Genomic DNA, 57,671 nt, shown 5'->3' on the forward strand with positions numbered 1-57,671 from the left:
GAAAACGCGGTTTTCCATGTTAAATCCTTCTCAAGCGTATGGAACCGATTTCCGATTGCCCCCGTATCGAAGCCTCCGTGTCCCGGATCAATCACGATCGTCTTTCCATGAAGGGCGTCCCGGTCGATGACTTCCTCTGGGGTATCGGCTTGCGTCACGATCCATCCGGCAACGTAAGCGTGGCTGCCGTCTTTTAAGCGGATTTCATACCATCCCCGTTTTTCATCAAGAACTTCGTACGTTTCGCCGCGTGAACCGACAGCCAAAATGGTTTGATGCAAACCGGGTCCCGCTCTTAAATGCGTTCCGTCATACAAGAGTTCAATCGCATTCGGTTTATTTTCAGAACGATCGCGCCTCGAACGGGTGATTGTTGTCGTTTTCACGGTATATTGTCCGGCAATCCAGCCTTCGCGGCCGTCAGCCAGTGTGATTTTCAACCAGCCGTAACGCTCGTCATGAACATGAAACACGTGACCGTTCGTCACTTTTGCGAGGATCGGTGAGTGAATGTCGGGGGCTTTTCTGACGTTCAATACTTGTACCGCAACTGTCGCTTTTCGGACGGTATCCGCATTTGCGGTCCATCCGTCGGCGGCAAGGACCGCGTAGAAACATAGAACGGCCAACGGCGTCAGCAGGATGTGTTTTCGTTTCATATTCCGCCTCCTTTTTCTGCTTGTTTTCTCTAAATTCTCACTCAAACGGAAAATTCCTGCGTGACTTTTGATTCATCTGTTCGACGTGTTCGTCAATTTCTTGACAAACGGCTTATGCGTCAGTAATATATAAGACAATCATTTATTGTTGAACCGAGGACGGAGACGAGTACCAGACCCCACGCTGCCAGAGAGAAAGTGCCGACGGCTGCAAGCACTTTTCGGCGATGATCTGCGAATGACACTCCCGAGGTTTCTCTCCGAACGATACAACTCAGTAGGAGAAGGACGTGCGGCAAGCGTTAATTGCTTCAAGAGGGAGCCGGCAGGCTCCAATCAGGGTGGTACCACGGGCAACAACTCTCGTCCCTTACGGGGCGGGAGTTTTTTATTTTTACATACGGAGGTCGAAGACAGTGAAAGTGAACATTCCGAGAGGGACTTACGACGTTATACCCGGCAACGTGGAGAAATGGCAGTACATGGAGGAGAAGGCGCATGACTTGGCGCGCCGCTACCATTACGAAGAAATCCGCACGCCGATGTTTGAGCATACGGAATTGTTTCAGCGAGGCGTAGGCGAGTCGACTGATATCGTGCAAAAAGAAATGTATACGTTCAAAGACCGCTCGGACCGCAGCTTGACGTTGCGTCCAGAAGGGACGGCTTCCGTCGTGCGGGCGTTCATCGAAAACAAACTTTACGGAGAACCGCAGCAACCGGTGAAATTGTATTACCTTGGGCCGATGTTTCGCTATGAACGGCCGCAAAAAGGAAGAATGCGACAATTTTCGCAATTTGGCATTGAAGCTTTCGGGAGTGTCGACCCGGCGCTCGATGCGGAAGTCATCGCAATGGCAGACAGCTATTGCAAAGAACTTGGGCTGAAAGAAGTGAAGCCGGTGATCAACAGCCTCGGCGATATGGAAAGTAGAGAGGCGCACCGGACAGCATTGGTAGAGCACTTTCAAGCTCGGATTCATGAGTTTTGCTCGGATTGTCAGCGCCGCCTGAACCAAAATCCGCTTCGCATTCTTGATTGCAAGGTAGACAGCGGGCATGAACTCATGAAAAGCGCTCCGTCGATTCTCGAGTATTTAAATGAAGAATCTCGAGCCTTTTTCGAGCAAGTCAAGCAGCATTTAGATGGGATGGACATCGACTATGTGATCGACCGAAACCTCGTTCGCGGGCTTGATTATTACAATCATACAGCGTTCGAGATGATCAGTTTTTCCGAGAAGCTTGGCGCCATCAAGGCGGTCGGCGGCGGCGGCCGATACAACGGTCTCGTCGAAGAAGTCGGCGGTCCGGAAACGCCGGGGATCGGGTTCGGGCTCGGATTGGACCGATTGCTTTTAGCGATGGACGCAGAAGGTCAAGCGTTGCCGGTCGATAAATCGATTGACTGTTATTTTGTGGCGATCGGAGAAAAAGCGAGTGAACACATTCCTGCGTTGTTGTACCGCCTTCGGCAAGCCGGACTTTCGGCCGATAAAGATTACATGGACAAAAAAGTGAAGGCGCAGTTTAAAAACGCCGATCGGTTGAATGCCAAATTTGTTGCCGTGCTAGGTGAAGATGAGCTCGCGAAAGGCGAAATCAATATAAAAAATTTAGCCACGGGCGATCAGGAAACAACTTCGCTTGATACGCTTGTTTCTTATTTAAAGGAAAAATTGTAACGATTGATCTATAAAATTGGAGGGATTCCATTGGCAGAGAGAACGCATGGATGCGGAACTTTGAGAAGCGAGCATCGCGGAAAACAAGTTACGTTAAAAGGATGGGTGCAAAGAAGACGCGACCTTGGCGGATTGATTTTCATCGATTTGCGCGACCGATCGGGGATCGTTCAAGTCGTATTCAATCCGGAAGGATCCGAAGAAGCGTTGAAAGTGGCAGAAACCGTACGCAGTGAATTCGTGGTTGAAGTCGACGGGAAAGTTGTTGCCCGTGAAGCGAATGCGGTCAATGCCAAGTTGGCGACCGGCGAAATTGAAGTGAAAGCGGATCGTATTGAAATCATCAACGCGTCGAAAACACCGCCGTTTCCGATCAGCGACGATACGGAAGCAGCAGAAGAAGTTCGCTTGAAATACCGTTATCTCGATTTGCGTCGGCCGGTCATGCAAAAGACGTTGAAAATGCGTCATCAAATCACGAAAATCATTCGCGAGTTCTTGGATGACGAAGATTTTATCGAAATCGAAACGCCGATGATGACGAAAAGCACGCCGGAAGGCGCGCGGGATTATTTAATTCCGAGCCGTGTTCATGCCGGCGAATTTTACGCATTGCCGCAATCACCGCAAATCTTTAAGCAACTGCTTATGGTTTCTGGGATCGAAAAGTATTACCAAATCGTCCGCTGTTTCCGGGACGAGGATTTGCGCGCCGACCGACAGCCGGAGTTTACGCAAGTCGATATCGAAACGTCGTTCATGGAGCGCAGCCAGTTTCTCAAAATCATCGAGCGCATGATGAAGCGCATCGTTGCTGAAATCAAAGGGATCGAGATGACGGAAGCGTTTCCGAAAATGACGTATGAAGAGGCGATGAGCCGGTACGGTTCCGACAAGCCGGACACGCGGTTCGGCATGGAGCTCGTAGACTTGTCGGAAACAGTGGAGAACAGCGGTTTCAAAGTGTTCAGCGGAGCCGTTGAAAACGGGGGACAAGTGAAGGCGATTAACGTCAAAGGTGCGGCGGAAGATTATTCACGGAAAGACATCGATCAGCTGGCCGAATATGCCGGCCGTTATGGAGCGAAAGGGCTGGCGTGGTTGAAAGCGGAAGCCGGCGGCGTGAAAGGGCCGATCGCAAAGTTTTTTGAAGAACAAGAAGTGCAAGCAATGATGAAACAGCTCGATGCGGAACCGGGAGATTTGCTGTTGTTCGTCGCCGACAAACGGAAAGTCGTCGCCGAAAGTCTCGGCGCGCTCCGGTTGAAGCTTGGCAAGGAACGCGGACTGATCGATGAATCGAAACTAAACTTTCTTTGGGTGACCGAGTTTCCGCTGTTTGAATACGACGAGGATCAAAACCGATACGTGGCCCAGCATCATCCGTTTACGATGCCAATCGAAGAAGATGTGCCGCTTCTTGAAGATGATCCGTCGAAAGTGCGGGCACAGGCGGACGACCTCGTGTTGAACGGTCTCGAATTGAGCAGCGGGTCACAAAGGATTCATCAAAGGGACGTCCAAGAAAAAATGTTTCAGGCGCTCGGCTTTAGCAAAGAAGAAGCGCAGAAGCGGTTCGGCTTCTTGCTCGATGCTTTCGAATACGGCGTTCCGCCGCACGGCGGGATCGCGCTTGGGTTTGACCGTCTCGTGTTGATTCTTGCGGGGCAAAAAACGTTGCGTGACGTGGTTGCGTTTCCGAAGACGGCAAACGCCAGCGACTTGATGGTGGATGCACCGTCGGAAGTGAGTGAAGAACAGTTGGAAGAGCTTCATTTACGGGTGAATCTTGATGAATCTTAACGAATGCTGCCGGTTTTTCGACGACCGGCAGGTCTTTCGAACCATTTTGTAAGCGCTTTAAGGTGCCGCTTGAAATCGCAGGATTGCTATGCTAAAATTCAATTACAAGTTAAGAGTCCTGAAGTGTTCGTTCGCTACCGAACGTTTTTACCGAACATTGAAAGTAAGGGAGCTCGGATCGGTTTTCATCCGGAGTGCATGCCTCTAGAATGTGGACGCACAAAAGATGAAACAGGGCACCCACCTGCCGGGAGCGGGTTAAAAACTAAGGCAAAAACGGCACAGTTGGGACTCTTACCGGAATAAAAACGCTGAAGGCATTTGCCTTCAGCGTTTTTATTTGGCCACTCTTTCCAAATTGCCGTTCTTGTCCATTTTAAAAGCAGGTTTGCTCTCGTCATCGCCGAAAACGACCATTTTGCGGGCGCGGTCCATGATTTGGATCAAAGATTGGTAATCTTCTTTCACCGTTTCATATTCTCGCTTCGTTTTCGCCAGTTGCTTTTTCAAATCTTCGTTTTCGCGGACGAGCTGGTCTTTTTCCCTTTCCAATCGTTGTTTCGTAGTTGCCATCGTGTGTGAATGGGTTTGCTCCTCATTCAATTGAGTCAAATAAGCGATAACGTCGTTCAAGGTAAGCGATTCGGCATCTGCGGTGTCTGCTGCCGCGGGCTCGGGTTTCGCTCGCCCGGGTGTTTCTGCTCGTTTTTCCACTCGCGGGGACGACTTTTTCCTCGAAAGCATCCTTTTTCTTTCTTTTCGTTGTTTCTTTGCGATTTCCATGGCTTGTTTATATTGATCGCGAACGATCGCGTTCCATCGAAATCCGCAGGCAGCGGAAGTCCGGTTCAACTTGTCGCCGACTTCTTCGAAAGCTTGCAATTGCGTGCTGCCTTCGCGCACATGCCGCAGCACCGTGTCGGCGAGCAACAGGTCGTCTTCTTTCGACCAGGCGTCTTGTCTCACTTTTGCCATCATGATCTCTCCTTAACTATGAATTTACAAGTTAGCTATTTGAATCATTACCATAAACAAGCTCGTTTATACGTAGACACCGTTCGATTCTTTTTTAAAAAAAAGAATCACAAATGCTATAAAACGCGGGTCGATTCTGTCGAGCGCTACCCGTGAGAGGTTCATTTTCTCAAAAAAAGCAAAAAACGAGAGGTTTAGTTCCTCTCGTTTTGCATGCGCTCAAGAAAGTAGTCGAGCCGTTTACCGACGGTTTTCTCATAACCGATGGCCGTTGGTTTATAAAATTGCTTCCCTTGCAAGCTGTCAGGCAAATATTGTTGCGGGACAAAGCCGTTTTCATAATCATGCGGATATTTGTAGCCTTTTCCGTGTCCGAGTTGATCCGCGCCTTTGTAATGCGCGTCGCGCAAATGGACGGGGACTTGACCGCTTTTTTCATTTTTGACCGTGTTGAGCGCTTGATCGATTCCCTTAATGACGGCATTAGATTTCGGTGCGGTCGCGATGTATAAAGCAGCTTCGGCTAGCGGGATGCGCGCTTCAGGAAACCCGATGAAATCGACCGCATAGGCAGCGGCTTGGGCAACGAGCAATGCATTCGGGTCGGCAAGTCCGACATCCTCTGCCGCGTGCACATAAATTCGTCTGGCAATAAACCGCGGGTCCTCGCCGGCATAAATCATTTTGGCCAGCCAATACAATGTTGCGTCCGGGTCGGAACCGCGCATGCTTTTTATAAAAGCCGAAATCGTGTCGTAATGGTTGTCGCCTTTTTTATCATATTGCAAGACCCGCTGCTGGATCGATTCTTCGGCGACTTCGAGCGTAATTCGGATCACATCGTCCTCATTCGGTTTTGTCGTTAATACGGCCAGCTCTAAAGCATTCAATGCCGTGCGTGCATCACCGTCCGCTACATCAACAAGATGCTGCAACGCATCCTCGTCAAATGCAATTTTTAAGTGACCGAATCCGCGGTCTTCATCGTCAATCGCTTGCAACAAAATGTTCCGCACGTGCTCATTCGATAGATGCTCAAATCGAAACAACCGCGATCGGCTCAACAATGCCGGGTTAATCTCAAACATTGGACTTTCCGTCGTCGCACCGATTAAAATGATCGTACCATCTTCTACGAAGGGCAGCAGCGCATCTTGTTGTCCTTTGTTGAACCGATGAATTTCATCGATGAACAGCACCGTTTTCTGCTCGTACATGTTTAAGCGGTCGCGCGCTTCTTTCGTGATGGTTCGGATATCCGAAACGCCGGAAGTGACGGCATTCAATTGTTGAAAATGCGCGGAAGTCGTATTCGCAATAATCTGCGCCAGCGTCGTTTTACCGGTGCCGGGCGGACCGTAAAAGATCATCGCTGAAAGCTGGTCAGCTTCGATGGAACGTCTTAACAGACGCCCTTTTCCGACAATATGATCTTGTCCTGTAAATTCATCAATCGTTCTCGGACGCATCCGGCTTGCGAGTGGTCCTTTTTCTTCTCTCGCTTGATCGAACAACTCCATCCATAATCGTTCCTTTCCGAAGCGCTTAAATGAAATCTCGTTGATTTGAAGGTACTACACCTGCCGTGTTTCGGGCAAGCAATCGGTTATGATATAATGACAACGGAAAAAGGGGCGGATTGTACGGACAGGGGGATATTGCATTGAAGATTTCGACGAAAGGCCGCTATGGACTGACAATTATGATGGAACTCGCGAGTCGTTACGGGGACGGGCCAACGTCCTTGAAAAGCATCGCGAAAGAACACGGGTTATCGGAACATTATTTGGAACAACTGATCGCACCATTGCGGAATGCAGGGTACGTGAAAAGCGTTCGAGGCGCATACGGCGGCTATATTTTGAACAAAGATGCGAAGCAAATTACCGCCGGCGACATAATTCGCGTGCTTGAAGGTCCGATCACGCTTGTAGAGGTAATGGATGACGAGGAGCCTGCGAAAAGAGATCTTTGGATACGCATTCGTGATGCGGTAAAGAATGTTCTAGACGGCACGACATTGCAAGATCTCGTCGATTACGAAGATGAGGGCGATCAGGCGCCTTACATGTTTTACATTTGATTTACGGCGATAAGAACACCGTCGGGCGCTGTCTCCAGGTCGTTTTTATCGGCTTGTGCCGTTAAGACAACGGGAAACAGAGAGCATGTCCTGTGCGTTGATGAGGAAGGAGAATGACGATGGACGTCATCTATGTCGATCATGCGGCGACAACGCCGACCCATCCGGAAATCGTCCAAGCGATGCTTCCGTATTTCAGTGAACATTACGGCAATCCTTCGAGCATCCATGCGTTCGGTCGAAAAACGCGAGCGGTGCTTGACGATGCGCGGCAAACGGCAGCGGACAGCATCGGGGCAAACCGTGAAGAGATCGTATTCACGAGCGGCGGCACGGAGGCTGATAATCTCGCGATTATCGGCGCCGTATTTGCGAACGGCGAACCGGGAGGCCACGTGATCACTTCTGCAGTGGAACATCATGCAGTCCTTCATACGTGCCAATATCTCGAATCTATCGGCATCGATGTTACGTATTTGCCTGTAGATGCGAGTGGACGTATTGATCTAGACGAATTAACAAACGCCTTGCGTGAAGATACGGTTTTCGTTTCGATCATGTACGGAAACAATGAAGTTGGGACGTTGCAGCCGATAGCTGAAATCGGAGCAATCCTTCGCGATAAAAATATCGTGTTTCACACAGACGCTGTACAAGCTTTCGGACTTGTGCCGATGAACGTTCATGCGCTCGGCGTCGATTTGTTGTCCGTTTCCGGTCACAAAATTAACGGGCCGAAAGGGACCGGGTTTTTGTTTGTGAGAAACGGAGTGCAAATCGCATCGCGCCTGCACGGTGGTGAACAAGAGCGGAAGCGGCGCGCCGGAACGGAAAATGTCGCCGGCATTGCCGGTTTCGCAAAAGCGATTGAACTTGCGCAAGCGTCGATGGAAAAACGCCGGGAACAATATGAACGGTATCGATCGAAGATGCTCGCCGTTTTTGCCGAGGAAAAAGTTGTTCATGAAGTGAATGGCAGCGAGCCGCATCATTTGCCGCACATTTTGAATGTATATTTCCCCGATGTGAGCGCGGAAGCGATGCTCGTCAACCTCGATTTGGCGGGTATTGCCGCCTCCAGCGGGTCAGCTTGCACAGCGGGTTCATTTGAACCGTCGCATGTCTTGTCGGCCATGTACGATGATGAAGAAAGAAGCAAATGCTCGATCCGTTTCAGTTTCGGATATGGGAATACGATCGAAACGATCGAACAGGCGGCACGGGAAGCGGCGAACATTGCGAAGCGACTAAGGAGGTGACCGCGCATGGGTAAAGCGAAACGTGTGGTTGTCGGCATGTCAGGCGGCGTCGATTCATCGGCGGCAGCGCTCTTATTGAAACGACAAGGCTATGAAGTCATCGGCCTTTTCATGAAAAACTGGGACGATACGGATGAAAACGGTGTTTGTACAGCGACTGAAGATTACGAAGACGTCATTCGGGTCGCCAATCAAATCGGCATTCCGTATTACGCGGTCAATTTCGAAAAAGAATATTGGGACAAAGTGTTTACGTATTTTCTCGATGAATATAAAGCCGGCCGAACGCCGAATCCAGACGTCATGTGCAACAAAGAAATTAAATTTAAAGCGTTTCTCGAACATGCCATGTCTCTCGGCGCGGACTATGTCGCCACCGGCCATTATGCCCGGATCGTTTATCGCGATGGCCATTATCGGATGTTGCGCGGCGTTGATGATAACAAAGATCAAACCTATTTCCTCAATCAATTGAGCGAACAGCAGTTGTCGAAAACGTTGTTTCCGCTCGGAGAGTGGGAAAAGCCGAAAGTGCGGGAAATGGCCCGTGAAGCCGGTCTTGCGACCGCCGAAAAAAAGGACAGTACAGGCATTTGTTTCATCGGAGAACGGGATTTCAAAAGCTTCCTGAGCCAATATTTGCCTGCTCAACCCGGTGAAATTCAAACGTTCGACGGTGAAGTAAAAGGACGTCATGAAGGGTTGATGTATTATACGATCGGCCAGCGGCAAGGACTTGGCATCGGCGGGCCGGGAGGGCCGTGGTTCGTAGCCGGAAAGAATTTGCGAGAAAATGTACTTTATGTCGTCGACGGATTCCATCATCCGAAGTTATATTCGGAAGCGTTAGTTGCCCAAGACGTCAACTGGATTCACGACGGATCATTAAAAGAACCGTTCCGCTGCACGGCGAAATTTCGCTATCGGCAAAAAGACAGCGGCGTGACGGTCGCTCCGAATGAAGACGGAACGGTGACGGTTACGTTTGACCGTCCGCAGCGAGCGGTCACTCCAGGACAATCTGTCGTGTTTTACGACGGAGAAGAGTGCCTCGGCGGCGGAACGATCGATGCGATCATGAAAAATGCAAAAAGGTTATCTTACGTATAAGGCAAAGGTTTTAATTCAGCCACAGGCAAGGGGCGTTTTCATTGACGGATCATAATCGGCAAGGAATCAAACATATGGAAGAAGGCGAATTCGAAAAAGCGGCAGCGAGTTTCAATGACGCGATCGAAGCGAATCCACAGGATCCGGTTGCGTTCGCGAATTTCGGAAATTTGTTGACGGCGGTCAATCAGCCTGAAAAAGCGGTTGCTTTTTTCGAAAAAGCGATCGGTCTTGACGATTCGGCGGCAGCGGCTCATTATGGGGCGGGCAACGCCTATTACAACATGAACCAATACGGCGAAGCGGAAAAAATGTACCGCCAGGCGCTGAAGCATGGGCTCGTTCAGGGCGACGTCCATTACATGCTCGGCATGTCATTGATTCAACAAGACCGGTTGAAAGAGGCGGAACCGCACTTTCGCGATGCGGTTGAATTGAATGAAAACGATGTCGAAGCCCGATTCCAGCTCGGGCTCACGCTGGCGAAACGAGAAAAAATCGATGAAGCCGGCGAGCAGTTCGAGCGGGTGATCGAACAAGATCCGGCGCATGCCGATGCTTGGTTTAATTTAGGCGTTGTGCACGCCTATCGGCAGGCACCGGAAAAAGCGCTCGATTGCTTCAACGAAGCGTTGGAACAGCAGCCGGATCATCTGCTTGCGGCGAATGGAAAAAAGAACATGGAGACGATTTTGTCTGACGGGGAATGAAGAGAGTGATGGACAAACAAGCAAGCCTGCCTTTGTTCGGTGAAGGACATAGCTATGTTAAAGGCGTGCCGTACCGCATCTTTTTTCATAACAGCGACAATTATTATACGGTCGTTCGTATTCGCGTGCAGGAGACGAACGAGACGTACAAAGAGAGCGAGATGACGGTGACCGGTTATTTTCCGCAGCTGCATATGGAGGAGACGTATGTTTTTTTCGGCAAGTTGCAGGAACATCCGCGATACGGACCTCAGTATGCCGCCGATCAGTGGCGAAAAGACTTGCCGCATACGGAACAAGGCATCATTCAGTATTTGTCGGGCGATTTGTTCCACGGCATCGGCAAAAAAACGGCGGCTGCGATTGTCGACGCCTTAGGCGAAAAAGCGATTACGAAAATTTTAGAAGATCCCGGTGTGCTTCAAGAAATTCCGAAGCTCTCGAGTGAGAAAGCGGAGCTCCTGTATGAGACGCTTATGGATCATCAAGGGTTGGAGCAAATCATGATTGGGCTTTCGGAATACGGATTCGGACCGCAATTGTCGATGAAAATCTATCAAGCTTATGAGCATGAAACGCTTGAAATTTTGCGCTCGAATCCGTATAAGCTCGTCGAAGACATCGAAGGCATCGGCTTCAAAAGGGCGGACGAACTCGGGCGTTCCCTTGGGATATCCGGTGAACACCCGGACCGACTTCGCGCTGCTTGTTTGTTTGTGTTAAACGAAAAAGCTCATAATGAAGGTCATGTTTACGTTCCAGAGGATTCGTTGGTTGCCGAAATCGTTCGCTTGTTGACGGTTCCGGATGAGCCGATCGAAAAGACAAGCATTGCAAAGACTGTTGCGGAAATGGACGAGGAAGGAAAACTCGTCCTTGAAGAAGAACGTGTTTATGTTCCGTCACTTTATTTTGCGGAAAAAGGAATTATTACGCAGACAAAACGAATCTTGCAACAGCCGGAGTTCGATCCGGGGTTTTCAGAAGCTGAGTTTCTCAGCGGGCTGGGTGAGCTCGAAGAGAGGCTTGGCATCCAGTATGCCGACTCACAAAAGGAAGCAATTCAACAAGCATTGTCGTCTCCGTTTTTGTTGTTGACCGGCGGACCGGGGACAGGAAAAACGACCGTCATTCAAGGGATCGTGGAACTGTACGGGGAACTTCACGGCCTGTCGCTTGATCCATCCGATTATAAAGCCGACGATCCATTTCCGATCCTTCTCGTCGCACCAACTGGACGTGCAGCGAAACGCATGAAAGAAGCGACAGGCTTGCCGGCGGTGACGATCCACCGTTTGCTCGGTTGGAAAGGCGGCCAGCTCGGTTTTGAGCATGACGAAGAACATCCGGTCGAAGGGAAGCTGATCATCGTCGACGAATTTTCGATGGTCGACGAATGGTTAGCGAATCAATTGTTCAAATCGTTGCCTGAATCGATTCAAGTCGTGATTGTCGGGGACGAGGATCAGCTGCCGTCCGTCGGTCCGGGCCAAGTGCTGAAAGATTTTCTAGCTGCAGAAGTCATTCCGACCGTCCGTCTTACGGACATTTACCGTCAGGAAGAAAATTCGTCCATCGTACGATTTGCTCATGACATGAAGAGGGGAAAGTTGTCTGAGGATTTCAGGGAGGATAAGAAAGATCGACGGTTTTTCGATTGCCGGCAAGACCAAGTAACGGAAGTTGTCAAGCGAGTTTGTGAAAGTGCGCGGCAAAAAGGGTACAGTGCCGCCGATATTCAAGTGTTGGCACCGATATATCGGGGCAGTGCCGGGGTTGAACGGTTGAATGCGGAATTGCAGCAACTGTTCAATCCGAAATCGGATGAAAAAAGGGAACTTCGCTTCGGCGATCAAAGATTCCGGAGCGGCGACAAAGTGCTGCAACTCGTCAACAACCCTGAGCAACATGTATTTAACGGCGATATCGGACAAGTGACGGCGATTATTTATGCGAAAGAAAGCGACGATGAACAAGACCGAATGGTCGTTTCTTTTGAAGGAAACGAAGTTACGTACAACAAGAATGACTTGAACCAGGTGACTCTCGCTTATTGTTGTTCGATCCATAAATCGCAAGGAAGTGAATTTCCAATCGTCGTACTCCCGGTTGTTCGCGGGTACTGGCGGATGTTAAAACGCAATTTGATCTATACGGCAGTTACGCGAAGCAAAGAGTTTTTGATTTTGTGCGGGGAAGAAGAAGCCCTCCGAAAAGCGATCGGCCGAGACCGCGAAGATGAGAGGCATTCGATGCTTCGGCAAAAATTACGCGAACAATTAGCCGCGGACGTTTACGATTGATTGAAAGTGTCCATCCTATCAAATACAAAATTGACGAATGAAAGGATGGACCGACATGTTGAGATGTCCAAATTGCCAGAGCAAAGACCTAGGTGTTCTTGCAACGGATCAATATTATTGTTGGCACTGTTTTATTGAACTGACGGTGAAAGGCGATAAATTGCAGCTTCATCAAGTGGAAGAAGACGGAACATTGACGTCGCTCGACGACTTGTTTGGAGAAGAGGAAGTACGCATTCATTGAAACGGCTCACACGTTGTGGGCTGTTTTTTTACATAGTTTTCTTAATGGCAGGCACAATAAACATGGAATCTATGCACGGGGGGTGTCGGCATTGAAAAACAGAGGAACGGGCATCGAGTGGTTAATTCGGCTTTCCGTCGTCGTTCTCGTCTTCTTATGCTGTTACATCTTCATTAAGTTGGCGCCCCTTTGGAAGCCGTTGCTTGACATGTTATGGACGGTGCTGACTCCGTTCGCGATTGCCGCTTTCGTAACATATTTGCTTTTGCCGATCGTCAACAGGCTCAACGCCAACAACGTTCCGAGACCGCTTGCGATCTTGCTCATCTACGTCGGGTTTTTCGGCGCGCTCGGCTATGGACTCGTCAAAGGCGTTCCATACGTCATCGACCAACTTTACGCATTCGGCCGTCAGATCCCGCAATATGAGAGCATGTACCGGCAGTTGATCAACGAATTTTATCATCAAACCTCGGATTTCCCGGAAACCGTGCATGATCATTTTCGCGGCATGCTGCAGGCTGCGGAAGACTACGTCAAACGCGTCATCCAACGAATCATCGGTATTTTGAAACGACTCGCGCAGTCGATTTTCACAATTCTCGCCGTCCCCGTGCTTGTGTTTTATTTTTTGAACGATTATCCAGGCATGAAAAAGCTGCTCGTTTCCGTCGTTCCTTCCCGTTATCACCGGCGCGGGAAACGTTTAGCACACGATCTTGACGAATCGCTTGGCGGCTACATTCGCGGCCAGCTTTTCGTTTGCGCCGTTCTCGCCGGCATCGCCGCCGGTGCCTTATGGCTCATCGGTATTCCTTATGCCGTCCTCCTTGGCGTTCTTATTGGCATTACCGACATCATCCCGTATTTCGGCCCGATTCTCGGCGCGATTCCAACGCTTCTCGTCGCTGCCACAATCTCTTGGAAAATGGTATTGTTCACAGCCGGCCTTATTCTCGTTTTACATGTCGTCGAAGGCAGCCTGCTTTCTCCGTTCATCGTCGGGAAAAGCTTGCATTTGCATCCGGCTGTCATCTTGTTTGCCCTCTTTCTCGGGGGCGAAATCGGCGGGTTGCTCGGCATGTTGTTGGCCGTGCCGTTGTTTGCGGTATTGCGTGTCGTATGGGTCCATTATCAACGCGGGGAGTTGTCCGCATCCGTTGACAAGTGACATCATATTGCTTATAATGATCGACAGAATCCATCTTCGCAAATCGATGACAGACCGAAAGTACGTTGCACCGCATCCGCCAGAGAGGGGATTCCTTGGCTGGAAGAAGCCCCGGATGACGACGACGGAAACGCCAGTCTGGAGAGCGGGTTAATCCCCGACGGAGCGGCCGTTAACCGCCGAAAGCCGACAGACGATCTTGTCTGTAATCAGGGTGGTACCGCGTGAATAATCTCGTCCCTTTTCGAAGGGGCGTTTTTTTTATTTGAGCATGCAAACAAGAGGAGGCACGAAGATGAAACAACTGACATCGGCGCAAGTGCGTCAAAGGTTTCTCGATTTTTTTAAGGAAAAAGGACATCGTGTGGAGCCGAGTGCTTCGCTTGTTCCTGTCAATGACCCGTCGTTGCTGTGGATCAACAGCGGCGTCGCAACGCTGAAAAAGTATTTCGACGGCCGGGAGGTCCCGGCAAATCCCCGCATCGTGAACGCACAAAAGGCGATTCGGACGAATGATATTGAAAATGTCGGCAAGACGGCGCGCCACCATACGTTCTTCGAAATGCTCGGGAACTTTTCGATCGGCGATTATTTTAAGAAAGAAGCAATTGAGTGGGCATGGGAGTTCTTAACCGACGAAAAATGGATCGGGTTTGATCCGGCACTGTTGTCTGTTACTGTACACGTCGATGATGACGAAGCGTTTAACCTTTGGCACGAAAACGTCGGCCTTCCGAAGGAACGGATCATTAAGCTCGACGAGGAAAACTTCTGGGACATCGGGGAAGGACCGTGCGGTCCGAACTCGGAAATCTTTTACGACCGCGGTCCGGCGTACGGGGACGATCCGAACGATCCTGAACTTTATCCGGGCGGGGAAAACGAACGGTACTTGGAAGTTTGGAACCTCGTGTTTTCTCAATACAATCATAACCAAGACGGGAGCTATACGCCGCTTCCGAAGAAAAATATTGATACCGGCATGGGGCTTGAGCGCATGGTTTCGGTCATTCAAGAAGGGCGCACGAATTTCGACACGGATTTGTTTTTGCCGATCATTCGCAAAACCGAAAAGCTGTCTGGCGTCCGGTACGGAGAAACTCAAGAAATGGATACCGCTTTTAAAGTGATTGCGGACCATATCCGAACGGTGGCATTTGCCATTTCCGACGGTGCGCTTCCTTCGAATGAAGGAAGAGGTTACGTGTTGCGCAGGCTGCTGAGGCGCGCGGTCCGTTTCGGCAAGACGCTTGGTCTTGACCGCCCGTTCATGCATGAATTGGTTTCCACGGTCGCCGAAATTATGGTCGACTTTTATCCGGAAGTGAAAGAAAAGGCTTCCTACATTGCAAAAGTGATCGAGAAGGAAGAGGAGCGTTTCCACGCGACGATTAACGAAGGCTTGTCGATATTGAAAGACATGATCGAGCGGCATCGTGCGGAAGGCAGCAACCGTTTGTCGGGACAAGAAGCTTTCAAGCTGTACGACACTTACGGATTCCCGTTTGAGCTGACGGAGGAATATGCGGGAGACGAAGGTGTTCAGGTTGACCGTGAAGGGTTTGATGCCGAGCTGGAAGCGCAGCGGCAGCGGGCGCGTTCGGCGCGTGACGTCGGCGAATCGATGCAAGTGCAAGGCGGCGTGCTTGCCGATGTTCATGTGAAAAGCGAATTTGTCGGTTACGACCAGTTGGAAACCGATGCGACGGTGACGGTCATTGTGCGAAACGGTGAGCGGGTCGAAGCGGCCGAGGAAGGTTCAGAAGTGCAGCTGATGCTGGATCGGACGCCGTTTTATGCGGAGAGCGGCGGTGAAGTGGCCGATCAAGGAACGATAGCGGGAGACGATGTGCTGTTGACGGTGCAAGACGTGCAAAAAGCGCCGAACGGTCAGCACTTGCACCGCGTGAAAGTTTCGAAAGGCGTGTTACGCGAGGGCACGTTGGTGAAGGCTTCAGTCAACAAGCGCGAGCGGGCGGCGATAACGAAAAATCATACGGCTACCCACTTGCTGCATCAAGCGTTGAAAGATGTGATTGGTTCTGAAGCGAATCAGGCGGGTTCGCTTGTCGCCCCGGACCGTCTCCGTTTCGACTTCTCCCATTACCGCCAAGTGAGCGAGGAGGAGCTCGATCAAATTGAGGCCGTCGTCAATGAAAAAATATGGGACCGTTTGCCCGTGGATACGATGCAGAAGCCGCTCGAAGAAGCGAAAGCGATGGGTGCCATGGCGTTGTTCGGGGAAAAATACGGGGATGTCGTAAGGATTGTCAAAGCCGGCGATTACAGCATTGAGCTATGCGGGGGATGTCACGTTCGCAACACGGCGGATATCGGATTGTTCAAGATTACGATGGAAACCGGGATCGGAGCCGGGACGAGAAGAATCGAGGCGGTGACAGGAAAAGCCGCGTATGACTACATGAATGAGCGAAACCAGATGTTGCGCGAATCCGCCCGTCTGTTGCGCACATCGGCGGCGAAAGTCCCGGAGAGAATCGAAGCGTTGCGCGAGCAGATTCGTGATCTTGAAAGAGAGAACGAGTCGTTGGCGGCAAAACTCGGCCACCTGGAGGCGACGAAGTTTGCAGCAGACGCAAAAGAAATTGACGGGATACGTGTGATCGCCAAGAAAGTGGATGTCGCCGATATGAATCAGATGCGGACGATGGTCGACGAGTTGAAATCGAATATCGGTTCAGGTATCGTTGTGCTTGGAGCCGTGAACGGCGGGAAAGTCAATTTGACGGCTGGCGTCACGAAGGATTTGACCGAAAAAGGATACCATGCAGGCAAGTTGATCAAGGAAACGGCGAGCCGTTGCGGCGGCGGCGGAGGCGGACGTCCGGATATGGCGCAAGCGGGCGGCAAAGATCCGAGTAAATTGGATGAAGCGTTGCGTTCCGTCTATGATTGGGTGAAATCCGTTTCCTAACAAGGCCGTTTCGTGTAAAATCGGATAAAAGGCCATATCTTGCGGATAATAGGGGTTGAGCAAAAATGGATAAAACGATGAAATTTAATTTTCATGAAGGTTCGGATGACAACAGTGCAAACAAAGTTTTGTTGTCGGTTTACGAGGCGCTTGAGGAAAAAGGCTACAACCCGATCAACCAAATCGTCGGTTATTTGCTGTCCGGAGATCCCGCCTACATTCCGCGTCACAAGGACGCGAGAACATTGATCCGGAAACTGGAACGGGACGAGCTCATTGAAGAACTCGTTCAATCGTATTTGTCGCTGCATAGAGAAGAGCGCGAATGAGAATCATTGGTTTGGACGTAGGAACGAAAACGATCGGCGTGGCTGTCAGCGATGAGATGGGCTGGACGGCGCAAGGCTTGGATACGATTCGCCGAAATCCGTATGACGAAACATCGGGATTTGACCGCTTGCAAGCCTTCATCGAACAATACGAGCCGGAGGCGATCGTTGTCGGCCTTCCGAAAAACATGGACGGGTCGATCGGGCCGAGAGGCGAAGCCTGCAAGACTTTTGCCGGACATGTCGAGGAGCGTTTCGGCCTTCCGGTTCATCTTTGGGATGAACGGATGACGACGATGGCGGCGGAAAAAGTATTGATCGATGCGGATTTGAGCAGAAAAAAACGGAAAAAGGTCGTTGACAAGATGGCAGCTGCCTTGATCTTGCAAGGTTATTTGGATCGGAGGTGATGGCGATCGTGCCGGAACAGGAAAAGGATCGGTTTGTAATTGAACATGAGGGAGAAGAGCATCTTTTTGAAGAATTGTTTCATTTTACGGTCGAAACAACGGGAATATCTTACATGGTTCTCGTGCCGGTAGAAGGCGGAACAAAGGACGATGAGGACGAGGAAGTGGAAGTATTCGCTTTTCGCTATGAAGAAGGCGAAGATGAAGGACGCGACATTTCTTTTTATCCCATTGAGAGCGATGAAGAATGGGACATCGTTGAGGAAATGTTGAACACTTTTTCCGAAGAAAACGGATAGAACGACCGAGGGAGCCTGGACGAAGGGCTCTTTTCTTTTGGATGTTGGACTCGCCGTTCCAGAGACGCAAAGTTTGTCGGCCGGTCAGTTTTCTTTGTCGGAATGTAGTAGTATAATGGATAAGATGAATGGAATGGTTGAACTAGAAAGAATCGATTGTGATCGACGAGGAAAGAGGGGTTTTCATCTTGCCAGAGGGGAATATCGAAGGAGCTTCTTATACCATTGAACAACGCGCGAAGGAAAATCGACTTGTGAGAAAAATTGTTTTCATCGTCACGGTCGTCATTGCCGTACTTCTGCTGGCAGCAGCTGGAGGCGGTTATTATTACGTCCACAATGCACTGCAGCCGGTCCAACCGGGCAGCGATGAGCAAGTGGAAGTCGGGATCGATTACGGTTCCTCGGTGGAAGACATTGCGCGAACGTTGGAGAAAGAAGGAGTCATCAACAGCGCTCTCGTGTTTCGTTATTACGTGAAATATAAGAATGAAAGCGGTTTTCAGGCAGGTACGTATCAACTCTCGCCGTCAATGACGATTGATGAGATCATTGACCAGCTTAAGGAAGGCAAAATTAAAAAAGCAGTCGCTTTCAAAATGACCATCCCCGAAGGATTGTGGATGGAACAAGTTGCCGAAATCGTGGCGAAAAAAACAAACATCAGCAAAAAACAGTTTTTAAACAAAATGAAAGACCGTACGTATATTAAGGAAACGTACATGAAAGACTATCCTTTCTTGAAAGACGTCATTTTAAAGAAAGGTATCCATTATCCGCTGGAAGGGTACTTGTTCCCGGCGACTTATTCGTTTACAGAAGATGAACCGACAATGGAGACGATCATCGACAAGATGCTCGATAAAACCTCTCAAGTGTTGCAGGAATTCGACGGACAAATCGCGAAAAGTAAGATGAGTGTGCATCAAGTTTTGACCCTGGCATCGATTATTGAGGAAGAAGCGCCGAAAAAGGAGACGCGCGGCAAAGTATCGAGCGTTTTCCACAACCGGTTGAAAAAAGATATGCCGCTGCAAAGCAATCCGACGGTCGATTATGCGGTGCATGAACATCGCGTGCAAATTTCGGAGAAAGAGTTGAAAGTCGATTCACCTTACAACACATACAAATACAAGGGATTGCCAATCGGGCCGATTTGCAACCCGAGCAAAAGCTCAATCGCGGCCGCGGTGAATCCTGAAAATACGGATTACCTGTATTTTTATGCCCGTCCGAACGGAGACATCGTGTTTGCGAAAACGTATGAGAAATTTTTGCAGGCGAAACACAAATACGAAAAAGAATGGGAAGAATATTTGCAAAAACAGGAGAAAAAACAATAATCGATTTTCCGATATCGACATACAATCATACACAACAACGATTGGGAGATGCGGAACTGGTGCACATTTGTTACAATGGCCCGAAGGGCTCGGATTTTATCGTTAAGGAGTGAAAACATTGGTTGAAGTAAAGAAGCATTATATGACGGTGGAAGGTAAGAAGAAACTCGAAGAAGAGCTGCAAATGTTAAAGACCGTAAAGAGAAAAGAGGTCGTCGAGCGAATTAAGACGGCGCGTAGTTTCGGGGATCTTTCGGAGAACTCCGAGTACGACGCAGCGAAAGATGAACAGGCCTTCGTCGAATCGCGGATCGCGCAGCTTGAAGAAATGCTGCGCCATTCGGAAATCATAGAGGAGAATGACGCGGCGCCGAATGTCGTGTCGATTGGAAAAGTCGTTAAATTTCAAGAATTGCCGGACGGCGAACAAGAGCAGTATCAGATCGTCGGCAGCGCGGAATCCGATCCTTTCGAAGGGAAAATATCGAATGATTCGCCGATCGCGAAAAGCTTGTTGGGACACAGCGTCGGTGACGAAGTCATCGTTCCCACTCCGGGCGGCGACATGAGCGTGAAGATCATCGAAGTTCATTAAAGTGTAGGATTTCAGGTTTTCCGAATCGGGAAACCTGATTTTTTTTGCCGAAAAAGGGACTAAAGTAGAGCCGCACCGTCAAAAATGGGGGTGAGGTGATGGGGGTGAACAAGAAAAGAACTTTCCAGGTCGGCCTTGCCTTCTTTGTCGTCTTTTTAATCCTTATATCAAGACTCGCTTACATTCAACTCATTGCAACGCAATCGTTTTCCTCGGAAAACATCAATTTGCTGAAAGCCGCCGTTAGGCAGCGAACGGAAGGGTTCAAATTAAATGATGGACGCGGAGTGTTGCTGGATCGTCACGGCCGCCCGATGAGGGACGAGCGGAGGAAGGCGTTAATTTTGTTCCCGTTTTTGAAAGAAACGCATTGGCCGTACAAAAAAGTCGCGGAAATCGTGGGTGTTCCCGCCGAGAACCTGCTTGAAAAAGTGAAAGCAGCACAAGTGCCTTTCGCATTGCCGCAATCCCTCACGAAACAACAAGTTTCAGCCGTTCGCATGCTGCACATTCCCGGTGTTTACGCCGAAACTGTGCAATCGCAGGAATTTGACCCTTTCGCAGAACACATTCTTGGTCTTGTCGCTGAAAACAGCAAACTCGTCAAGGAAAGATATCCAGAAAAGCTGCGGTCAGGTGTCATCGAACCGACGACGAAAATCGGTATCAGCGGACTCGAGGAAGCTTTCGATCCGTTTCTCGTCTCAAGGGGCACTTCCAAACTTATTTATCATACGGAGGCTAACGGATCACCGTTGTTCGGTCTTCAAGTTCGCTTTACCGGTCCCGGAAGTCCTTATTATCCATTAAGCGTGAAAACTACGTTGGATAAACACTTGCAGATGATCGTTCAACAGGCCGTCGATGAAGCCGGACTCGAAAAAGGCGGTGCCGTCCTGCTCGATGCCCGAACGAATACATTGCTCGCCATGGTGAGCCGGCCGAAATTCGATCCGCACCACCCGTATGATCGCGGGGCGAAAAATTACATGATTTTGCCGCAAATCCCGGGATCCGTTTTCAAAATCGTTACCGCCGCTGCCGCCATCGAAACGGGTGCGATTGATCCAGATCGACAGTTTAATTGCGATACCAACTTGTACGGCGGTCCGAATCCAGAAAGGAAACTTGGCCAATTGACGTTTGCCGAAGGGTTCGCTGAAAGCTGCAATCGGGTATTCGGTCAATTAGCAACGGAAATCGCCGATGAACATCCGAATTACATCGAAACGTACGCCAAACGGCTCGGGATGCTCGGCCCCGTCGGTTGGAGAGGTACGGTCTACCGAGTCGAACACCTTCAACATTTCCCGAACGAAGTACCCGGCCAAATTTGGGAAGACGAATCGTACAAACAAAATCCGAAGTCGGTCGCTCAGACGGCAATCGGTCAACTGAATGTGCGCATCTCTCCGCTGGCGGCGGCAAACGCGGTGGCGACAATCGCTCGCGGGGGCGAGAAAGCCCAAGTGAGAGCGGCAACAGAAATTTTATATAAAAACGGCACACCGCTGGCACACTTTGAATATCAATTGCTGCCTGGGGATACGATTTCTTCCTTTGCGGCGATGCGTTTGCAGAGCTTGATGAGGAAAGTCGTGACCGAAGGAACCGGCCATCGGTTGAGCCGCTTGCCGTATACGGTCGCTGGGAAATCGGGTACTGCGCAAACGGGCGGTAAGAACAGTGACGTCAACAACCAATGGTTCGCCGGTTATTTTCCGGCGGATAACCCAAGATATGTGCTTGTCGTAGTAGATTTGCATCGAACACCGGGTCAGGTTAAAACGTACGAGATTTATTCGCAAATCGTCAAGCAGCTTTTTTTGTACGACCAGAAGAAGGTCGCAAAAACAATCGTTTCCCCGAACACTTTTAAATGATACAATAATGAAAAATAGGCAGTGGGCGAGGAGGGGTGTCATGCGAGATTTTGAACCGGGACGATCGCGTCATTTGTCTCGAAGCCAAAAAAGAAAACAAAATCGGCTGCTCAACGCAATGATAGCCATTGTCGTCATTTTGATCGCGATTGTCGGTTATTCGATCTTTTTCGGAGGCGGACAGCCGGATCAACAACAGTCAGCTGCGTCCGGTGAGGCAACGAAGTCGTCGAATACGGACAATGGCGGACAAGACGAAAATACGGCGGCCGTCAACGACGATGACAATGAGCAAGACGATAACGAACGAAATGGCGACAGCGGAATAACGGACGAGACTGGGGACGATTCGCAGAACGCTGGAAATGAAAATACGGAGGATGAATTGAGCGGGTCGGCAGAGGAAGGCGAAGCAGGCGAAGCGGGTCCGGAAGGACCGTGGGAGCCTGTTGGAACGGAGCAGAAAGGCGAACATCAAACGTCTTATGAACGCGGCTCCCAAGACTGGAATGAACAGTTACAAGCCGTATACTATGCGACCGGCCTATCGGAAGACGGTTCGACTTTATGGTGGATCGAACCGGACGGGGGACCGGGAAAGACGGTTGCTTACATAGCTTCAGAGAACGAGCCTCATAAGTTTTACGTCGTCCACATCGAATGGGTCGACGAAAAAGGCTGGAAACCGACGAACGTAGAAACGATGAACGTCGAAAATCCGAAGGCTTGGTACGAGGAAAAGAAAAATTCTGATTGAGCAGGCGGGAATTCCTTTGGGATCCCGCTTTTTCTTTTTTCTCACAGGTAAGTTTTATCGATTGAAAAGACGATGCGTATGTGCTACGTTTGGAACTACAATACCAATAAAACAGGGTAAAATAGTCGGAAATAAATCGACGATTGGGGTGGATTTTGCTTATGGGGCGCGAGTTTGTCGAGTTGTTCGATGAGTGGGCAGAAAGCTATGATGAGACAGTGTCCAGTCGGGAAAATGAATATCACGAGGTGTTCGAGCACTATGATGAAATTTTGGCGGAGGTTGTGCGCTGCGCGGAAGGAACGGTGCTCGAATTCGGTGTCGGAACCGGGAATTTAACGGAAAAATTGCTTAAGGCAGGACACCGGGTCATCGGGATCGAGCCGTCCCCAATGATGAGGAAGAAAGCACAGAATCGGTTGCCGGGCTTGAAGCTTTTCGACGGGGACTTTCTTCATTATCCCGCACTGGATGAACCGATTGACACGATCGTCAGCACGTATGCCTTTCATCATTTAACCGACAGCGAGAAACAGACGGCTGTCCGTCGTTATGGAAAGCAGTTGCCGAAAGGTGGTAAAATTGTATTTGCGGATACGGTTTTCGATAACGAAAATGCGAAATTGGCGCTTTTTGAACGAGTGAAGCAACAAAACTACCTCCGCTTGCTGCACGATTTGCAAACGGAATATTATACGTTCCGTCAAGCTTTGGAGGAGATCTTTACGGCGAGCGGTTTTGCTGTGCAGTTCACTCGGTTGAACCGCTACGTTTCGTTAATGGAAGCCGAGAAAAAGTAACGGGTGGATAAAGGGAGGACCTTCGGATGACGATTGGCATCATTGGAGCGATGGACGAAGAAATCGAAGGCTTGAAAACAGCCATTGGCGATTATACGGAACAAACGGCTGGAGGTTGTTTATTTATAAAAGGAGAACTGCAAGGCAAACCGGTCGTCGTCGTCAAATCAGGCATCGGCAAGGTGAACGCCGCGATCGCAACGACGATGCTCATTCAAAAATTTGAACCGCAGCTCCTTATTAACACGGGATCTGCTGGGGGCTTCCATGAAGAGTTAAAAGTCGGTGATATTGTGATTTCTACGGAAGTTCGTTACCATGATGTTGATGCGACTATTTTCGGCTATGAATACGGTCAAGTGCCGGGAATGACCGCTTCCTTCACAGCGGATCGCGAATTAATCGAAACAGCTGTGACGGCTGCTCAGAAAATTCCGAATGTCCGTGTCGAAAAAGGGCTGATCGTCTCCGGTGATTCATTCATGAACGATCAGGCACGCGTCGATTTCGTCAACAGCAAGTTCAAGCGGTTGTTGGCCGCCGAGATGGAAGCGGCGGCGATTGCACATACGTGTTCGCGCTTTGACGTGCCTTTCGTGGTCATTCGTTCCTTGTCCGATATTGCCGGAAAAGAATCGAACGTGTCTTTCGAACAATTTTTACCGACGGCTGCTCGTCATTCGAATGCGGTCATTCAAAACATGCTTAAGGAGTTGAAAGTTCATGCCTGAAAAAATGAATGTTGAAAGTTTCAACCTCGATCATACGAAAGTAAAAGCTCCGTATGTAAGACTTGTCGGTGTAACTGAAGGTCACCACGGGGACAAAGTGTACAAATACGATATTCGTTTCTGCCAGCCGAACAAAGAACACATGGATATGCCGGGGCTGCATTCCATCGAACATTTAATGGCGGAAAACATTCGCAATCATATCGATAACGTTCTTGATATCGGCCCGATGGGTTGTCAAACGGGATTTTACTTTTCCATCCTCAACAATGACAATTACGAAGAAACGGTGGAAGCGATTGAAAAAACACTGAACGACGTGCTCAAAGCGGATGAGGTGCCGGCTTGCAACCCCGTGCAATGCGGTTGGGCGGAAAATCACAGTCTTGAAGGGGCTAAGGAGATTGCTAGAAAGATGCTTGCCAAAAAAGATGAGTGGCAAGAAGTCTTTGCCGAATAAAACAAAGAGGTCGAGAACATGGAATATTACCGGAACGTTCATGAATTGATCGGCAATACGCCGCTTTTGGAAATTTCGCAGTTTCCGATGCCGGAAGGCGTTCGCCTGTTCGCGAAGTTGGAGTCTTTCAATCCCGGCGGCAGTATCAAAGACCGTCTCGGGATGGAATTGTTGGAAGAAGCGCTTCGCACCGGCAAACTGCAAGAAGGCGGTACGATTGTTGAGCCTACGGCGGGAAACACCGGCATCGGTTTGGCGCTTGCGGCCGTCAACCGCGGATTTCGCGTCATTTTTTGCGTGCCCGAACAATTCAGTGTTGAAAAACAAATGTTAATGCAGGCGCTCGGTGCCGAAATTGTTCATACGCCGACCCAGGAAGGGATGCGCGGCGCGATTCGCAAGGCGAAGGCACTCGTTTCTGAGATTCCGGGTGCGTATTATCCAGAGCAATTCGGAAACCCGGCGAATCCTGAGACGTACTACAAGACGTTAGGTCCGGAAATCTGGCGGCAGACGGATGGGACCCTCGACGTTTTTGTTGCAGGAGCGGGAACGGGCGGCACGTTTATGGGTACGGCGAAATATTTGAAAGAGAAAAACCCGAAGGTGAAAACGGTCATTGTCGAGCCGGAAGGATCCGTCATTAAAGGCGGTGAGCCGGGACCTCACAAAACGGAAGGAATCGGCATGGAGTTTTTGCCTGACTATATGGACCGTTCGTATTTTGATGAAATTCATACGATCACGGACCAACGGGCCTTTCAACGAGTTCGCGAGTTGGCGGAACAAGTCGGCATTCTTGCCGGGAGTTCGTCTGGAGCGGCATTGGAAGCATCGTTACTGGAAGCTTCTAAGGCGCGCGGAAAGACAACGATCGTAACCATTTTCGCCGATTCGAGCGAACGATATTTGAGCAAAAAGATTTACGAAGGAGTGGAGTGAGTTTGCGCAAAAAAACGCAAATGATTCACGGAGGGATCAATGGAGATGAACAGACAGGCGCGGTGTCCGTCCCGATTTATCAAGTAAGCACGTTCGAAGAAGACGCTCCGGGGAAACATCGCGGTTACGAATATTCCCGCAGCGGAAATCCGACGCGTCATGCGTTGGAAGAATTGATCAAGGATCTTGAACACGGCGAAGCAGGGTTGGCGTTCGCTTCCGGGATGGCGGCGATCACGGCGGTCATGACACTGTTTAACAGCGGGGATCACATCGTAATGACTGATGACGTGTATGGTGGAACGTATCGTGTGATGACGAAGGTGTTGAACCGCCTCGGCATTGATTCTGTGTTCGTTGATACGAGTCGGCCGGAAAACATTGAACAGGCGATTCAAGAAAATACAAAGGCTGTTTACGTCGAAACGCCGACGAATCCGTTGTTAAAGATCACGGATTTGCGGAGAGCTTCCGAAATAGCGAAAGCTCACGATTTGTTGTTGATCGTCGATAACACTTTCAATACCCCGTATTGGCAAAATCCGATCAATCACGGAGCTGACATCGTCATCCACAGCGCGACGAAGTATCTCGGCGGCCACAGCGATGTCGTAGCCGGTGCTGTTGTCGTCAATTCGAAGGAGCTTGCCGAAGAACTGTATTTTATACAAAATTCTACTGGCGGCGTCCTCGGACCGCAAGACTCGTGGCTGCTCATGAGAGGCATCAAGACGCTTGCGCTCCGCATGGAAGAGCATGAGAAAAATGCGGCGAAAATCGTTGATTTTCTTCTCCGGCATGAGCAAGTGGAGAAAATTTATTATCCCGGTCTTGAAACGCATCCGGGCCATGACGTCGCGAAGCGGCAAGGGAGCGGCTTTGGCGCGATGATTTCCTTTGACGTCGGCAGCAAGGAGAAGGCTGCCGAAATCCTTTCGAAAGTGAACTATTTCACGTTGGCTGAGAGTCTTGGTGCGGTGGAAAGCCTCATTTCCGTCCCCGCGCAAATGACACATGCCTCGATTCCGAAGGATCGCAGGGATGAGCTTGGCGTGACGGAAGGATTGATTCGCGTATCTGTCGGGCTTGAAGACGTCGAAGATTTATTGGAAGACTTGCAGCAGGCACTCGCTTAAGTGCCGTTTGGAAAGCAAATCCCGGCAGCGGCGCCGGGATTTGCTTTCGTTGACGTAAGTTACCATCTCGATGCTCGTTCCAATCATGGTAAACTGATAGGGAAGGAGAACGGAGGTGACTTATGGAGGATCAGAAAATCTCCAAGGTTCGTAATAAAATGACTGATTACACGCATTTTGCTTTCACGTTGTTGTTTTTGAGTGCTTTCATGGAGTTGGGGTCTGTCCTTCCTTTTCCGGGGAAAACCGGGCGCGACCAAATTCTGTTGAGTTTGGCGGCGTTCGCGTTTATTTTGGCAGGCTTGTGGTTTCATCGCAAAGTTTTGAAATTAAAGCATCAAATAGACAAAGAAACGATGTAGCAGGCACTTTTGAGGTGCCTGTTTTGTTTATTTTTGAAAAAAAAGAATTTACAAGATCATGAATTCCACGTATAATTCACAGTGTTCTTCAAAAAAATCAAAGGAGGTCGAGTGAAATGAAAGCCCTTATTGATACATGGTTTGTTCCGAAATTTCATAGTTGCATAACGGCTCGGCCTGAGGCGAAAGCATATCGTTCCTAATCGATTTTGTTTGACGTGATGACGTCCCTGGCCTGGTCGGCCTGGGGTATTTTTTTTATCGAAACCGGCTTTTGAAGCCGTAACAAATTCATTGTTTAAAGATGCCGTAGGTGGATTCCACTTACGGTATTTTTAATAAAACATTCAATAAGAAGGAGGTTTTCTAGAAATGTATAAGAAAACGGTGCTTTTTTGGCTCAAAGTGGAGACAGGTTTGACGTGAAAGGGTATCGAACGGAAAGGAGGCATCCGAATTGTTAAAAATTCCGTTATTGTTTGTGACGTTGTCGGTTAGCGTACGGAAAAGGGAATTGAAAACCTCGCCGCAACAACGATACGAACAAAAAGAAACGATTCGCCGCGTCTTGGACGAAGTGCGAAGCAAGCACGACCGAATGAATTTATTTTTGTAGAAAAAAATAAAGGTACAGACACGACCGAGCTTCCGCCCACATAGGGATGATTAACGGAGGTGAGGTCGTGACTGGCATGATCACAGCCATCGCTTACTTTTTCAAAGAAGTGATGGTTTTTGTGTCTTACGTAAAAAACAACGCATTTCCGCAGCCGCTTTCGAATGAGGAAGAGAAAAAGTATTTAAGAAGGTTGGAAGAAGGAGACGAGGAAGCGAGGAACATTTTAATCGAACATAATTTGCGTTTGGTCGCTCACATCGTTAAGAAATTCGAGAATACGGGCGAAGATACGGAAGATCTCATATCCATCGGAACGATCGGCTTGATCAAAGGGATTGAAAGTTATTCACGCGGGAAAGGGACGAAATTGGCGACATATGCGGCCCGTTGTATCGAAAATGAGATTTTGATGCATTTGCGCGCGATGAAAAAGACGAAAAAAGACGTGTCGCTGCAAGACCCGATTGGTCAAGACAAAGAAGGCAATGAAATCACGTTGATTGACGTTTTAAAAGCGGATAACGACGACATCGTGGAACTTATTCAACTGAACATGGAAAAGCGGAAAATTTACGAATTTATTCACATTCTCGACGAACGCGAGCGCCAAGTGGTCGTTGCTCGATTCGGCCTCGACAGCCATAAAGAACGGACACAGCGGGAAATTGCAAAGGAATTGCAAATTTCGCGCAGTTACGTTTCTCGCATTGAAAAACGGGCATTGCTGAAGCTGTTCCATGAGTTTTATAAAAATCGCGAGCCCAAGCGAAAGGCGGATTGACAGCAGCCGCGGGGGATTTTTTTTTGAAAATGGTTTGACAAAACGTCGCGTCTTGCCTATAATCAAGAATAATTTACAACTTCAAATTGTTTGAACTCTTATCACGAGCAGGTGGAGGGAATTGGCCCGATGAAGCCCGGCAACCGACCTATTAGGTACGGTGCTACATCCAACAGGCATGTTTTGCCTGAAAGATAAGAGGTGGAGATTCGATCTTTCAACCTCTTTCTTTCGAAAGAGGTTTTTTTCATGTTGAGAAATTCGAAAGGAGCACCCATGCATGTCAACAAAAGCTGAACGCATTAAAAGGGCAAAACTTCCTCCCCGCACTTCCGAACACGGGAACCGGCTCCCACCCGGCCAAGTCTTGACGGAGAGATTTCCGATTCTTCACGTCGGCGACGTTCCTGTATATGATCCGATTGACAAGTGGGATTTACAAGTGTTTGGGGCGGTGGAACAACCTAGACGGTTTCGTTTCAACGATCTCTTGGCGATGCCGCAACGGAAAATCACTTGCGATATTCATTGCGTGACGCGGTGGTCCAAATTCGACAACGTTTTTGAAGGCATTCCTTTCCGAACGTTTATGGAATCCTTTGCGGTTCGTCCCGAAGCTACGCATGTCATTGTGCATGGAGATTATGACTATGAAACGAATGTGCCGCTTGAGGATTTGTTAAATGACAACGTATTGCTTGCTCATTCTTATAACGGCCATCCATTAACGGAAAAACACGGTTTTCCGCTCCGGTTAATCGTTCCGCATCTGTATTTTTGGAAAAGTGCCAAGTGGCTGCGCGGTTTTGAATTCGTGAACGAAGATCGTAACGGGTATTGGGAAAGAAACGGTTTTCATCATTATGGCGACCCGTTTCGGGAACAAAGATTTTCCGATGAAGAATTGGAGATGCCGGAAGACGGCTGGAAAGAAAAAGAGTATGACGAGTAACCATTCTTGGATGACTACGAAAGGATCGATGGCTATGAGTCCGGTGATCGTAACGGGATGGCGAACGCCGTTTGGAAAATGGAAGGGGAATTTGGCCGATTTGTCGGCAAAGGAATTGGGAACGCATGTCGTCCAAGAATTGCTTAAATCCGTGCCGGAAGCAAAACAGGCGGACGGCGTCATTCTTGCGGAAGTGATCCAGGCCGGGCAAGGACAAAATCCGGCAAGACAGGTGGCGGCGGAAGCCGGCGTCTCCCTTTCGACGCCGGCGATCACGCTCAATAATGTTTGCCTCGGCGGGCTCGCTTCGGCAGCCGATGCGTCGAGACGCATTGTTACAGGGGAGGGCGAACTTTTCATTACCGGCGGGTTCGATTCGATGACGAATGCGCCTTACACGGCACCATTCCGACATGAACTTGGCTTCGGAGCTGTCGAAATGACGGACACGCTCTTTCATGATGGTCTTCGCTGCGCTTTGACCAACGATTCAATGGGCGTATTGTCGGATCGTAAAAATCGTGAATTACGAATTGACCGTGAAGCGCAAGATGCTTACGCGCAACGATCGCAAGCAAGAGCATCGGAAGCCGAAAGGAACGGAAAGTTAAGCAAGGAGATTGCACCAATCCATCACGGCGCCCAACGGTTCACGAAAGATGAAGGGATCCGGCACGATAGTTCTTTAGGCAAGTTGGCCGGTTTACGTCCTGCTTTCTCAAAAGACGGGACGATCACAGCGGGAAACGCGTCGCAAATGAGCGATGGGGCGAGTGCCGGGATCATTGCCTCCGAAGTCACAGCACATCGAATCGGCAAAGAGCCGCTAGCGCGCATTCTGGGTTGGGCGGAAGTTGCCGGTCCAGATGCGAGCCTGCATTTAAAACCGGCGCACGTGATCCGGAAATTGCTTGATTTAAAGCGGATGCGTATCGAGGACATTGATTTATTCGAAATCAATGAAGCTTTTGCGAGTGTCGTGATCGCCAGCATCCGTGAACTTGGTTTGCAAAACGACAAAGTCAATGTGAACGGCGGTGCGATCGCGATCGGTCATCCGCTCGCGGGGACCGGCTTCCGCTTGCTTCTGACGCTCGCTCACGAGTTGAAACGCAGGGGCGGGGGAAAAGGAATTGCCTCGTTATGCGGCGGAGGCGGGCAAGGAACGGCCGTATTGATCGAAGTGCCGTCCAACTGGTGAATCGCTTGAGGAACTTTCGCTTTCGAAAGGATCTTCAAGTAGAAATAAATAGCTAAATTAAAGGAGTGGGAGAAACGATGTTTGTTACTTATTTTGCATGTATTGCCCTGTTTTGGATTTTCGGATTGATCTTATGGAACACCTTGTATCCGAGCGAAAAAGGAGGGCGAAGCTAATGGAAGTTTTGTCAGGTACGGTTTTATGGGTCATCGTATTTTTGCTCGTGGCTTACTTTTTGCTCGTCACGTGGATCGGGCGAAAAGGGGTTCGTTTCAGCAAATCGATGAACGGATTCGCAACCGCAAGGGGAAGCGTTCATCCGTGGATCGTAGGTGCCAGTTTCGCGGCAACGTACGCTAGTGCCAATTTGTTTATCGGAATCCCGGGACTTGCCTATCAATACGGGACTTCGGTGCTTTGGTATACGTTAGGCTGTTTCGGCGTTTCATGGATCGGTTTGTTGTTATTCGCGAAAACGTTCTGGCGCTACGGAAAACAATTCGGACGCGTATCAACATTGCCCGAATGGCTCGGCAAAAGATACAACAGCAAAACTTTGCAAGTGCTCGTTTCGTTGCTCGTGTTGTTTAACGTTTATTATATCGTCGGACAAAACGTTGGATTGGCCACGATCTTTGGCACGGTCATCGGCATTCCGTATGTTTGGGGAATCATCATTGCCGTGGTGATCACGATCCTCTACATCGGTTTGGGCGGCGCCTACGCACAATTGATTACCGACGGGTTGCAAGGGATCATGATGGCCGTCACTTCCGTTTTTATTTTGTTGTCCTTGTTGTGGACGATCGGAGGCGGATTCCACGTATTCGGTACGTTGAACGACAAACTAGCGTCGATCGATCCCGGCTTAACCGCTCCGATTGCCTCCGTTGGTCCGTACAACAGTGCTCTAGCAATTGCCGCCGTTCAATTTTTGCTGTTTGGATTCGTGCTCATGCCGCATTTGCTTAATAAAATTTTATCACTGGAAACGGAAGAACAATTGCGCCCGTTCACGATTTCGTCCGGAGTATTTCTATGTTTGGTGTCCACGTTAACAGTTATCGGCGGTTTGGCTGCCCGCGTCGTTTTTCCGGCGTTGGAAAACGCGGACCAGGCGATTCCCGCCTATTTGTTTGAAGCATTCCCTCCGGTGGTTGCCGCATTTTTTATCGTCGGCATTATTTCGGCAGTCTTGTCGAGTACGGACAGTTTATATCTCGGTATCATATCCAGCATTGGCAACGATCTATACCGCACCATAGCTGCTTCGATTTCGAAGAGGGCATGGAATGATCCGGTTTATGACGACCGATCGGTGAAAGTCGCGAAAGGTTCTTTGTTCGTTGTCGGTTTTCTGACGTTGTATTTTTCACTGCAGCGACCTGAGTCGTTGTCGCTTTTAATTCAATTCAGCTTTTCGGCGATCATCAGCGGGATCTTCGCACCGATTACGTTAGGTTATTTATGGAACAGATCCAATTCCATTGGCGCGATCGCTTCAGTGATCACCGGAACGTCGTTATATGTTGGATTCACTTCCTCTGCGATCATCGACAACATTTATCTGGCCATGTTTGCAAGCTCTGCTGCAGGGTTTGCGGTGATGGTCGGTGCCGGGCTGCTATTTGCACAGGACGAAAGGCAAAAACAAATCTTTTTATTGAAAAAATCCGTCTAACAGTCGGAACAGGAGGTGACCAAGTCATGCCGAACTTGACGCAAACAATAGCTGAAAATTTAGGAAAATGGATGCAAAAGGCGGAACAATTGGCGGATTTGTTCGCCGAACGCTCGGCGGACATCGATCGGGAAGGTCGGTTTCCCTTTGATAATTTCTCCGATTTGAAAACGGCGGGTTTTTTGTCCTTAACGGTACCTGCGGAGTATGGGGGCGAAGGATTAAACTTATACGAATTCGTCATGTTGCAAGAACAATTGGCGAAAGGTGACGCGGCGACGGCATTGTCTTTAGGTTGGCACTTGGGAAGTTTGTTGGAATTGTCGGAAAATCGTCCCTGGGATGAAAAAGTTTTTCGCTCATTGTGTCTGAAAGTCGTAGAAGAACAAGTCTTGATCAACCGAGCGGCGACGGAGCCGGCGACGGGAAGCCCGACCAGAGGCGGCATGCCGCAAACGACCGCGGTGAGAAAAGGGGAACATTGGTTGGTATCGGGTCGAAAGTCATTCACTTCGATGGCAGAGGCGCTCGATTACAGCCTCGTCACGGCGAGAATCGAAAACACGTCCCGCAAAGGTATCTTTTTGATTGATCACAAGTTGCCGGGCGTAGAAATTGAAAAAAGCTGGGATACGATTTCGATGCGGGGGACGCGAAGCGATGACCTTGTCTTGAACGATGTCCGCGCAGAAACTTCCGCATTGGTAGAAGAGGAAGGCGATCAAACGAATTATACTTACCCGAAGGCGTGGTTGCTGCATATTCCTGCTTGCTACTTGGGGATTGCCGCAGCAGCTCGTGATTATGCGGTCGCCTTTGCCAAACAATACCGACCGAACAGCCTTCCGGGGCCGATTAAAGAGGTTCCCGAGGTCCAACGAAAAACCGGTGAAATGGAACTGGAGTTGTATAAGGCAAGAGAGATTCTCCATGCTGCGGCAAGACGGTGGGTCGGTGAACGTGAGAAACGAAAAGAAATGGGTCCGGAACTCGGAGCGGTAAAGCATATCGTGACGAACTGCGCAAATCGCGTCGTCGACCTGGCGATGCGCATTACGGGAGCGAGAAGTTTAACACGAAGCAATCCATTGCAGCAATATTACCGCGACGTGAGAGCCGGGCTCCATAATCCGCCGATGGATGATTCGGTGGTCGCGGTTCTTGCCAAACGAGCCTTCGAACAGGAATAAAAAGCCGAAGTTCCATTTTAGGGGTGCAAAATGAACAGATCAATTGTCAATGTAAAAAAACGCATAGGAATGGTTCCCATGCGTTTTTTCTTTTTATCGGCTGCTTGAAGGGTATAATCGGCGTAGACTTTGAATCTGCGAGGGAGACCGCCTGAGGTCTCTCCTCGCTGTCTTTTACAGTAAATATCTGACGTAAATATATCCGCTTGATAGAACGAGGGCGACGAGTGTAAGCGGAGCGCCGATCTTAAGAAAATCGATGTAAGTAAATCCGTTGCCTTCTTTGGAAGCCATGCCGGCGACGACAACATTGGCGGAAGCACCGATTAACGTACCGTTGCCTCCGAGGCATGCGCCGAGTGCCAACGACCACCACATCACTTCGGCATTCGCCTGCGACAATCCCATCGAATGAACCATTTCTTGAATGAGCGGGATCATCGTTGCCACGTATGGAATGTTGTCGATCGTTGCCGAGGCAAAGCCGGAAACCCAAAGGATTAACATCGATGCGACTCCCAAATCTCCTCCGGTCAGCGCGAGGGCTTGTTCGGCAAGGAAACCAATGATTCCAACATCAACAAGCGCGCCGACGAGTGTGAACAAGCCGGCAAAAAAGAAAATCGTTCCCCATTCCACGTCGTAAAAGATTTCTTCGAAATCCTCGTCTTTTACGCCGATCAACATTAATGCGGTAGCGCCGCTCATGGCGACGACAGCAGGTTCCATGCCGGTTACCGAATGAAGGAGAAAACCGAGAATCGTAAGCCCGAGCACGGTCAACGACTTGATCATCAACGAGCGGTTTTTGATGTAGTCTTTTTCGTTTAAGCTCATCAGTTCTTGCTTTTGTGCGTCATCGACGACCATTTGGTTTTTATAAATGAAATAAAGAATGGCAACAGTCACAATCGCGATGACGATAATGATCGGCGTTAAATTCACAAGAAAGTCGTTGAATGATAAATTCGTGGCCGAGCCGATCATGATGTTCGGAGGATCGCCGATCAATGTCGCTGTCCCTCCGATATTGGAAAACAACACTTCGGATATGAGAAATGGAACGGGATTGACTCCGAGAATGCGGGTGATCGAAAACGTAACCGGAACGATGAGCAGTACGGTTGTGACGTTGTCGAGAAAGGCCGAGCCGACTGCCGTCAGCAACGACATGATGATCAAGATGCGCATCGGATCGCCTTTCACCGATTTTGCGGCTTTTACGGCTGCAAATTGAAATACACCGGTTTTGCTCGTAATGCCGACGAGGATCATCATGCCGATAAGCAAAGTGATCGTTCCCCATTGCATATGTTCAGTGAACACGCTGTGAAGTTCGACAGAACCTAAATACAACATGATGGCGGCACCGGCTAGCGCGATGATCGTGCGGTTGATTTTTTCGGAAATAATGATCGCGTAGGCAACCACGAAAACGACGACCGTGGCTGTGATTTGAAACACTGTCGCGTCGTGCATGAACGTTCATCCTCTCCTGTTTCCGTCGATGAACGGCGGCGTTAATTTTTATTTATTCGTTTTTGTCTAATGCTTTTCACGACTTCTCCTCCGTCTTTCGGGCAGTGGAGTTCGTTGAGGTCCGCATCCAAATCTTCAATAAAAAATTCAAATCCGCATTGCTCGCATTTTAATTGCTGCATACGATCGATGAAGATGTCTGCCGAATTGTTCTCAGCGGAAGTGTCGATCAATTCAATATGGATGTTCGGATCCGAATCGTCTTCGGCGATCATTTTTCCTTGTGCTTCTTTTTCCGATCGCCATTCGGACTCAAGCATATAATGTTCAAGTTCGCTGTGCGAGGCACGGCTCAAAATGGATTTGGCGAAATCCATCAGTTGTTGTTCCGTCAATGAGTCGTAAGCGAGGTCTTCTCCAAGGCTTTTCCACTTGCTTTTCATTTGCCCTTCCGTGAATACATATTTGACAATTTTATTAATGACTACGTTTTTCATTGTGACGCCCCTTTCCAATGGTTTCGCGTTGGTTTAATTGTACCGGCTCGCCGGCCGGGAATCAAACAAAAAAAAGACGCGCGGCCGCATGCAGCACGCACGTCACGAGCATTTCAACTTCTCGTCGAGGGAACGCCGGTTGATTTCTTTTTTTATAAGAGCAATAAAGTCGCGACTGAGACTCAATTCTTGTGCTTTAAAGAAAGATTCGATTAACAGCTCGTCCGATAAATTCTCCATGATATTCGCCAGTACATTCTGGCGCGCACCTCCTTAAGCGGTTATTCATACCTGTATGGAGTCATGCATAAACTGATAAGTCAACGTTTAATCGCAAATAAAGATTAGCATAAATCGAGAAACAGAACAATCGTTCTTGTTGTCCACAAGAGATGGTGGATAACTTGTTGGTAAATTGTCTATAAGTACGATGAGTCCAGTGAGGACGTTGTGAAAAATGTGTATGGATTTATCCACAAAATCGCAAGCAATCGTTTTTTGTCGAAAATCTTCTCGAAATTAGGACGAATGTCTGCTGGAAGGTGATTGTTTTGTTCGCTTTTGCGACGATATGGTATGATGACATCAGAACAAGAGAAAACTTACAGCGCGTCGAGGTGTAAAACATTTGTTTAAAAAGTTTCTACCAAACGAACATGTGGAATCGATATTTGAGATTGATCCGGAGAAGTTGAAATCCCGTGGGATAAAAGGCGTCATCACGGATCTCGACAATACGCTCGTCGGTTGGAACCGTCCGGATGCGACGCCGAAATTGATCAAATGGTTTCAATTCATGCGCGAGAGCGGCATTTTTATTACGGTCGTATCTAATAATACGAAAGAACGTGTGAGACGGTTTTCCGATCCTGTGGAACTGCCGTTTATTTATAGAGCGCGAAAACCGATGACGAAGGCTTTCAAAACGGCGATGAACGACATGAACTTGAAAAGGGATGAAATCGTCATTGTCGGCGATCAACTTTTTACCGACGTTTTAGGCGGCAATCGGCTTGGAGTGCACACGATTCTCGTCGTTCCGATTGCAAAGAATGACGGATGGCTTACAAAGTTCAACCGAAAAATGGAATATTATTTGTTGCAGTGGATGAAAAGAAAAGGAATGATCTTTTGGGAGGACTAGCATGGCGAAAGACAAGATGATTTGTCTCGGATGCGGGGCAGCGGTGCAATCGGAAGATCCGAACGGAATCGGTTTCGTCCCGGTCTCTGCATTGAATCGAGAAGCGGTCCTTTGCAAACGTTGTTTTCGATTGAAGCATTACGGCGAAGTGGCGCACGTTCCGCTCGGGGACGACGATTATTTAAAAATCATCCAAGACATTGCCGATACGGATGCTCTTATCGTCAATATCGTGGATATTTTTGATTTCACAGGCAGTTGGCTGCCTGGATTACGAAGGTTGACCGGCGGCAATAAGGTTTTACTCGTCGGCAACAAAATCGATTTGCTGCCGAAATCGACAAACGCAACGAAGCTGAAGCATTGGTTGTATCGTTCTTCGAAAGAACTCGGACGGAAGGTCGAAGATGTGTTTTTGATCAGCGCGCAAACGGGAGAGGGCATGGACGAGCTCGCGGAAGCGATAGAACGGTACCGCTCCGGCAAAGATGTGTATGTTGTCGGTTGCACGAACGTTGGGAAGTCTACTTTCATTAATCGTTTGCTTCGGCAATTTGCCGGGATTCAAAGCGACGTCATCACTACCTCACTGCATCCCGGAACGACTTTGAACTTGATTGATTTTGAATTGGACGGGCAATCGGCATTATATGATACGCCAGGCGTGGTTAACCGCCGACAAATGGCTCATTTGCTCACGACGAATGAGTTGAAGCAAACGATGCCGAAAACGGAGATTAAGCCGAAGGTTTACCAGCTCTCAGATCGCCAAACGCTTTTTTTTGCGGGACTCGGGCGGCTCGATTTCGTGAACGGGGAGGCGCGTTCTTTCGTCTGTTATTTTTCCAATGAGCTTTATGTACATCGGACGAAATTGGAGAAGGCGGATGAAGTGTATGAGCGTAACGTTGGTGAAATGCTCAGACCGCCGGAGAAGGAGCGAAAAGACCGTTTGCCGGCGTTCAAGAAACACGATTTTACTGTAAAAAACAAAAAAGTGGACGTCGTGTTTTCCGGCCTCGGATGGGTAACGGTACAGCCCGGAACGGCGCAGCTTTCCGCTTATGCGCCGGAGGGTGTCGGTGTTTCGATCCGGGAATCATTGATTTAGAGGGGGAACTATGGAAAAAACATTTGCGTTAATCGGCCATCCTGTGGCGCATTCCCTTTCTCCGATCATGCACAATGCGGCTTTCAAAAGCCTCGAGTTGCCGCACATATACGTCAAATTCGACGTTCAACCGCAACGATTGAAAGATGCAGTCATCGGTATGAAAGCATTAGGGATTGGCGGCTTTAATGTAACCGTCCCGCACAAAGTGGCTATTCTGCCTTATTTGGACGAAGTCGATGAACAGGCTTCAGTGATCGGGGCCGTGAACACCGTCGTTAACGAAAACGGTCGTTGGATCGGCACGAACACCGACGGCCGCGGTTTCTTGCTGTCCCTTCAGGACGTTGCCGGCGACCGCTTGCCGGACTGCCGGGTTCTGATGATCGGAGCTGGGGGTGCAGCCAGGGCGGCGGCAGCGGCTTTGGATGAGGAGGGCGTAAAGCGGTTGGACGTCGCGAATCGCACGCTGGAGAAAGCGCATGGAATCAAGACGGGGCCCGCTCATCGAACCGACGGGACCGTCGTGAGTTTAGCGGAGGCGGAAGAATGTGTCGGCGAATATGATATTATCATCAATACAACTTCGGTTGGTTTACATCCAAACGCCGAAGCCATGCCGATTTCGCTTTCTCGGTTGCGAGAGCGAACGATTGTTGCCGATTTGATATACAATCCATTGAAAACGAAATGGCTTCGCGTCGCCGAAGAAAAAGGTGCGGTTGTCATGAACGGCGTCGGGATGTTTGTCGCACAAGGGGCGCTCGCCTTTGAACGATGGACCGGTTATGCGCCCGACCGGCGTTTGATGAGGCGCATCGTTTTGGACGAATTGGGCGGCGAAAGATCATGAAAATTGCCGTTTTCGGCGGGACGTTCGACCCGCCGCATCTCGGTCATTTGATCATTGCGGCGGAAACGGTGCGATCCTGCGAATTGGATGAGGTTTGGTTCATGCCGAGTCCGCGTCCTCCCCATAAGTCGGCAGCGGCTGTAACTGATGCTGCTCACCGCATAGAGATGGTGAAAAGAGCCGTCGAAGGCAACAAGCAATTCAAGCTTTCGCTGTTTGAATTTCAAAGGGACGGATTGTCTTATACGTATGAGACGATGAAAGCCTTAACCGCGCGTTACCCGGAGCATGAATGGTATTTTTTGATCGGGGCAGACATGGTTGAGGATTTGCCGAACTGGCACAATATTAATGAGCTCACCGATTTCGTCACATTTATCGCGGCCGGACGCCCAGGGTTTTCGTTACAATCGCCGTTCGGCCATGCGATCAGGTTCGTCGAGGTTCCGCAAATCGCCATTTCGTCGTCGCTTTTGCGGAAAAAATTTGCAAACCAAGGAAATACGAAATACTTGTTGCCTGACAACGTGCGCGACTATATCATGAAGGAAGGGTTGTATGGATAGGGAAAGAGCATTGGCTGTCGTCAGAAAACAGTTGACCGAACAGCGATATGAACACACCGTACGCGTCACTGATACCGCTGTTGCTTTGGCAGTGAAATACGGTGTCAATCGCGAAAAGGCCGAACTCGCAGGTATCTTTCACGATTATGCGAAAAATCGGCCGCTGCACGAAATGAATCAAATCATTACCGAAGAAGACATCCCTTCGGATTTGGCGAACTATCCGCAACAATTATGGCATGCTCACGTTGGTGCGTTTCTCGTTCAACGCGAAGCAGGGATTTCAGATGAAGATGTGTTGGCTGCAATTGCTTACCATACGACGGGCAGGGCAGGCATGTCTTCGTTGGAAAAGGTCGTTTTTTTAGCTGATTATATCGAACCGGGCCGGAATTTTCCGGGTGTCGAGCATGTGCGCCATTTGGCGGAAAGTGAATTGAACACGGCCGTTGTACAGGCATTAGCGAACACGATCTCATTTTTACTAAAAGCGAAGGTGAAGATTCATCCGGATACGCTTGCGGCTTACAATGATTTGCTTTAATCTAGAAGGGAATTGGAGGGTCTTGCATTCATGACGGAAGAAGATCTTGCGTTGCTCGCCGCGAAAACCGCAGACGATAAGCGGGCTGAAAACATCATCGTCCTCGACATGGAGGAAATATCTTTAATCGCCGATTATTTCATGATTTGTCATGGCAATTCCGAGAAGCAAGTGCAGGCGATTGCCAGAGCGATGAAAGATGCCGCTGAAGAAAACGGCATTTCGGTGAAACGAATGGAAGGATTTGACGGCGGACGCTGGGTGCTCGTCGATCTCGGAAGTGTCGTGGCCCATGTTTTTCATAAAGAGGAACGGGACCATTATCAACTCGAGAAATTGTGGGGAGATGCGCGTACCTTGAATTTAGAAAAAGAATTTTTATAAAAAAAAAGGAAATTCGATGACTGGCGGCGAAATAAACAGGCAACCGGACCGTTGATCCAATTGCCTGTTTTATGTTGCCCCGGCTTACATACGAAATTGCTTTTTCACCTTTTCACGATCTTCAACGTATTTTGCGTGCGTTTTTTGAATCAAATGATTGAACATGTCCCCGACATCTTCTTCGAGCGCCGACAAGCCCTCGCCGGTTACGCCCCCTTTTACCGTCACTTTCTTCCTTAACTCCGGCAGCGTGTAAACCTGTTGTTCCAACAACCTTCCAATCCCAATTAACATTTCCGTACAAAATGCGGTTGCCTGCTCGTACGTGACATCTGTCTCCTGAACCGCCGATTGAATGAACCGTTCAGTTAAGTACGTATAAAAAGCCGGCCCGCAACTGACGATGTCCGAAGCAATCCGCGTGATCGATTCTTCGATTTCCAACGGCTTCGAAACGTGCCTCATCAGTTCCAGCAATCGTTCTTTATGTCTCTCCTCGCAAGACATGCCAAACGTAATTAACGAAACTCCTGCCAAGACGCGATTCGTAATGCTCGGAATCGCTCGCGCCACTCCACAATCGACAACCGATTCCAATTCTTTTACCGTCACGGGGCTGGTGATGGAAACGAGCAGTTTGTCGCGCGAAAGTTTCGGCCGAAGTGTCTCGAGCAATGGCTGGATGTCGAGCGGTTTTACGCAAACGAATACGATGTCCGCGGTTTCGGCGACTTCTTCTGGAGTCTCTGCCAGTTGTACGTCCGGATACTGATTTTTCAATTCTTGCGCCTTGCGTAAAGTGCGATTGGTGATAAAAAGATGTCCCGGGTCCACGGCGGATGATTTCATGAAGGCGTGAATGAGCACGCTCCCCATGTTTCCGGTGCCGATCATTCCGATGTTCATCCATCGTTCCCCCTTTCGTAAAGCGTATTGATAATTTCTATGACGCACCCGCAGCCATTATGTTAGAGAAAGGAATGATTCATGGTGAATTTCACAAACTGGACGAAACGCGAACAGTGGCTGGCCGGCTTGGCGTTGTTCTTTTTGCTCGGTTGGGCGGCCACCGTTGTTTACATGAAGACGGAGGCGTCCGCTTCCTCGGATTCTGTGCAGTGGCTGCATAAGGAGACGGGAGAAGCCCCAATGATGACGAAGCGGAAAAAAGACCCAAAAAACGCCAAAACACCGATGGCGGTCGTCATTGACGTAAAGGGTGCGGTGGTGACTCCCGGAGTGTATGAAATGAAAGAAGGTGAGCGGGTGATCGACGTCATTCGGGAAGCGGGGGGTTTTCGGAAGGAGGCCGACCGGAAACGGATCAACTTGGCCGAACGGTTAAAAGATCAAATGGTCGTCTATGTGCCGGAAAAGGGAGAGAAGGGTGCGCAGGCGGAATTTATGCCGTCGCAAGACGATGGGAAAGTGAACGTGAACAGTGCGAGCGTTTCGGATTTGGAAAAATTGCCGGGAGTCGGCGAGGTGACAGCCGAGGCGATCGTCGCATTCCGCAAGCAACATGGACCGTTCAAACAATTGTCTGATTTGTTGGCGGTAAAAGGAATTGGCGAAAAAACGCTTGACACGTTAAGGGAAAAGATCGCTTTGCATTGAATTGACGGAGCGGGACGGGCTTGGCTACAATAAAAGGAGGAGTTGATGACATGCAACGGATTGAATGGGATCAATATTTCATGGCGCAAAGCCATTTGCTGGCAACGAGAAGTACGTGCACGCGTCTCGCAGTAGGGGCGACGATCGTGCGCGACAAGAGAATCATTGCCGGCGGGTACAATGGTTCGATTTCAGGCAGCGTCCATTGCATTGACGAAGGGTGTTACGTAATCGACGGACATTGCGTGCGCACGATTCACGCGGAAATGAACGCCTTGTTGCAATGTGCAAAATTCGGGGTTTCCACAGCCGGCGCCGAAATCTATGTCACACATTTTCCGTGCCTGCCCTGTTGCAAATCGATCATTCAAAGCGGCATTAAATACGTGTATTATGCAGCCGACTATAAAAATCATCCGTATGCAGTGGATTTGTATAAATCGGCGGGCGTCGTCACGAAAAAAGTACCGTTGGAACACGTCGTGCTCGACACAAATGGGGAAGAAAAGAGAGATCTGACGAACCGTTTGCTGCATTTGCTTGAAAAAAGCGGTGTGAACGAAGAAGAAATGAGTGAGTTGCGGTCCGAGGCGAGCCGCCTTTACGAGGATGCACAGTAAGGCGGCGATGTGATGAATGGCAAATGGCATCTCGCCGCGGCTGCGGCCGTCGCAGCTGTCCTCCTTGTCCGATTTTCCGTTGTCGCGCTTTGGTTTGCCGTCCTGTTCGCGGCAATCATCCTCTTTGCCGCCGTCGCTTCAAGACGTTCTGTCCCCGCCGTGTGCAGCGCCATTTTTATCCTCACGAGCGCTGTAACCGTTGCGACCAACCACTTCAATCGCACCGAACTTTCCCCCGATGCTTCGCATTTTCGCGGAACGATCGCCTCTCTTCCCGTCCTCGACGGCAATCAATGGTCTTTTCGCCTCAAACTGAACCGCGGAGAAACGCTGCGCGTGGTCGCTTATCTCGATCACCGCGCACAAATTCCGATCGTTTCACGTTTCCGTTACGGTATGGAATGCCGGTTGACGGGAAAACTGAAGAAACCCGAGCCGCCGAGCAACTTTTATTCGTTCGATTACCGGAAATACTTGTACCGCCGCCATATTCACTGGATTTTGACACCGCAGGCGGTCAGCCCGCATATGTGCCGCAATACCGGCTACTCCTTGTTCGACCGTCTCCATCAATGGCGCGGGGCCGGCATTCGCTTCATCGATCATCACTTTCCTCCTTCGATTCAAGGCATATCCGAGGCTCTCTTGTTTGGCTGGAAACAAAACATTCCGCCGCCGATCCTGACCGCTTACCGCAATCTCGGCCTCATCCACCTGCTCGCCGTTTCCGGCTTGCACGTCGGCATGGTCATTGCCGCCTTATTCGCTTTGCTTCTTCGTCTCGGCCTCACGAAAGAACGCAGCCTCGAACTGCTCCTCGTGCTTTTGCCTATCTACCCCTTCATGACCGGCGCTTCTCCTTCCGTCGTTCGCGCCTGTTTCATGGCGATGATCATCCTCATCGCAATGCGCTTTCGCCTCCGTTTCCACGCCCTCGACGCCATCAGCTGGGCCGCCATCGCGATGCTTCTCTTTCATCCATCCCACGTTTACCAAACCGGCTTCCAACTTTCGTTTCTCATCAGTTTCACGCTCATCGTCTCCGCTCCGGCGATCATGAAGCGCTACGAAAGTCGATTCGCCCGCATGCTCGCCGTTTCCGTGATCGCGCAATTCGCTTCCTTGCCGATTTTGCTCAGCCAATTTTATCAAATTTCCTTGCTCAGTTTGCCGCTCAACCTTGTCTTCATTCCCTTTATCACCCTGTTTGTGATGCCGCTTGCTTGCGTTTCGTTCTTCGCCTATTTGCTGGTGCCCCCGCTCGGCGAGTGGCTTGCGAACGGCTTGAAGTTCCCGCTGGATGCCGCACATGCGTTGTTGCGGATGCTCGATTCGCATGGCTGGGGACTGCTCGTTTTTGGAAAACCGTCGATCGTCGTTGTTCTTCTCATGTACGGAGTGATCGCATACGGGTTGTTAAAATGGGAAGATCGCGGAGGAACGATGCGGATGGCGGTTCCTTTCGTACTGTTCGCTGCGCTCGGTTTATACCAATGGAATGCCGGCGTTTTGTCAGAGACCGGCACAGTGACGATGTTGGATGTCGGGCAAGGAGACAGCTTTTTGATCGAATTGCCGCACCGAAGAGCGGTTTATTTAATCGACACCGGGGGAACGGTTTCATTTGAACCGCAGTGGAAACAGCAGAAAAAAACGTTTAAAGTCGGCCGTGATGTCGTATTGCCGGAATTGAAAGCTCGAGGCATTCGTCGGCTCGATGCGCTGATCTTGACGCATAAAGACATGGATCACCTCGGCGGGGCGAAGTCATTGCTGAAGCACATGGCGATTAGGCAAATTATGTATGGCGCGGGAACGGTTACCGCGGCAGCACCGAAAGAGGTATTTCGAGCAGCGAAGGCTGAGAACGTTCCTATTGTGCGCGTCGAAGGCGGAGACTCGTGGCACGTCAACCAATCACTGTTTTTCGTTCTCAATCCTGTCGCGGGAGAAAGGGAAGGGAACAATCGCTCGATTGTCATTCGGGCGCGTATCGGCGGCCTTTGGTGGCTGTTTACGGGCGATCTGGAGAAGGAAGGGGAACAAGCCTTGCTCCGGTCAGGACAGACGCTTCATGCCGATGTGTTGAAAGTCGCCCATCACGGGAGCGATACGTCGACAAACGAACCTTTTTTGAAAAAAGTGGACCCGGCGGTCGCCTGGATCTCGGTCGGGGAACACAATCGTTACGGTCATCCGTCCGCACAAGTGATCCACCGGCTCGAATCGCATGGCGTGCTTGTTTTCAGAACCGATCAAAGAGGCGCGGTACGCTATAGGTTCGGGGCAGGCGATGACGGGTTTGGCTGGATGCATTAAAAAAAGCCCGGAACACTCGAGGGTCCCGGGCTTTTTTTATGTACGTCAGTACTTATCGCGCAAGCAAACTAATGACGACGCCAATCGCGAAAATGACCGTGAAGAACAAAAAGGAATAAATGAATCCGTTCGTGGCATGGACAAAGTCGTTTCCTTTGTCCTGTACGTCTTTCTCAAATTCATTTCCAATGCGATTTTCCGCCATGAGGAAACCCTCCATTCTCAAGAGAAACTCAGTGCACCGTCGATGAACCGCGCAGGTGCAGGATCATTGTCCTTTTTAGTATAAGCGAAAGCCGCGAAAAAATCCAACTGCGGCAAACGCGGAGTTCTTGTCGCACATGCCATTAGTTGTCACCCATACTTGCCTCCGGCATAGGATATCCTAAACAGGAACGAACATCGTCAAAAGCCGGATACCTAGGGTTCAGGCTTTTGACGTTCACTATAAATGGGGGATGCCTGTTGGAGGCCATCCTCCTTTTCCTGCTTGTCACCGGCCGCCGAAAAAGCTACGATGGTGGAAGAGGTGATTGTGTTGCAAGTGGCATCCGTCCGAAACGAAATTCGTCAAAAAAAATTTTCCCCATTATACGTATTATATGGAACGGAACCGTATTTAATCGAGGAATTTCAGCGAACGATCATTGACCATGCGGTAGACAAAGAGGCTTTCGAATTCAATTTTGCGCAATATGACATGGAGGAAACGCCGGTACAGCAAGTCATCGAGGACGCTCAGACACTGCCGTTCCTCGGCGAATACCGGGTGATTGTCGTGAAAAATCCGTTTTTCTTGACAGGAAAACAAGAAAAGAAATCGGTCGAACACGATCTTGACCGTCTGGAACGATACGTCGAAGCCCCTTCGCCCCATGCGATCGTGATCTTCAGCGGTTCGTACGAAAAACTTGATCAACGAAAAAAAATCGTCAAACGGCTGAAGAAAAACGGAGAACTGCTCTCCTTTTCAACGGAAAATGAAAAAGTCATCTTCGAGCTGTTGCGGGAGCGCGCGGAAACCTACGGCGCCGTGTTGACGCAGCAAGCGAACGAACGGCTGCTTCAGTTGGTCGGTCCGCATTTATCGCGATTGATCGGCGAAATCGATAAGATGGCTTTGTATGCCGGCGATGGCGGCGAAATTACGGCGGATGTCGTGGACTTGTTATGCGCGAAAACGTTGGAGAGCAACGTGTTTGCTCTAGTCGACCGCGTCGTGCGAAGAAATTTGCCCGAGGCGTTTGTGATCTTGAATGATCTTATTAAACAAAAAGAGGATCCGATCCGATTGCTGGCGTTGCTTGTTCGCCAGTTCCGCATCATTTTTCAAGTGAAACAGTTGAAGGAAAGCGGCTATACCCAAGGGCAAATGGCGAAGCGGCTGTCTTTGCATCCTTATGCGGTCAAAGTGGCGGCGCAGCAAGGCAAGGGATTTGAGAAAGAGCGGTTGCTTCAATGGCTGAGCGAAATGACGGAAACGGATTTCGCGATGAAAACGGGGAAGATGGACAAGCGGTTGGCGCTTGAATTGATATTGACCAAGTTGGCAAGGTAACCAAAAAACGGCCGGATCGATCCGGCCGTTTTCGTCATTTCCTTATTTGGACATAGCGTTTAATTTGCGGGCAAACTTCGATTTGAAGCGGGCAGCTTTGTTTGTATGGATAATGTTCTTGCGAGCCGCTTTATCCAACTTACGAGCGGCAACCGCATACGCTTTCTTCGCTTCTTCCAAATTATTTTCTTTGGCTTTCGCTTCGAATGTTTTGATTGCTTCACGCATTTCCACTTTAATGGCCATGTTATGTTGGCGACCTTTTTCGTTCGTTTTCACGCGTTTGATCGCTGATTGAATGACAGGCATGTCTTCACCTCCCGACAAAGTCTTTCCGGCTGTTTCATATTCAAACAAAATCAATTCTAACAGAGCGGACAACGAAAATCAATTGGAATGAAAACATTTCCGATCGGCCACGATAGAAATAACATTCGTTAATTAAAGGAGAGACGTATCGTGGGAGACTTGGATCTCAGCAAGTATCAAGTACGGACCGACTTGGCCCTTGAAGCCCATGAATTGAAAAAAGAGCAAGACGCTGCCACGGGTGTTGAAGGCGTCGTCGTCAAAGACGAAAATGTGAAAGGCATCAAATTGACGACGGTCGACATTTCCGCCGAGGGAGCTGCAAAGATCGGCAAAAAAGCAGGCCATTACTTAACGTTCGAAATGCAAGGAATCCGCAAGCGCGATTCCGATCTGCAAGAGAAAGTGGAAGAGATATTCTCCGAACAGTTTGCAAAATTTCTCGATACTCACGGCATTTCCAAAGACGCGCATTGCCTCGTCGTCGGGTTGGGCAACTGGAACGTGACCCCCGATGCTCTCGGACCCGTGGCTGTCGAGAAAATTTTAGTTACGAAACATTTGTTTGATCTTGCTCCGGAAAACGTCGGGGAAGGTTTTCGCCCAGTCAGCGCGATCTCTCCCGGGGTCATGGGTGTCACAGGCATTGAGACAAGCGATATTATTCTTGGCGTTATCGAAAAAGCAAAACCCGATTTCGTCATCGCTATCGATGCACTCGCGGCTCGTTCAATTGAACGGGTGAACACGACGATTCAAGTGTCCGATTCCGGCATTCATCCTGGTTCCGGCGTCGGCAACAAGCGAAAGGAACTGAGCGAAGAAACGCTCGGAATTCCCGTATTTGCCATCGGCGTGCCGACAGTTGTCGACGCCGTCACGATTACGAGCGACACAATCGATTACTTGATGAAACATTTCGGTCGTGAAATGAAAGAAAAAGATAAGCCGGCAAAATCACTCGTTCCGTCGGGAATGACTTTCGGGGAAAGGAAAACGTTGACGGAAGCCGATTTGCCGGACGAATCAAGCCGCAAAGCCTTCATGGGCATCGTCGGGAGCTTGAATGACGAGGAAAAACGAAGGTTGATTCACGAAGTACTCGCCCCGCTCGGACATAACTTGATGGTGACGCCGAAAGAAGTCGACGAATACATCGAAGATATGGCAAACGTGCTTTCCGGAGGCTTGAATGCCGCGTTGCACGGGGAGGTCGACCAACAAAATTTGTCGGCTTATACGCATTAATTCGAAAAGACGTTCTGTTTACCGGATCGTCCGCATACATTGGAGGTAGATTGTCGGAAAGGGTGAGACGATGATCTCCAGCGGACCTTTGTCGGTCAACGGGACAAGCTTGAGAACGTTCCTATGCTTTATGGCCGCGGCAGTTGCGGCGATTTTTCTTCTTGCGGCGGCATTGACTGTTCTCGAACATAACAATCGTTTCGCATCGTCGAACGTTGAAGCATTGACGTCCAATGTTTCAAGCGAAACGCTTCTCCATTTTATCGGATTCGAAAATCCGTATTTCACGCAAGTTTTGCCAGAAAACAGCGAGTTTCCGCCGCTTGCATCGCTCGGTTTCGAATTCGTCACAAGCATCAAACCGGGAGACATTCGAAGTTTGCTCGGCAGCGAACTTCCCGGCTTCGAAATTTATGATTCAGATATCATCGTTGCCGGTACGGGAACCGATTATACGAATCTTGTCGTCGAATCCGCGCCTCCCGTCAAAGTGATGATGGAAGCCCGAGAAGAGGCCGAACAAAGCTTGAAACAAAATGACGATCAAAAAGACGTCGTGAAGCCGCCGGTCAAAACGACAAACGGCAAAGACGTCGTTCTGCTATACGCAACGCATACGACCGAATCTTATTTGCCCGCATTGAAAGGAGACGCCTCGCCGGACGAAGCTTACAGCTGGGAACTGAATGTGTCCGATGTTGCGAAACAATTGAAAGAAGAGCTCGAAAAACGCGGGATCGGCGCTGAAGTACCTGATGTGAACATCCAGAAAATAAGGGCGTCCGAAGGACTCAGCTACAGCCAATCCTACAAAGCCTCGCGGCAAGTGGTTGCCTCGATTTTGCATGAAGATCCGAGCATCCAGATGATTTTTGACATCCATCGGGATTCGCGAAGGAAAAAAGACACGACGGTAACGATCAATGGGAAAAAATATGCGCGAACGAGTTTCGTTATCGGCGAAGGCAACCCGCATTACAAGAAAAACCGGTTAATGGCCGTGAACTTACACCATTTGCTCGAGAAAGAGTATCCGGGTTTAAGCCGGGCGGTAATTGGAAAAAGCTTGGATGAAGGCAACGGTATTTACAATCAAGATCTTTCCGACCATGCGGTTTTGATCGAAATCGGCGGCGTTGACAATACAATGGATGAAGTGAATCGCACCGTGGAAGCATTGGCTGACGTAATCAGCGAATATTATTGGAAGCTGCACAAAGCTCAAAAAGTGAACGGATAAGCGAGCGTGATGCGTAATGGCAAAATTCACAATTAAATGCTTACTGGCCGCATCTTTATTTTTCGCGGGCGTTTTGTTCGGCATGCAGCAAGCGAACGAAGGCATTAAAGAGGTGAAAGGACTCGACCAGCTGCAACGTGCCGAACAGGCGTTGCAGACGGACAACGTCGGGGACGGAGCGCAAGCGGCGAGCACCGTTGCGGAGAAAAGGAAAAGACTCGAAGACATCAAGACGTTCAACGTATATTCCGCGGTCGGCCGTGCCGCTTCGTCCGGCATCACAAGCTTGTTTCAATCCGGAATGAAAGCGGCGGGTGCGTTATTGGAAGAGTTTCTTGGGTAAACAACCTTCTTGCTCATTAGGGCAAGGAGGCTTTTCTTTTGTATGAGCGGGTTCGGCCGACCCATTGGTGCGGATGCTTCCGGTTGATCTAACGTCGTCTACTCGACGACAAGGGGGCAAGGGTACGACCAACCCGCGGCAAGTTCGAAGAAGCGGATGCTTCCGGTTGATCTAACGTCGTCTACTCGACGAAGCGATGGCTGAGTGCTATAATCAACCCTAGTGTCGAAGTACGGGAGTGAATGAAATCATGGCGAAAAAGGACAGACAGTCGAGAATTCGCAACTTCTCGATCATCGCGCACATCGACCATGGGAAATCGACGCTCGCGGACCGAATTTTGGAGAAGACGAGCGCGCTTTCGAAACGGGAAATGAAAGAGCAAATGCTCGATGCGATGGACCTGGAAAGAGAACGCGGCATCACGATAAAATTGAATTCCGTCCAGCTGACGTATAAAGCGAAAGACGGTGAAGACTATATTTTTCATTTGATCGACACGCCGGGGCATGTCGATTTTACGTATGAAGTTTCACGCAGCCTTGCGGCTTGCGAGGGGGCGCTGCTCATCGTCGACGCCGCTCAAGGCGTGGAAGCGCAGACGCTTGCCAACGTGTACTTGGCACTCGAAAACGACTTGGAAATCATTCCGGTCATTAATAAAATTGACTTGCCGAGCGCGGACCCTGAGCGCGTACGCCAGGAGATCGAAGACGTGATCGGCATCGATGCCTCCGATGTCGTGCTGGCCTCAGCGAAAGCGGGAATCGGTATTGATGAGATCCTTGAGCAAATCGTGGAAAGAATCCCTGCGCCGGAAGGGGACCCTGCGGCACCGTTAAAGGCATTGATTTTTGATTCGCTGTACGATCCGTACCGCGGAGTCATCGCCTACATTCGTGTGGCGGAAGGCACGGTTCGCGTCGGTGAAAAAATCAAGATGATGGCAACCGGAAAAACGTTTGAAGTAACGGAAATCGGCGTGTTCACGCCTAAACCCGTACCGAAAGATGAGCTGACCGTGGGCGATGTCGGCTATTTAACGGCTTCGATCAAACAGGTCGGCGACTCGCGCGTGGGCGATACGATTACTTCAGCAGAACAACCGGCGACGGAACCGTTGCCAGGCTACCGCAGAATGAAGCCGATGGTATTTTGCGGTTTGTATCCGGTAGACGCAAGTCAGTACAATGATTTAAGAGAGGCGCTCGAACGGTTGGAATTGAACGACTCTGCTTTGCAGTATGAAGCGGAAACGTCGCAAGCCCTCGGTTTTGGTTTTCGTTGCGGTTTTCTCGGCTTGTTGCATATGGAAATTATTCAAGAGCGAATCGAGCGAGAATTTGACATCGATCTCATTACGACCGCTCCGAGCGTTATCTATGAAGTGCAATTGACGAACGGTGAGAACATGAGCGTCGATAATCCTTCCAACATGCCGGAAGCGAATCAAATCGACGAGGTGCGTGAACCGTACGTGAAGGCGACGATCATGGCCCCGAATGATTATGTCGGCGCCGTCATGGAATTGTGCCAATCGAAACGCGGCGATTTTCTAGACATGCAATATCTTGATGAAAATCGCGTCAACATTGTTTACGATATTCCGTTGTCCGAAATTGTTTACGACTTTTTCGACCAGTTGAAATCCGGCACGAAAGGATACGCTTCGCTCGATTACGAACCGATCGGCTACAAAGCTTCAAAGCTCGTCAAAATGGATATTTTATTGAACGGCGAAAAAATTGATGCCTTGTCGGTCATCGTTCACCGCGATTTTGCTTATGATCGAGGCAAAGCGATCGTTGAAAAATTGAAAACGTTAATCCCGAGACAGCAATTCGAAATTCCGATTCAAGCTGCGATCGGTCACAAAATCATCTCGCGGTCCAACATTAAGGCTTTGCGCAAAAATGTGTTGTCGAAATGTTACGGCGGCGACATTACAAGGAAGAGAAAACTGCTTGAGAAACAAAAAGAAGGCAAGAAGCGAATGAAGACGGTCGGCAAAGTGGACGTTCCGCAAGAAGCGTTCATGGCGGTGCTGAAAATGGACGAAGATTAAAACGGAAAGCGTGAGGATTCGTGGCACGAGCCGCATATGTGCATATCCCTTTTTGTGAGCACATTTGTCATTACTGTGACTTCAACAAATATTTCTTAAACGGTCAGCCCGTTGACGATTATTTAACATCTCTCGCGATTGAAATGACAAATGCCTTGCGGCGGTATCCGAGCGAAGGCATCGAGACGGTGTACATCGGCGGGGGGACGCCGACCGCTCTTAACGAAGTTCAATTTTCGCGGCTTTTGCACGGCATCCGTGAGCGTCTTGCGCCGTCTCGGGGCATTTCTGAGTTTACGGTCGAGGCGAATCCGGAAAATTTGACAAAAACGAAATTGACGACGATGAAAGAAGCCGGCGTCAACCGGATCAGCCTCGGGGTGCAATCGTTTGAAGATTCATTGCTGGCGGCGGTCGGCCGGCCCCATACCGAAAAGCATGTGCACGATGCGATCGAACTCATCTCGGAGGCCGGCTTTGACAACGTCTCCATCGATCTGATGTTTCGTCTTCCCGGCCAAACGCGGGAACAGCTTGCTTCCACGCTTGAAACGGCTTTATCGTATGGAACGAAGCACATTTCCATCTATTCTTTGCAAGTGGAACCGAGGACGGTGTTTTACAACCGATTGAAAAAAGGGCGTTTGCCGTTGCCGGATGAAGATGCGGAGGCGGAAATGTATGAACAAATCATCGAAACGCTTGGATCCCGCGGTCTCCGGCAGTATGAAATCAGCAATTTCGCTGTTCCCGGTTATGAAAGCCGCCATAACACGATGTATTGGCAAAATGAAGATTACTACGGGTTCGGGGCCGGCGCTCATGGTTATTTGAAAAACGTGCGCCGTGTGAACGCGGGTTGGACGAAGAAGTACATCCGCCTGATCAAGGAAAAAGGCGACGCGTTTGTTGAGGAATCCCGAGTCAGCTTGCGTGAACAGATGGGCGATCATCTGTTTCTTGGACTGCGGATGGCAGACGGCGTCTCGAGAACCGGCTTTTTCCGGAGGTTCGGCGTACGAGCGGAAGAGGTTTTCGGCGGCGAGCTTGAAACGCTTGCTGGGCGAAAATGGATTGAAGTCGCGGATGACCGGATCTTTTTAACTAAAAAAGGCTTATTTCTCGGAAATGAAGTGTTCCAAGCGTTTGTTTGAAGTTTTTTGACGAATCGCGGTGAAGTCGTTGACACTCCAGCTTCGATTTGGTACATTTTTATTAGATTTAGCACTCGACCTTACGGAGTGCTAACAGGGGTGATGCAACCATGTTGACTGATCGTCAATTATTTGTGCTCCGTGTGCTAATCGATGATTACATCCGAACGGCGGAACCTGTCGGTTCCCGATCGATATCTAAACGAGATGACGTGACGTTCAGCCCGGCGACGATTCGAAACGAATTGTCGGATCTTGAAGACATGGGATTTTTGGAAAAACCGCATAGTTCTTCGGGAAGAATCCCTTCTGAAAAAGGGTACCGGTTTTACGTCGACCATTTGTTGTCACCTGCTATGTTGAGCAAAGAGGAAATCCATAACATACGGTCCGTTTTCGCCAAAAAAATCGTTCAACTCGAAGATCTCGCTCAGGAAACGGCAGGCGTTTTGTCGGATTTCACGAAGTATACGTCGATCGTCCTCGGGCCGGAAATCTTCGAAGCCAAATTAAAACATATTCAAATCATTCCGTTGACTGATGCCACGGCGGTTGCGATTTTTGTCACGAACAGCGGCCATGTTGAAAATCGGACCATCTCGATTCCCTCGGGCGTTCACCGCAGCGATATCGAGAAGTTCGTCAATATTTTGAACATGAGGTTGGGCGGTCGAGCGCTCGTCCATTTGAAGCACAAGCTGTTTGTTGAGGTGGCGGAAGTTCTCAAAGAAAACATCGAGCCTTACGAAGGCATTATGGAAATGCTGAACCACACGTTTGCGCAAAACGGGTTGGAAAAGGTGTATTACGGTGGAAAAACGAATATTCTTGCTCAGCCCGAGTTTCATGACATTGAGAAAGTGCGTACATTGCTGAACGCGATCGAGCAGCAGGAAATCATTCACCAATTGCTGCGGTCGAAATCCGACGGCATTCATATAAAAATCGGTCATGAAAACGACATCCAGGAAATTTCCGACTGCAGCGTGATTACGGCGGATTATTCCCTTGGAGATCGTCATATGGGCACGATAGCGATTATCGGACCGACACGGATGGAATATCCGCGTGTCGTCAGCTTGCTTGATGTCGTTTCGAAACATTTTGCAGGCGTGTTGAAAAGCCGTTATGAAAACGAATGACCGAATTCAATAGGCTCATAAATCCGAGTGGAAGAATCATTCTTCCATTCTTTCATGTGTAACTTTGGAGGTGAAGTTGGTGGCAGAGAACGAGCAAAAAAAGCAGCAACAAGAGGAAGCGGCGGAAGCAACAGAAAACGCAACGGATCAAGCTGAACCTGAAGATCGGAAAGAAGCGGATCCGCCGCCTGCCGACGAATCGGAGTCCGGAGGTCGTCCGGATGCGGAGGTGTCAACGGAAGCGTTGATGAAACAAATTGAACAGTTGGAAAAGGAGAAAGAAGAACTTCGCAACAAATACTTGCGCACCCAGGCGGATTACGATAATTTCCGGCGCCGGACACGAGAAGAGAAGGCTGCGGACGCGAAGTACCGCTCGCAAAAGCTGGCGGAAAAACTGCTTCCGGTTATCGATAATTTCGACCGCGCGTTGAATGTGCAAGCCGAGACGGAAGATGCGAAATCGCTGAAGCAAGGCATGGAGATCGTTCACCGTCAATTGAATGATGTATTGGGGCAAGAAAACATTCAGGAAATCGAAGCGGAAGGAAAACCTTTCGACCCGCAGTATCATCAAGCGGTCATGCAAGTGGAAGATGAAAATCACGAACCAAATACTGTTGTTGAAGTGATGCAAAAAGGGTACGTCTTGAACGACCGTGTCCTTCGCCCGGCAATGGTGAAAGTGACGCAGTAATAACGAGATGTACGTATGAAAAATAGGAGGGTTTCTTGTGAGTAAAATTATCGGAATCGATCTTGGAACGACCAATTCTTGCGTAGCCGTAATGGAAGGCGGCGAACCAGCCGTTATCCCGAATCCGGAAGGAAACCGGACAACGCCGTCTGTGGTTGCCTTCAAAAACGGCGAGCGCCAAGTAGGTGAAGTGGCCAAGCGCCAGGCAATTACAAATCCGAATACGATTTTGTCGATCAAACGCCACATGGGCACCGATTATAAAGTGGAAGCCGAAGGGAAAAACTACACGCCGCAAGAAATTTCGGCGATCATTTTGCAAAAGCTGAAGTCTGATGCCGAAAGTTATCTTGGCGAAAAGGTAGAGAAAGCCGTTATTACGGTACCCGCTTATTTCAATGACTCTCAACGTCAAGCAACGAAGGATGCGGGGAAAATTGCCGGCCTCGAAGTAATGCGCATCATCAACGAACCGACGGCGGCTGCCTTGGCTTACGGCCTCGACAAAGAGGACGAAGATCAAACGATTCTCGTATACGATCTCGGCGGCGGTACATTTGACGTTTCCATTCTGGAACTCGGCGACGGCATCTTCGAAGTCAAAGCCACTGCCGGAGACAACAAACTCGGCGGAGACGACTTCGATGAGAAGATCATCGACTACCTCGTCAGCGAATTCAAGAAAGAAAACGGCATTGATTTGTCGAAAGATAAAATGGCGCTGCAACGGTTGAAAGATGCAGCAGAAAAAGCGAAAAAAGATCTTTCCGGCGTATCGCAAACGCAAATTTCCCTGCCGTTCATTACGGCCGACGAATCGGGGCCGAAACACCTCGAATTGACGTTGACGCGCGCCAAATTTGAAGAATTGACGGCCGACCTTGTCGAAAAAACGATGGCCCCGACCCGTCAAGCGCTGAAAGATTCGGGGCTGTCCACCGGCGATGTAGACAAAGTTATTCTTGTCGGCGGTTCTACCCGTATCCCTGCCGTTCAGGAAGCGATTAAGAAGGTAACCGGCAAAGATCCGCATAAAGGCATCAACCCTGATGAAGTCGTGGCGCTCGGCGCAGCCATTCAAGCGGGCGTACTTGCCGGTGATGTGAAAGACGTCGTATTGCTGGACGTCACTCCGCTTTCCCTCGGCATCGAAACGATGGGCGGAGTCTTTACGAAGTTGATCGAACGCAACACAACGATTCCGACGAGCGAATCGCAAATTTTCTCGACGGCCGCTGACAACCAAACTTCGGTGGATATTCACGTGCTTCAAGGCGAGCGTCAAATGGCCGCCGACAACAAAACGCTCGGCCGCTTCCAGTTGACGGACATCCCGCCGGCCCCTCGCGGCGTTCCGCAAATCGAAGTCACCTTCGATATCGATGCGAACGGGATCGTCAACGTTCGTGCCGTTGATAAAGGAACGAACAAAGAGCAGTCGATCACGATTAAATCATCCTCCGGCCTGTCCGACGAAGAAATCGAACGCATGGTGAACGAAGCGGAAGAACATGCCGAAGAAGATAAGAAGCGCCGCGAAGAAGTTGATCTGCGCAACGAAGCCGATCAAATGGTGTTCACGACCGAAAAGACGTTGAAAGACCTCGGCGACAAAGTCGGCGACGACGAAAAGAAACAAGCCGAAGAGAAAAAAGAAGCGTTGAAAAAGGCGCTCGAAGGCTCTGATCTCGAAGCGATCAAGAAGGAGAAGGAAGCGTTGCAGGAAGTTGTTCAGCAGCTTTCGGTGAAACTGTACGAGCAGGCGGCGCAAAATAGTGAAGGACAGCAAGGCGGAGCGGAAGGAAAAGCGGGAGACGACGTTGTTGATGCCGATTACGAAGAAGTGAAAGACGACGATCAAGAAGGCAAAAAGTAGTGTGCGAGAGAAAGTCAAAGTCAGGCATGCCTCGGCTTTGACTTTTTTTCTCATGGAAGATAAACAGCGCCGGCAGAAACGTTTCATGGCGGAACGGCCAAAGATTGCAGAGGTCGAGTCTTAGATGATAACATTAGGCGTATGTGAAGGGAAATCGGGAGTGGTAAATCATGAGCAAGCGAGATTACTATGAAGTGCTCGGTGTTGACAAAAACGCATCCCAGGATGAGATCAAGAAAGCCTACCGGAAATTGGCGAGAAAATACCATCCGGATGTGAATCCTGGCGAAGACGCCGCGGAAAAGTTCAAAGAAGCAAAGGAAGCCTATGAAACGCTAAGCAATGATCAAAAGCGAGCGCAATACGATCAATTTGGACACAGCGGACCAAATCAAGGGTTCGGCGGAGCTCAAGGGTTCAACGGCGGAGATTTCGGCGGGTTCGGCGATATTTTTGATATGTTTTTCGGCGGCGGCGGCCGCCGCAACGATCCGAACGCTCCGAGGCAAGGGGCCGATTTGCAATTTACGATGACTCTTGAATTCGAAGAAGCGGCGTTTGGGAAGGAAACGGACATTAAGATTCCGCGCGAGGAAGAATGCTCGACTTGTTTCGGTTCCGGCGCGAAACCGGGAACGAAACCGCAAACGTGTTCACATTGCAAAGGCAGCGGCCAGCTGAACATTGAACAAAATACACCGTTCGGACGGATTGTTAACCGGCGCGTCTGCAGCTATTGCAACGGAACCGGCAAAATCGTGAAGGATAAGTGCGCAACATGCCGTGGCAAGGGTACGGTACGGAAACAAAACAAAATTCATGTCAAAATTCCCGCCGGCGTTGACGACGGCCAGCAAATCCGGGTATCCGGAAAAGGAGAACCGGGTGTAAACGGAGGACCTCCGGGCGATTTGTTCGTCGTCTTTCGTGTGAATCCGCACGAATTTTACGAACGTGAAGGCGATGACGTCTATGTTGACATACCGGTCACGTTCCCGCAGGTGGCGCTCGGAGACGAAATCGAGGTGCCTACGCTGTACGGGCGTGTGAAGCTGAAGATTCCGGCAGGGACGCAGTCGGGAACGAGTTTCCGTCTTCGCGGAAAAGGAATTCGGAACGTGAAAGGGTATGGCCAAGGCGATCAACATGTGAAAATCCGCGTCGTTACGCCGAAAAGGATCAGCGACGAACAGCGGGAACTCTTGAAGCGATTGGCTGAAATCAGCGGAGATGAAGTGGCGGAAGGACAACACGACACGATTTTTTCAAAAATGAAGCGCGCGTTTAAAGGTGATTCATTTTAATTCGGATCAAAGGAGTGTTCGGACGTGAACTGGTCCGAAATTTGCATTCATTCCACACAGGAAGCGGTAGAACCGATCTCGAACATATTGCACGAAGCTGGGGCGAGCGGCGTCGTCATCGAAGATCCCGAGGATTTGGTGAAACAGTGGGATACGATCTATGGGATGGCGTATGAATTAAACCCGGACGATT

Annotated in this window: 57 protein-coding genes, 1 other RNA gene, 1 pseudogene, 1 riboswitch and 1 other annotated feature (2 of these 61 cut by a window edge); of the genes and pseudogenes, 50 read left to right on the plus strand and 9 right to left on the minus strand. The window is 49.6% G+C overall.

The window, feature by feature from the left end:
* A protein-coding gene (locus VFK44_08180; protein ID HET7628352.1) for an N-acetylmuramoyl-L-alanine amidase crosses the window boundary here: on the minus strand, nt 1–659 show its 5' portion. The gene continues 433 nt to the left of window position 1, outside the view; the window shows 659 of its 1,092 coding nt (coding positions 1–659); its start codon is at nt 657–659; the stop codon falls past the left edge of the window.
* 147 nt (nt 660–806) lie between these two features.
* Nucleotides 807–1,033: a binding site (T-box leader), on the plus strand.
* A 42-nt stretch (nt 1,034–1,075) separates the two neighbouring features.
* On the opposite strand from VFK44_08180, the gene hisS reads away from it, so the two are divergent.
* From hisS to ssrS, 3 genes are all read left to right on the plus strand, one after another.
* Nucleotides 1,076–2,344: a histidine--tRNA ligase gene (hisS, locus tag VFK44_08185; GenBank protein HET7628353.1), complete on the plus strand. Its 1,269-nt coding sequence runs from the start codon at nt 1,076–1,078 to the stop codon at nt 2,342–2,344.
* A gap of 30 nt (nt 2,345–2,374) precedes the next feature.
* Entirely contained in the window at nt 2,375–4,147 is a 1,773-nt protein-coding gene (gene aspS, locus VFK44_08190) for an aspartate--tRNA ligase (protein ID HET7628354.1), read from the plus strand.
* Nucleotides 4,148–4,259: 112 nt separating this feature from the next.
* Nucleotides 4,260–4,443, plus strand: a non-coding RNA gene (ssrS, locus tag VFK44_08195) — 6S RNA.
* Nucleotides 4,444–4,483: 40 nt separating this feature from the next.
* Here the strand turns inward: ssrS and VFK44_08200 are convergent.
* Both VFK44_08200 and VFK44_08205 read right to left on the minus strand, forming a co-directional pair.
* Entirely contained in the window at nt 4,484–5,122 is a 639-nt protein-coding gene (locus VFK44_08200; GenBank protein ID HET7628355.1) for an RsfA family transcriptional regulator, read from the minus strand.
* Nucleotides 5,123–5,316: 194 nt separating this feature from the next.
* The gene (locus VFK44_08205; GenBank protein HET7628356.1) at nt 5,317–6,642 is read right to left on the minus strand and encodes an AAA family ATPase; all 1,326 of its coding nucleotides are present in this window, start codon (nt 6,640–6,642) and stop codon (nt 5,317–5,319) included.
* Nucleotides 6,643–6,785: 143 nt separating this feature from the next.
* Between VFK44_08205 and VFK44_08210 the strand changes: the two genes are divergently transcribed.
* The 27 genes from VFK44_08210 (at nt 6,786) to VFK44_08340 (ending at nt 33,408) form a co-directional block, all read left to right on the plus strand.
* The gene (locus VFK44_08210) at nt 6,786–7,205 is read left to right on the plus strand and encodes an Rrf2 family transcriptional regulator (protein ID HET7628357.1); all 420 of its coding nucleotides are present in this window, start codon (nt 6,786–6,788) and stop codon (nt 7,203–7,205) included.
* A 119-nt stretch (nt 7,206–7,324) separates the two neighbouring features.
* Nucleotides 7,325–8,464 (plus strand): cysteine desulfurase family protein, encoded by a 1,140-nt coding sequence (locus VFK44_08215; GenBank protein ID HET7628358.1) that lies wholly within the window; start codon nt 7,325–7,327, stop codon nt 8,462–8,464.
* 6 nt (nt 8,465–8,470) lie between these two features.
* Nucleotides 8,471–9,574, plus strand: a complete 1,104-nt coding sequence (gene mnmA / locus VFK44_08220; GenBank protein ID HET7628359.1) for a tRNA 2-thiouridine(34) synthase MnmA — start codon at nt 8,471–8,473, stop codon at nt 9,572–9,574.
* 41 nt (nt 9,575–9,615) lie between these two features.
* Nucleotides 9,616–10,284 carry a tetratricopeptide repeat protein gene (locus VFK44_08225; GenBank protein HET7628360.1) on the plus strand — a complete coding sequence of 223 codons (669 nt, stop codon included), beginning with the start codon at nt 9,616–9,618 and terminating at the stop codon, nt 10,282–10,284.
* Between the two features lie 8 nt (nt 10,285–10,292).
* On the plus strand, nt 10,293–12,587 hold the full coding sequence (locus VFK44_08230) for an ATP-dependent RecD-like DNA helicase (GenBank protein HET7628361.1): 2,295 nt from the start codon (nt 10,293–10,295) through the stop codon (nt 12,585–12,587).
* 55 nt (nt 12,588–12,642) lie between these two features.
* A complete protein-coding gene (locus VFK44_08235) occupies nt 12,643–12,831 on the plus strand; it encodes a hypothetical protein (protein ID HET7628362.1) in 189 nt (62 codons plus the stop codon).
* 91 nt (nt 12,832–12,922) lie between these two features.
* Nucleotides 12,923–14,002 (plus strand): AI-2E family transporter, encoded by a 1,080-nt coding sequence (locus tag VFK44_08240; GenBank protein HET7628363.1) that lies wholly within the window; start codon nt 12,923–12,925, stop codon nt 14,000–14,002.
* Between the two features lie 295 nt (nt 14,003–14,297).
* Nucleotides 14,298–16,937: an alanine--tRNA ligase gene (gene alaS, locus VFK44_08245; protein ID HET7628364.1), complete on the plus strand. Its 2,640-nt coding sequence runs from the start codon at nt 14,298–14,300 to the stop codon at nt 16,935–16,937.
* Between the two features lie 65 nt (nt 16,938–17,002).
* On the plus strand, nt 17,003–17,266 hold the full coding sequence (locus VFK44_08250; GenBank protein ID HET7628365.1) for an IreB family regulatory phosphoprotein: 264 nt from the start codon (nt 17,003–17,005) through the stop codon (nt 17,264–17,266).
* On the plus strand, nt 17,263–17,676 hold the full coding sequence (gene ruvX / locus VFK44_08255) for a Holliday junction resolvase RuvX (protein ID HET7628366.1): 414 nt from the start codon (nt 17,263–17,265) through the stop codon (nt 17,674–17,676). Before VFK44_08250 ends, ruvX begins: the two co-directional genes overlap by 4 nt.
* Before the next feature lie 8 nt (nt 17,677–17,684).
* Complete coding sequence (locus tag VFK44_08260) at nt 17,685–17,975, plus strand: DUF1292 domain-containing protein (protein ID HET7628367.1); 291 nt, start codon at nt 17,685–17,687, stop codon at nt 17,973–17,975.
* 188 nt (nt 17,976–18,163) lie between these two features.
* On the plus strand, nt 18,164–19,318 hold the full coding sequence (gene mltG / locus VFK44_08265; protein ID HET7628368.1) for an endolytic transglycosylase MltG: 1,155 nt from the start codon (nt 18,164–18,166) through the stop codon (nt 19,316–19,318).
* Nucleotides 19,319–19,436: 118 nt separating this feature from the next.
* Nucleotides 19,437–19,913: a transcription elongation factor GreA gene (gene greA, locus VFK44_08270; protein ID HET7628369.1), complete on the plus strand. Its 477-nt coding sequence runs from the start codon at nt 19,437–19,439 to the stop codon at nt 19,911–19,913.
* Between the two features lie 98 nt (nt 19,914–20,011).
* On the plus strand, nt 20,012–21,796 hold the full coding sequence (locus VFK44_08275) for a penicillin-binding protein 2 (protein ID HET7628370.1): 1,785 nt from the start codon (nt 20,012–20,014) through the stop codon (nt 21,794–21,796).
* A 40-nt stretch (nt 21,797–21,836) separates the two neighbouring features.
* Complete coding sequence (locus VFK44_08280; protein ID HET7628371.1) at nt 21,837–22,553, plus strand: YrrS family protein; 717 nt, start codon at nt 21,837–21,839, stop codon at nt 22,551–22,553.
* A gap of 161 nt (nt 22,554–22,714) precedes the next feature.
* Nucleotides 22,715–23,353: a class I SAM-dependent methyltransferase gene (locus VFK44_08285; GenBank protein ID HET7628372.1), complete on the plus strand. Its 639-nt coding sequence runs from the start codon at nt 22,715–22,717 to the stop codon at nt 23,351–23,353.
* Nucleotides 23,354–23,379: 26 nt separating this feature from the next.
* The gene (locus VFK44_08290) at nt 23,380–24,084 is read left to right on the plus strand and encodes a 5'-methylthioadenosine/adenosylhomocysteine nucleosidase (GenBank protein ID HET7628373.1); all 705 of its coding nucleotides are present in this window, start codon (nt 23,380–23,382) and stop codon (nt 24,082–24,084) included.
* Nucleotides 24,077–24,544, plus strand: a complete 468-nt coding sequence (locus tag VFK44_08295) for an S-ribosylhomocysteine lyase (protein ID HET7628374.1) — start codon at nt 24,077–24,079, stop codon at nt 24,542–24,544. The genes VFK44_08290 and VFK44_08295 overlap by 8 nt, the downstream gene beginning before the upstream one ends.
* 18 nt (nt 24,545–24,562) lie before the next feature.
* The gene (locus VFK44_08300; protein ID HET7628375.1) at nt 24,563–25,486 is read left to right on the plus strand and encodes a cysteine synthase family protein; all 924 of its coding nucleotides are present in this window, start codon (nt 24,563–24,565) and stop codon (nt 25,484–25,486) included.
* Nucleotides 25,487–25,488: 2 nt separating this feature from the next.
* Complete coding sequence (locus VFK44_08305) at nt 25,489–26,622, plus strand: bifunctional cystathionine gamma-lyase/homocysteine desulfhydrase (GenBank protein HET7628376.1); 1,134 nt, start codon at nt 25,489–25,491, stop codon at nt 26,620–26,622.
* A gap of 122 nt (nt 26,623–26,744) precedes the next feature.
* Nucleotides 26,745–26,984: a YrhC family protein gene (locus tag VFK44_08310; GenBank protein ID HET7628377.1), complete on the plus strand. Its 240-nt coding sequence runs from the start codon at nt 26,745–26,747 to the stop codon at nt 26,982–26,984.
* Nucleotides 26,985–27,441: 457 nt separating this feature from the next.
* Nucleotides 27,442–27,600 (plus strand): hypothetical protein, encoded by a 159-nt coding sequence (locus tag VFK44_08315; protein ID HET7628378.1) that lies wholly within the window; start codon nt 27,442–27,444, stop codon nt 27,598–27,600.
* Between the two features lie 67 nt (nt 27,601–27,667).
* On the plus strand, nt 27,668–28,384 hold the full coding sequence (sigK, locus tag VFK44_08320; GenBank protein HET7628379.1) for an RNA polymerase sporulation sigma factor SigK: 717 nt from the start codon (nt 27,668–27,670) through the stop codon (nt 28,382–28,384).
* Nucleotides 28,385–28,479: 95 nt separating this feature from the next.
* A riboswitch (SAM riboswitch) is annotated at nt 28,480–28,585 on the plus strand.
* A 79-nt stretch (nt 28,586–28,664) separates the two neighbouring features.
* The gene (locus tag VFK44_08325; GenBank protein ID HET7628380.1) at nt 28,665–29,336 is read left to right on the plus strand and encodes a sulfite oxidase-like oxidoreductase; all 672 of its coding nucleotides are present in this window, start codon (nt 28,665–28,667) and stop codon (nt 29,334–29,336) included.
* A gap of 10 nt (nt 29,337–29,346) precedes the next feature.
* The gene (locus VFK44_08330; protein HET7628381.1) at nt 29,347–30,537 is read left to right on the plus strand and encodes an acetyl-CoA C-acyltransferase; all 1,191 of its coding nucleotides are present in this window, start codon (nt 29,347–29,349) and stop codon (nt 30,535–30,537) included.
* Between the two features lie 175 nt (nt 30,538–30,712).
* On the plus strand, nt 30,713–32,218 hold the full coding sequence (locus VFK44_08335; GenBank protein HET7628382.1) for a sodium:solute symporter family protein: 1,506 nt from the start codon (nt 30,713–30,715) through the stop codon (nt 32,216–32,218).
* A gap of 26 nt (nt 32,219–32,244) precedes the next feature.
* Complete coding sequence (locus tag VFK44_08340; protein HET7628383.1) at nt 32,245–33,408, plus strand: acyl-CoA dehydrogenase family protein; 1,164 nt, start codon at nt 32,245–32,247, stop codon at nt 33,406–33,408.
* Between the two features lie 174 nt (nt 33,409–33,582).
* On the opposite strand, the gene VFK44_08345 is transcribed toward VFK44_08340, so the two are convergent.
* The 3 genes from VFK44_08345 to VFK44_08355 all read right to left on the minus strand — a co-directional run bounded on the left by VFK44_08345 (nt 33,583) and on the right by VFK44_08355 (nt 35,624).
* The gene (locus VFK44_08345; protein ID HET7628384.1) at nt 33,583–34,887 is read right to left on the minus strand and encodes an ArsB/NhaD family transporter; all 1,305 of its coding nucleotides are present in this window, start codon (nt 34,885–34,887) and stop codon (nt 33,583–33,585) included.
* Nucleotides 34,888–34,928: 41 nt separating this feature from the next.
* The gene (locus VFK44_08350) at nt 34,929–35,384 is read right to left on the minus strand and encodes a hypothetical protein (GenBank protein ID HET7628385.1); all 456 of its coding nucleotides are present in this window, start codon (nt 35,382–35,384) and stop codon (nt 34,929–34,931) included.
* A gap of 102 nt (nt 35,385–35,486) precedes the next feature.
* Entirely contained in the window at nt 35,487–35,624 is a 138-nt protein-coding gene (locus tag VFK44_08355) for a sporulation histidine kinase inhibitor Sda (protein ID HET7628386.1), read from the minus strand.
* A 379-nt stretch (nt 35,625–36,003) separates the two neighbouring features.
* Between VFK44_08355 and VFK44_08360 the strand changes: the two are divergent.
* The 6 genes and pseudogenes from VFK44_08360 (at nt 36,004) to rsfS (ending at nt 39,986) form a co-directional block, all read left to right on the plus strand.
* Nucleotides 36,004–36,528: pseudogene (locus VFK44_08360) on the plus strand (YqeG family HAD IIIA-type phosphatase).
* A 1-nt stretch (nt 36,529) separates the two neighbouring features.
* On the plus strand, nt 36,530–37,639 hold the full coding sequence (yqeH, locus tag VFK44_08365; GenBank protein ID HET7628387.1) for a ribosome biogenesis GTPase YqeH: 1,110 nt from the start codon (nt 36,530–36,532) through the stop codon (nt 37,637–37,639).
* A gap of 10 nt (nt 37,640–37,649) precedes the next feature.
* The gene (aroE, locus tag VFK44_08370; protein HET7628388.1) at nt 37,650–38,492 is read left to right on the plus strand and encodes a shikimate dehydrogenase; all 843 of its coding nucleotides are present in this window, start codon (nt 37,650–37,652) and stop codon (nt 38,490–38,492) included.
* Nucleotides 38,486–39,058 (plus strand): nicotinate-nucleotide adenylyltransferase, encoded by a 573-nt coding sequence (locus VFK44_08375; protein ID HET7628389.1) that lies wholly within the window; start codon nt 38,486–38,488, stop codon nt 39,056–39,058. Before aroE ends, VFK44_08375 begins: the two co-directional genes overlap by 7 nt.
* Nucleotides 39,051–39,602: a bis(5'-nucleosyl)-tetraphosphatase (symmetrical) YqeK gene (yqeK, locus tag VFK44_08380; protein ID HET7628390.1), complete on the plus strand. Its 552-nt coding sequence runs from the start codon at nt 39,051–39,053 to the stop codon at nt 39,600–39,602. Before VFK44_08375 ends, yqeK begins: the two co-directional genes overlap by 8 nt.
* Before the next feature lie 30 nt (nt 39,603–39,632).
* Nucleotides 39,633–39,986, plus strand: a complete 354-nt coding sequence (gene rsfS / locus VFK44_08385; GenBank protein HET7628391.1) for a ribosome silencing factor — start codon at nt 39,633–39,635, stop codon at nt 39,984–39,986.
* Nucleotides 39,987–40,070: 84 nt separating this feature from the next.
* Here the strand turns inward: rsfS and comER are convergent, their stop codons facing one another.
* Entirely contained in the window at nt 40,071–40,892 is an 822-nt protein-coding gene (gene comER, locus VFK44_08390) for a late competence protein ComER (protein ID HET7628392.1), read from the minus strand.
* An 81-nt stretch (nt 40,893–40,973) separates the two neighbouring features.
* Here comER and VFK44_08395 point away from each other — a divergent pair, with 81 nt between their 5' ends.
* The 3 genes from VFK44_08395 to VFK44_08405 are packed head-to-tail and all read left to right on the plus strand — an operon-like array spanning nt 40,974 to nt 44,542.
* Nucleotides 40,974–41,603 carry a ComEA family DNA-binding protein gene (locus tag VFK44_08395; protein ID HET7628393.1) on the plus strand — a complete coding sequence of 210 codons (630 nt, stop codon included), beginning with the start codon at nt 40,974–40,976 and terminating at the stop codon, nt 41,601–41,603.
* A gap of 50 nt (nt 41,604–41,653) precedes the next feature.
* Complete coding sequence (locus VFK44_08400) at nt 41,654–42,223, plus strand: ComE operon protein 2 (protein ID HET7628394.1); 570 nt, start codon at nt 41,654–41,656, stop codon at nt 42,221–42,223.
* A gap of 12 nt (nt 42,224–42,235) precedes the next feature.
* Nucleotides 42,236–44,542 (plus strand): DNA internalization-related competence protein ComEC/Rec2, encoded by a 2,307-nt coding sequence (locus VFK44_08405; protein ID HET7628395.1) that lies wholly within the window; start codon nt 42,236–42,238, stop codon nt 44,540–44,542.
* Nucleotides 44,543–44,594: 52 nt separating this feature from the next.
* Here VFK44_08405 and VFK44_08410 read toward each other — a convergent pair whose 3' ends face one another.
* Nucleotides 44,595–44,747, minus strand: coding sequence for a YqzM family protein (locus VFK44_08410; GenBank protein HET7628396.1), 153 nt, complete (start codon nt 44,745–44,747; stop codon nt 44,595–44,597).
* A gap of 339 nt (nt 44,748–45,086) precedes the next feature.
* Here VFK44_08410 and holA point away from each other — a divergent pair, with 339 nt between their 5' ends.
* Nucleotides 45,087–46,100, plus strand: coding sequence for a DNA polymerase III subunit delta (gene holA, locus VFK44_08415; protein ID HET7628397.1), 1,014 nt, complete (start codon nt 45,087–45,089; stop codon nt 46,098–46,100).
* 42 nt (nt 46,101–46,142) lie between these two features.
* Here the strand turns inward: holA and rpsT are convergent, their stop codons facing one another.
* Nucleotides 46,143–46,409: a 30S ribosomal protein S20 gene (gene rpsT, locus VFK44_08420; protein HET7628398.1), complete on the minus strand. Its 267-nt coding sequence runs from the start codon at nt 46,407–46,409 to the stop codon at nt 46,143–46,145.
* A gap of 147 nt (nt 46,410–46,556) precedes the next feature.
* On the opposite strand from rpsT, the gene gpr reads away from it, so the two are divergent.
* The 10 genes from gpr to prmA form a co-directional block, all read left to right on the plus strand.
* Nucleotides 46,557–47,657 (plus strand): GPR endopeptidase, encoded by a 1,101-nt coding sequence (gene gpr / locus VFK44_08425; GenBank protein ID HET7628399.1) that lies wholly within the window; start codon nt 46,557–46,559, stop codon nt 47,655–47,657.
* Between the two features lie 70 nt (nt 47,658–47,727).
* Nucleotides 47,728–48,897: a stage II sporulation protein P gene (locus VFK44_08430; GenBank protein ID HET7628400.1), complete on the plus strand. Its 1,170-nt coding sequence runs from the start codon at nt 47,728–47,730 to the stop codon at nt 48,895–48,897.
* Nucleotides 48,898–48,913: 16 nt separating this feature from the next.
* Nucleotides 48,914–49,240: a DUF3679 domain-containing protein gene (locus tag VFK44_08435; protein ID HET7628401.1), complete on the plus strand. Its 327-nt coding sequence runs from the start codon at nt 48,914–48,916 to the stop codon at nt 49,238–49,240.
* Between the two features lie 250 nt (nt 49,241–49,490).
* Nucleotides 49,491–51,305 carry a translation elongation factor 4 gene (gene lepA, locus VFK44_08440; protein HET7628402.1) on the plus strand — a complete coding sequence of 605 codons (1,815 nt, stop codon included), beginning with the start codon at nt 49,491–49,493 and terminating at the stop codon, nt 51,303–51,305.
* A 20-nt stretch (nt 51,306–51,325) separates the two neighbouring features.
* Nucleotides 51,326–52,459 carry a radical SAM family heme chaperone HemW gene (gene hemW / locus VFK44_08445; protein HET7628403.1) on the plus strand — a complete coding sequence of 378 codons (1,134 nt, stop codon included), beginning with the start codon at nt 51,326–51,328 and terminating at the stop codon, nt 52,457–52,459.
* A gap of 110 nt (nt 52,460–52,569) precedes the next feature.
* Nucleotides 52,570–53,601 (plus strand): heat-inducible transcriptional repressor HrcA, encoded by a 1,032-nt coding sequence (gene hrcA, locus VFK44_08450; GenBank protein ID HET7628404.1) that lies wholly within the window; start codon nt 52,570–52,572, stop codon nt 53,599–53,601.
* Nucleotides 53,602–53,680: 79 nt separating this feature from the next.
* Entirely contained in the window at nt 53,681–54,298 is a 618-nt protein-coding gene (gene grpE / locus VFK44_08455) for a nucleotide exchange factor GrpE (protein HET7628405.1), read from the plus strand.
* Between the two features lie 37 nt (nt 54,299–54,335).
* Nucleotides 54,336–56,174 (plus strand): molecular chaperone DnaK, encoded by a 1,839-nt coding sequence (gene dnaK, locus VFK44_08460; GenBank protein HET7628406.1) that lies wholly within the window; start codon nt 54,336–54,338, stop codon nt 56,172–56,174.
* A 170-nt stretch (nt 56,175–56,344) separates the two neighbouring features.
* Nucleotides 56,345–57,478 carry a molecular chaperone DnaJ gene (gene dnaJ, locus VFK44_08465; GenBank protein HET7628407.1) on the plus strand — a complete coding sequence of 378 codons (1,134 nt, stop codon included), beginning with the start codon at nt 56,345–56,347 and terminating at the stop codon, nt 57,476–57,478.
* A 24-nt stretch (nt 57,479–57,502) separates the two neighbouring features.
* On the plus strand, nt 57,503–57,671 hold the 5' end (the start) of the coding sequence (gene prmA / locus VFK44_08470) for a 50S ribosomal protein L11 methyltransferase (GenBank protein HET7628408.1). It continues 770 nt past the right edge of the window; only the first 169 of its 939 coding nucleotides appear in the window; the start codon lies at nt 57,503–57,505; its stop codon lies off the right edge, out of view.

The organism is Bacillales bacterium (genome assembly GCA_035700025.1).
Lineage (GTDB): Bacteria > Bacillota > Bacilli > Bacillales > DASSOY01 > DASSOY01.

What these genes read in the sequence shown, in the direction of transcription:
- VFK44_08400 (HET7628394.1), top strand. Translation starts at nt 41,654, where the DNA reads ATGCAACGGATTGAATGGGATCAATATTTCATGGCGCAAAGCCATTTG.
- VFK44_08280 (HET7628371.1), top strand. Translation starts at nt 21,837, where the DNA reads ATGCGAGATTTTGAACCGGGACGATCGCGTCATTTGTCTCGAAGCCAA.
- VFK44_08340 (HET7628383.1), top strand. Translation starts at nt 32,245, where the DNA reads ATGCCGAACTTGACGCAAACAATAGCTGAAAATTTAGGAAAATGGATG.
- VFK44_08230 (HET7628361.1), top strand. Translation starts at nt 10,293, where the DNA reads ATGGACAAACAAGCAAGCCTGCCTTTGTTCGGTGAAGGACATAGCTAT.
- lepA (HET7628402.1), top strand. Translation starts at nt 49,491, where the DNA reads ATGGCGAAAAAGGACAGACAGTCGAGAATTCGCAACTTCTCGATCATC.
- aroE (HET7628388.1), top strand. Translation starts at nt 37,650, where the DNA reads ATGGAAAAAACATTTGCGTTAATCGGCCATCCTGTGGCGCATTCCCTT.
- VFK44_08200 (HET7628355.1), bottom strand. Translation starts at nt 5,122, where the DNA reads ATGGCAAAAGTGAGACAAGACGCCTGGTCGAAAGAAGACGACCTGTTG.
- rsfS (HET7628391.1), top strand. Translation starts at nt 39,633, where the DNA reads ATGACGGAAGAAGATCTTGCGTTGCTCGCCGCGAAAACCGCAGACGAT.
- alaS (HET7628364.1), top strand. Translation starts at nt 14,298, where the DNA reads ATGAAACAACTGACATCGGCGCAAGTGCGTCAAAGGTTTCTCGATTTT.
- VFK44_08235 (HET7628362.1), top strand. Translation starts at nt 12,643, where the DNA reads ATGTTGAGATGTCCAAATTGCCAGAGCAAAGACCTAGGTGTTCTTGCA.
- VFK44_08205 (HET7628356.1), bottom strand. Translation starts at nt 6,642, where the DNA reads ATGGAGTTGTTCGATCAAGCGAGAGAAGAAAAAGGACCACTCGCAAGC.
- VFK44_08405 (HET7628395.1), top strand. Translation starts at nt 42,236, where the DNA reads ATGAATGGCAAATGGCATCTCGCCGCGGCTGCGGCCGTCGCAGCTGTC.
- dnaJ (HET7628407.1), top strand. Translation starts at nt 56,345, where the DNA reads ATGAGCAAGCGAGATTACTATGAAGTGCTCGGTGTTGACAAAAACGCA.
- mnmA (HET7628359.1), top strand. Translation starts at nt 8,471, where the DNA reads ATGGGTAAAGCGAAACGTGTGGTTGTCGGCATGTCAGGCGGCGTCGAT.
- VFK44_08275 (HET7628370.1), top strand. Translation starts at nt 20,012, where the DNA reads ATGGGGGTGAACAAGAAAAGAACTTTCCAGGTCGGCCTTGCCTTCTTT.
- VFK44_08300 (HET7628375.1), top strand. Translation starts at nt 24,563, where the DNA reads ATGGAATATTACCGGAACGTTCATGAATTGATCGGCAATACGCCGCTT.
- VFK44_08350 (HET7628385.1), bottom strand. Translation starts at nt 35,384, where the DNA reads ATGAAAAACGTAGTCATTAATAAAATTGTCAAATATGTATTCACGGAA.
- VFK44_08430 (HET7628400.1), top strand. Translation starts at nt 47,728, where the DNA reads ATGATCTCCAGCGGACCTTTGTCGGTCAACGGGACAAGCTTGAGAACG.
- VFK44_08325 (HET7628380.1), top strand. Translation starts at nt 28,665, where the DNA reads ATGTCAACAAAAGCTGAACGCATTAAAAGGGCAAAACTTCCTCCCCGC.
- VFK44_08355 (HET7628386.1), bottom strand. Translation starts at nt 35,624, where the DNA reads ATGGAGAATTTATCGGACGAGCTGTTAATCGAATCTTTCTTTAAAGCA.
- VFK44_08285 (HET7628372.1), top strand. Translation starts at nt 22,715, where the DNA reads ATGGGGCGCGAGTTTGTCGAGTTGTTCGATGAGTGGGCAGAAAGCTAT.
- hrcA (HET7628404.1), top strand. Translation starts at nt 52,570, where the DNA reads ATGTTGACTGATCGTCAATTATTTGTGCTCCGTGTGCTAATCGATGAT.
- VFK44_08250 (HET7628365.1), top strand. Translation starts at nt 17,003, where the DNA reads ATGGATAAAACGATGAAATTTAATTTTCATGAAGGTTCGGATGACAAC.
- VFK44_08335 (HET7628382.1), top strand. Translation starts at nt 30,713, where the DNA reads ATGGAAGTTTTGTCAGGTACGGTTTTATGGGTCATCGTATTTTTGCTC.
- rpsT (HET7628398.1), bottom strand. Translation starts at nt 46,409, where the DNA reads ATGCCTGTCATTCAATCAGCGATCAAACGCGTGAAAACGAACGAAAAA.
- VFK44_08435 (HET7628401.1), top strand. Translation starts at nt 48,914, where the DNA reads ATGGCAAAATTCACAATTAAATGCTTACTGGCCGCATCTTTATTTTTC.
- yqeH (HET7628387.1), top strand. Translation starts at nt 36,530, where the DNA reads ATGGCGAAAGACAAGATGATTTGTCTCGGATGCGGGGCAGCGGTGCAA.
- VFK44_08215 (HET7628358.1), top strand. Translation starts at nt 7,325, where the DNA reads ATGGACGTCATCTATGTCGATCATGCGGCGACAACGCCGACCCATCCG.
- VFK44_08290 (HET7628373.1), top strand. Translation starts at nt 23,380, where the DNA reads ATGACGATTGGCATCATTGGAGCGATGGACGAAGAAATCGAAGGCTTG.
- VFK44_08345 (HET7628384.1), bottom strand. Translation starts at nt 34,887, where the DNA reads ATGCACGACGCGACAGTGTTTCAAATCACAGCCACGGTCGTCGTTTTC.
- VFK44_08330 (HET7628381.1), top strand. Translation starts at nt 29,347, where the DNA reads ATGACTACGAAAGGATCGATGGCTATGAGTCCGGTGATCGTAACGGGA.
- comER (HET7628392.1), bottom strand. Translation starts at nt 40,892, where the DNA reads ATGAACATCGGAATGATCGGCACCGGAAACATGGGGAGCGTGCTCATT.
- yqeK (HET7628390.1), top strand. Translation starts at nt 39,051, where the DNA reads ATGGATAGGGAAAGAGCATTGGCTGTCGTCAGAAAACAGTTGACCGAA.
- VFK44_08410 (HET7628396.1), bottom strand. Translation starts at nt 44,747, where the DNA reads ATGGCGGAAAATCGCATTGGAAATGAATTTGAGAAAGACGTACAGGAC.
- VFK44_08310 (HET7628377.1), top strand. Translation starts at nt 26,745, where the DNA reads ATGGAGGATCAGAAAATCTCCAAGGTTCGTAATAAAATGACTGATTAC.
- VFK44_08395 (HET7628393.1), top strand. Translation starts at nt 40,974, where the DNA reads ATGGTGAATTTCACAAACTGGACGAAACGCGAACAGTGGCTGGCCGGC.
- VFK44_08295 (HET7628374.1), top strand. Translation starts at nt 24,077, where the DNA reads ATGCCTGAAAAAATGAATGTTGAAAGTTTCAACCTCGATCATACGAAA.
- ruvX (HET7628366.1), top strand. Translation starts at nt 17,263, where the DNA reads ATGAGAATCATTGGTTTGGACGTAGGAACGAAAACGATCGGCGTGGCT.